This window comes from Rhodococcus aerolatus (assembly GCF_054783215.1).
Genome location: NZ_BAAGQZ010000001.1, coordinates 98,829 through 143,759 on the forward strand (window position 1 = coordinate 98,829; position 44,931 = coordinate 143,759).

Here is a 44,931-nt window from a genome sequence, read left to right on the forward strand (position 1 = left end):
CCCCGGCGCCGACGCCGTCGCCCGCGCGGACGCCGCGGCCGCCGGCGCGGAGACCGCCCTGGACGCCGCCGCCGCGCGGTGCGTCGCCACCGGCTGCCCGCTGGGGGCCGACCTGCGGGCTGCGGTGACCGAGCTGCTGGCGCGAGCCCGCGCCGGGGGCGGCATCCCCGCCGCCGGGGGGCGGGCCCTGACCTCGGGCGCCCTGCTCGCCGGGCTGCGAGCCGGGCTGGCCGTGCCGGGCACCGCGGCCACCGACCGGCTGCTCGGCGCGCTCGCGTCGGCCGCCGCGGGGGACGGCGGGCCGGTGCTGGACCTGCTCGACCCGGCCGGGCTGGACGGCGCCTTCGCCGCCCGCTGCTCCGACGCGGCGCTGCGGCCCACGCCCGAGCAGGTGGGCCAGCTCGTGGACCGCTGGCGCACCGATCACCCCGTGTTCGGGGCCTCGGCCGCCGGGCTGCTCGCCCAGTGCCTGGCCTGGCCCACCCCGTCCACCCCGCCCGGGGTGACCGGGCTGTCCGCGCTGCCGCCGGTGCTGGTCCTCTCCCCCGCCGCCGACCCGACGGCGGGACCGCAGGACGCCGTCCGCACCGCCGGGGTGCTCACCCAGGCGGGGGCCGCCACCGGCACGCTGCAGTGGCAGGGCACCGGGCACCCGGTCCTCGTCGGCTCCGGCTGCGCGCGCGCCGCGGTCACGACCTACCTGGGCTCGGCGGCGCTGCCCGCCCGCGACACCGTCTGCCCGCCCTGAGCGCGGCGCGCCGGGCCCGGTCCGCGCTACCGTCGTCGTCGTGAGCCCCACCCACCACGACGAGCCGGACGGTCCGTGGGTGCGGGGCGTCCGCAGCGGGGAGCGCGACCGCTTCGCCGACGACCTCGTCGGGCTCGACCGCGACGACCCCGAGGCGCAGGCCTTCGCCCGCCACCTCGACCGCGTGGAGCAGCAGCGCTCCGGCTACACAGTCGAGGGCTACCTGGCGGCGGTCGGGGACTTCGCCGACTCCGCGAACCGCTCCTCGGGCCTGCCCCGGCTGGTGGCGGTGGCGCTGGTGTCGCTCATGCTGCTCGGCGTGGTGTTCACGGTGTGGAACGCGCTCGGCCTCGTGGTGACCACGCTCTTCTGAGGGCGTACCCGTCGTCCCGGCGGCACCCCGGCGCGCGGGGTTAGCCTGGAGCCATGGCCTCCTCCCCTGTCACCGGTGCCACCCCGAAGGTCGTCCTCTCCGACGACGAGTGGCGCCAGAAGCTCACCCCGCAGGAGTACGCCGTGCTGCGCCAGGCGGGCACGGAGCGTCCCGGGGTCGGCGAGTACACCGACACCACCACCGAGGGCGTGTACTCGTGCCGCGCGTGCGGCGCCGAGATCTTCCGCAGCGACCACAAGTTCGAGTCGCACTGCGGGTGGCCGTCCTTCTTCTCCCCGTCCGACACCGACGCGGTCATCCTCAGGGAGGACCGCTCGATGTTCATGAAGCGGGTCGAGGTGCTGTGCGCCAGCTGCCACAGCCACCTGGGCCACGTCTTCGAGGGCGAGGGCTACCCCACCCCGACCGACCAGCGGTACTGCATCAACTCCATCGCTCTGTCGTTGCAGCCGCGCCGGTAGCGTCGTCACGCTCCGTAGAGCCCCCGTCCGGACCACCGTCCGGGCGGGGGTTCGTTCGTCCGGTCATCAGCCAGTAGTCGTCGACGCCCGTGCGCTCGGCGATCGCGGCTGCGGTCGCCGCGAACCCGCGGGGCAGCCGGCCCTTCAGCTCCCACTCGCGCCACGAGCCCTGGCTGATGCCGCACGCGAGCGCGGCCTCCTTCGCGTTCCAGCCCATCCGGTGGCGTACCAGCGCGAGGCGGGCCCCGAACGTCTCGGTGGTCGGGACCCACCGGCCCTCTGTCTGCGTCGTCATGTCGCACATCTTGCGCCGTATCGCGCATCCCGCGCAAGGCGTGCATAGACACAACCTGGTGACGACACGCTTGTAATTCACGCTTGACGCGACTCACGCATGATGCGAGTCTTCACGGCATGCACCAGTCCCCCCTCCTCACCACCCGGCAGGTGGCCGACCGCCTGGCGGTCGACGCCTCGACCGTCCGCCGGTGGGTCCTGACCGGGCAGCTCGTCCCCGCACTCACCACGCCGGGCGGCCACCACCGCTTCTCCGTCGAGTCCATCGACAACCTGAGCGCCACCGCCACGACCGAGCAGCCCGCGTGAGCGCCGCCACGACCGCCGGCGTCGCCAGCCTCACCGAGGTGCAGGCGCGCGAGATCACCGCCTCGATCCGCATCACGATCAAGGGCGCGTGGGACCTCATCGTCGCGGCGTACCAGGGGCGCGTCTGGACCGCGCTCGGCTACGACTCGTGGGACGACTACTGCGAGAACGAGTTCGGCGGGTCGCGCATCCGGCTCCCCCGCGAGGAGCGGCGCGAGGTGGTGTCGTCGCTACGAGACCAGGGCATGAGCCTGCGGGCCATAGCCTCGGCGACGGGCCAGAGCGAGCCCACGGTGCGGCGCGACTTGGCAGGTGCGTCATCTGACGCACCTGCCACCGAGCGGACCGCCCCGCCGCACGTCACAGACCTCATCACGGCCGACGACCTGGCCGAGCTGAACCAGCCCGCGCCGCCGCGCACCACCGGCACGGACGGGAAGTCCTACCGCCGGCCCGAGCCGAAGGGGGTCGGCAGTACCGACGCCCCTGCTGAGAAGGGCGAGGACCCTGCGCCGGTTCTTGACGGCGAGGTGGTCGAGGACCCCGACGCGACCCGCCGCCGGGCCGACACCACCGCCGAGGCGAAGCGGGCCGCTGACCACGAGGCGGCCATGACCGACCTCTACTCCGGCATCGCCCGCGGGCTGCAGATCATCGGCGGCTACGGCGACCACGCCGACCTGCCCAACCTGATGGCCGAGTTCCGCTGGGACCGGCTCAGCCCGCCGCAGTACGCGCGCGAGTTCACCCCCGAGAACCTCGCCGCAGCCGCGGCGTTCATCAGCTTCCTGGCCGAGTGGAGGACGACCCTCGATGACTGACGCCCAGTGGTTCCTCGACCGCTACGACGAGGCCGTGGCCGAGTCGGGGTCCGACGGCACGGAGCCCCACAAGGTCCGCGACCAGGTGGCCCAGCGCTACTGCGACGACGTGGAGACCGGCCGCATCACCCCCGTGCAGGACGACCTGGTGACCCAGGGACGCAACCTGTTCGACCGCGTCGTCAAGCCGGAGCGGGACCGCCGGCGCTCGTCGATGCGCCGGACCATGGGCGACCTGCTCGACGCCATCAACGGCGAGACGATCCTGGGCACCGCGGACCCCAAGCTCGACCAGGCGTTCGCGCTCGGCGACGGCCGGGACAAGTCGCTGCGCCACTGGACGGTCGACGACTGGCAGGCCGCCACCACCGAGCGGTACCGCAACGCCGCCCAGGCCACCGCTAGCGCCAGCACCTTCGACGAGGGTGCGGCGCAGATCGTGTCGGCGATCCGCCGCTCGGGTGTGCGCACCACGGGCGACCTGCTCGGAGCCACGGCATGACCGCCCACCTGCCCGGCACCAGCCCCCGGGTCACCGTCGCCCTCGGCCCCCAGGCCCCGGAGCTGCCCGCCACCGCGACGACCCCGGCCCGCCCCGGCTGGGCCGCGGTGACGCTGACCGTCGGCGGCGCCACCGTCGAGCTAACCCCCCGCCACGCCGAGCGCCTGGCCGACGCGTTGAGGCGGTTGGCGTCGATGTCGCGCGACGGCTGGGTCGCACCCGAGCGCGACGTGCTGACCGAGACCGCCGTGCGAGCCGCGCGCTTTGCGGCGGGCGGTCCAGTGCTGAGCCCCGAGCAGCCCGGCGTCGCGAACACCGCGCCCGCCGCACGCGTCGCTTTCCACCCGTCGCCGGCTGACCTCGCCGCGCGCCGTCGCCCGTCCTGACCCACGAAGAAGCCCCCCGCCGGCCAGGGCGAGGGGCGGCACATCAGCCCTACCTACCGAGGAGAGAACCGATGCGCGATCCCGATGCTACCCAGCAGCAGGACGACCTCAGCCGCCCCGCGGCCGTCCGTCCCCCCACCGCCTACGAGCGGATGATCCTGGCGGGGCTGCAGGCCCGGCAGGTCTACGGCGGCACCGTCGACCCCGTCACGGTGGCCGAGCGCCGCGCCCGCAACCGCGTGGCCCGCGCGTCCCGCCGCATCAACCGCCGGCGGTCGAAGTGAGCCGCCCGACGCCGCCCGCCCCGAAGTGGCTGCTGCAGATGTTCGAGGCCTGCCTGGCCCGCGACCCCGGCACCACCCACCGCTGCGGCCAGCCGTCCGTCGACGGCCACTTCGAGGCGTGCGCCCGGCATACCTCGCTGCCGGTGCGCCGCTGCTCGTTCGTCGAGCTCGACGACGACGGTGTGCTCGTCACCTGCAGCACGGAGACCGTGAACGCGTCGGGGCTGTGCACCGCGCACGAGCCGCAGCGCAACCCGCTGCGCGGGTACAGGCCGGTCGGGCTCGACGTGCGGGGTGCGCGATGAGCCCGCGGATCACGGTCAGCCACAACGGCGCCGACTACGCCGGGCAGCTGATGACGATCAAGTCCACCCGTCTGGGCTGGGAGGACCACGGCATCCTGACCGCCAGCCTCGTCTGCGAGTACCCGGGCGGCGGCGTCAGCGTCGGCGGGCACTGTCTCGACGAGTGCAAGCGCGACGCGGACGGTCGGCCGGTCTACCCCAGCGACCGGCTTGGCACGGCCTACGGGCTCGACCACGTCATGCAGATCATGCTCACCGTCGGCGTCGAGCGGTGGGAGAAGTTGCCCGGCTCGCTGGTCATCGTCCTGTCGACGGGCACCGGCGGGTTGGGCTCGATGTCCGTCGGCATCGCCGGCGTGCAGAACGACCGCGTCCTTATCCTCAAGGACCACGCAGAGGCGTGGCACGAGGTCGCTGACGGCGGTGCGCGATGAGCCACGACGACACCTACGCCCGGGCCACCGTCCGGCACCTCGCGGCGCCGGCCCCCGTCGCGCCGCCCACCGCCGAGCACCTGCGCCGCTGCGACCACGCCGCCGAGCGGGCCCTGCTCATCAGCCAGCGGGTGTGGGACGACGACCCGGCCGTGGTCCGCACCTGGCTGGACACCCTCGACCGGGACGCGCTCACCGACGCCCTCGTGGCCCTGGCCGCGATGCTGCCGCAGGACCTGTCGCTCTCCGCGCTGCTGGCCCCGGTGAACGCGCTGGCCGAGCGGGTGGCGTCATGAGCCGGCAGGCCATCCTCACGCCGGACGCCGCGCTGCACTGGCTGCGCGACTTCACCGAGTCCCCGGAGCGGGCCACCCCGCTCGAACTGATCGCCACCGCGCGCCGGCACCTGAGCCACGTGCATCCGACCGACGACCGGTGGGGCCAGCTCGAGTCCTGCGTGCAGCTGCTCCGCGCCGCGGGACGGCTGTCATGACCGCGCCGACCGGCTTCCTCGACGCCGACCACGACGCCCTCGGCTGGCAGGAGTGCATCGCCTGCGGCGGCACCCCGACGTGGCTCGGCTTCACCCAGCTGCCGACCTTCCCCGACGACTGGTCGCCCACGGGCGAGCCGCCGCCGCGGCGCGAGACCTGGGCCCGCATCGCCTGGTGCTCGTCGCCGGAGTGCGTCGACGACCGCGCCGGCACCAGCCCCGTCGTTGCCCGCCAGGGCGCCGCCCAGGCCGCGGCCAACCTCGCGGCCACCGCCGCCCGCGCCGAGCGCGAGGCCGCCCGCGAGACCCCCTCCACCGTCACCCCGTTCAGGAGCCAGCCATGACCGAGCCGCACTACGTCTTCGTCGACGCCCTGCCCAACTCCCGCGCCGGGAACATCCCCGACTTCGCCGAGGCGTGCCGCACCGAGGCCGGGCGGTGGGGGCTGTACCCGCGGGCCATCACCCCCGACTCCGCCGACCACCTGTCCCGCTCCATCAACGACGGCGACAACGGGTTCTTCACCCCCAAGGGCTGGTTCGAGGCGCGGGTGCACGAGGGCCGTGCGTGGGTCCGGTTCGTCGGCGGGGCCGACCAGTGAGCGCGCCGACGTGGCTCGACGAGGACGACCTCGACGACGAGCCGCTGCACGGTGAGCCGTGCGGTCACCGCGCCGCCGAGCCCGACGCGTGGTGGCCGTCGCCGGTGCTCCTGGTCCTCGGCGTCGCCGTCACCGGCGCGCTGCTGTGGCGCCCCGTCGCGGCCGGTGTCTCGGCGCTGCTGTGGCTGGCCCGCTGGGCGGTGCTCGGATGAGCGGCTGGCTGATCGTCATGCTGTACGTCGCCGGCTGCCTGGTGACCCTGGTGTTCGTCGCCCGGCGCACCGTGGAGCAGAGCGCCTTCGAGCCCGAGGTCGAGGACCGCGTGCTGTCCGCCGCCCTGGGTCTCTGTGTCTGCTGGTTCTGGCCGGTGCTGCTGCTCGGCTACCTCGGCCGTCACCTGATCTACCCGGACATGCGGGTGCGCAGCCGCGCCGACGACCTCGACCGCCGTGCCGCCACGGCGCGAGCCGGTGCGGCCGAGGCGCACCGGGCGGGCAATACCGAGCTGGCCCGGCTGCAGGCCGACCTGGCCAACGACTACAACGCTGAGGCCAGCGCGCTGCGAGAGTCGGTGAACCGGTGAGCGCCCCCGTGCTGGACCCGCTCGCCGTCGACGAGCTCGACGACGAGGTGCTCGCCGAGTGGCCGCCGGACCCACCGCGCACTGCCGTGCGAGGTGTCCGGTGCTGACCACCACGCAGGCCGTGCTCGCCGGCGGCGTCTGGTTCGCCGCGGTCGCGATCGTCTGGGCCCTGGTGCACGGCGCCGAGAAGGGGCACCGGGCCGCGGCCGGCGGCGTGCGCATCACCAGCGCGTGCTCGTCGTGCGGGATGTCGCGGGCGCAGTGCCTGACGGGCACCGCCGACGCCCCGTGCTGCGCGGCCTGCGCGTCGCGGTACACGCACGACGGGGGGCAGCGATGAGCGACACCCTGACTCCTGAGCACGACCAGGCCGTGCTCGACGACGGCACCCGACCAGGGTGCGACGGCAGCACCGCTGCTCCTGGCCTGGGCATTCCGAGCAGCACCTGCGAGCGGCCCGCTGTGTGGGCACTCGTGGGGCCCTGCGGTGATGCCGAGCTGCTCTGCGCGACTCATGCCGCTGAGCACCGGATCGCCTTCCTCGTGGCCACCTGGTGCCGGTGCTCGACCTGCCACGCGGAGTGGACTGGGACGACGGTCCGCTGGGAGCCGCTGCGATGAGCGAGCACGAGACGATGACGCTCGCCGAGACGGCCCGGTGGATGGGCTGCTCAGAGCGAACGCTCCGCCGCCGCCGCGCACGGGCCGGGGAGACCGCCCCGCGGGCTGAGCGCCGCGGCCGCCGCAAGCTGCTGGCCCGCCGCGACGTCGAGGCATGGGCCGGCCCCCACCTGGCCGAGGTCGGCGCAGCGCCGGCGCGTGCTGACGGGCTCACCGGCCGCCCCGGCCCGCTGCTCACCCCGGGGTCGCCGGAGTGGATGGCCGTGATGACGGCCAGCAAGGTCGCGTCCGTGGTGCGGCTCAGCCCGTACCAGTCGCGCGTCGACCTGTGGCTGCGGATGCACGGCGACCTGCCCGAGGTCGAACAGACCGACGTCATGGCGCGCGGTCACTTCCTCGAGGGAGCCATCGCGGACTGGTGGGCCGACCAGCACCCCGACGCCGTGGTCGAGCGCACCGGCACCTGGTACCACCGCGAGCACCCGTGGCTCGCGGCCAGCCCGGACCGCCTCGTGCGCCAGGCCGACGGCACCACCGCGCTCCTGGAGATCAAGTCCGCCGCGGCCGACGACGAGTGGGGCCGCGGCCTGGAGGACGTGCCGATCGGGTACGCGACCCAGGTGCAGCACCAGATGCACGTGACCGGCGCGCGCTGGTGCTGGGTCGCGGTGCTGCTGCCCCGCCTGGAGTTCCGTGAGTACCTCGTCGAGTACGACCCCGCGGTCGGGGCTGCGCTGGAGCGCGCGTGCCGTGCGTTCCTCGACGACCTGGCAGAGCACCGTCGCCCCGAGCTAGATGGCGACGAGAGCACCTACCTGGCCATGCGGGCCGTCCACCCTGAGATCGACGACGAGGACGTCGAGGTGGGCGACGAGCTGGCCGACCGCTACCTCGCCGCCCGGGTGGGGCTCAAGGCCGCCGAGACCGAGGCCCGGCACGCCGGCGCGCTGGTGCTCGACGCGCTCGGCCGCGCCCGCCGCGCCGTGCGGGACGGCCAGCCGATCGCGACCCGGCAGCCCAACGGCGAGCACCCCCCGAAGCTGGTGGCCAACGCCGCCGCCGTGAAGACCTACACCGCAACACCATCCGAGGAGCCGACCGCATGACCGAGATCGCCGTCCGCGAGGACACCGCCCCAGCCCTGCCCGTGCCCAACCTCATCCAGGACTCGCTCGCCGACCTCGAGGCGGCGCACCGCCTGGCGACGATCATGTGCAACACCTCGTTCGTCCCGAAGGAGTTCCGCGGCAAGCCCGACGAGGGCGCGGTCGCGATCCTCATGGGCGCCCGGGTGGGCTTCGACCCGACCACCGCGCTGCAGTCCATCTACGTCATCTCCGGGAAGCCCGCGCTGTACGCCGCGGCCATGGTGGCGATCGTCCTGGCCGCCGGCCACGAGGTGTGGGTCGACGAGGAGGGCCCCGAGAAGGTCGTTGTCAGCGGCCAGCGCGGCGGGTCCGACCGGGTCTACACCTCGACGTGGACGATCGAGCGGGCCAAGCGGGCCGGGTTCACCTCGAACGCCAACTACCAGAAGCAGCCCGAGTCGATGCTCTACGCCCGGGCCGCCAGCGACGTCTGCCGCCGCATCGCCCGCGACGCGCTCATGGGCATGGACCACTCGGTCGAGGAGCTGCGCCTGGCGAGCACCGAGAACGGCGTGCCGCAGGTGACGACGGCCAAGGCGGAGCGGGTCCGCCCCCGCACCATCATCGAGGCGGCCGAGAACGTGGCGCCCCGGGCCGAGGCCGGCGCGGCCGAGTCGGCCCCGGCCGCCGAGCCGGCGCCCGAGCCCGCCCCCGCGCTCACCCAGGGGCAGGGCCGCAAGATGCACGCCCTCTTCCGAGCCGCGGGCCTCGACGGCGACGACCGCACGGGTCGGCTCGACGTGACCTCCCGCATCGTCGGCCGCCCCCTCGCCTCGTCGAGCGACCTCACCCGCGACGAGGGCGCCCTGGTGATCGACACGCTCGAGGACCTGCAGAACGAAGGCGTGCTCGTCGAGTCCGTCACCGCGATGCGCGGCGACGGCGAGCTGCCGCCCGAGCCCGGCCAGGAGGGCTGAGCCGTGGCCGTGACGTACGTGGTCCTCAGTGGCTGCGACGACCAGACCCACCTGGCCATCGAGGCCTCCGACGCCGAGCGCGCGTTCCTCGGTCGGCTCGCCGCCGCCTCCACGGCCGCGTCGTCCTACGGCTGCATGCCGACCCTGCGCGTCACCCCCACCAACGACGACCCCTTCGCCGACGACCTCACCGAGGAGACCCGATGAGCAGCCAGACCGAGCCCCTGATCGACGACGGCGGACGGATCACGTTCCGCGGCATGGCCATGGACCAGGACGACCTGCCCGGCCTCGACGACCGCCGCACTTTCTCCGTCACCGCCACCTGCGTCGCCGTCGAGCGCCAGCGGATGAAGGACGGCGAGGTCCGTCTCGTCGCCAAGATGGAGGTCGAGAAGGTCTGGGAGGGCCAGGGCCCCGAGCCCGCCGAGCCACAGGACCCAGCCCTGTTCAACGAGGACGGCAGCAAGGCCGGCGACTGGGCCGACCCCGACACCTCGACCCCGCAGCCCGGCGACGCCGACTACATCGAGCCCGGCACCCCGCTGCAGCGCCCCACCTCCGGGGTGGCCGACCCGTTCTCCACCGGGGCCGACGAGTGAACGGCCCGCAGCACTTCCGCCAGGCCGAGGACCAACTCGCCCAGGCCGAGGCTCTGCTCGACCAGGCCGCGAGCGGGCTCGTGGCGAGCGACGTGGTCGTGCACCTTCTCGCCGCAGCGAACGTGCACGCCACCCTCGCAGCCGCGGCCGCCTTCGCGCTGCCCCACGTCGTGCGCATGCGCGTCGGCACCGACGAGTGGGCCGACACCCTCGGCATCGACCTGGCCGAGGTGACGGGGCTGTGACGGGCATCGACCCGGAGCTGGGCCGCGACCACGAGGGCGCCGCGCTGTGGCGCACCGAGCGGTGCCTCGACGACCACTGCCCCATCGCGTCGCAGCTCGCCACCGTGCCCGAGGGGGACGCGATCAGCGCGGCCGTGCTGCACGCCCAGGCGCAGATGCTGCACTCGATGGCCGGCAACCTCGTCGCCGCCCACGGCCAGGCCGGCGCCGAGCGCGAGCGGGAGATCAGCCGCCGCCACCAGGAACTCGCCACCGGCGCGGTGCACGCGGTCCGCTCGACGATCCTCAGCCTCAAGGCCGAGCGCGACGAGGCCCGCCAGCAGCGCGACACGGCCCGGTCGGTGGGCGCGTGAACACCACGACCACCCGCCGACCAGCGGGCGAGCAGTCCACCCCCGCCCGCGAGCAGGTTCCCGAGGTGCCGGCCGGCGAGCCGGTCATGGGCCGCCTCGCCTCGTTCGACGGGATCAGGATCGTCGGCAGCGAGATGGCGTTGAAGTGCCGCGCGTGCTCCCTGCACATCGAGGGGCCCAGCGTCGCCACCCACGCCCGCATGCGCCAGCACCACCGCGACGAGCACGGCCTCGTCCCCCAGCTGCCCGCCCCGGTGAAGAAGACGCCGGAGCGGGCCGCGGCCACCCCCCAGGCCGCGACGGTCGCGCCGCCCTCGACGAACCCCCCTGCGCCGGGGGCGGCGCGCACCACCACCCCCGCACCGACCGCGCCGCTCGACGACACCGTGTGCGCCTCGCGGGACTGCGACGTGGTCATCCACCACGACCCCCACGCGCGGCACATGCGCCGGCGCTTCTGCTCGCAGGACTGCCAGCGGCGGGAGTCCCGCCGCCGCGAGGGCAAGGCGCCGCGGCCGGTCGAGCGCATCCCGTGCCGCGCGATCCTCACCGGCCCACGCTCAGGCACCCGGCGCGGCGAGCCGTGCGGCAGGCTCTCCCCGCAGGAGCTGTGCGCGCGTCACCGCCGTCTCGTGGCGGCTGCGTCGTGAGCGGGCTCGCGCCGGACCAGCGGGTGCTGCTCGCCGGGATCGGCGGGTGGTCACTCGTCGACTGCCTGCTCGAACCGGACCACGGCATCCCTGCGTGGAAGAGCACACAGGCCGGGGGCACCTGGGTCTACAGCACCCCATGGGACTGGGGTCACACGATGTGGCAGCTCGGCCCCAAGCGCATCACGGTGGGTCGCTTCACCCGCGACGCCGAGCCCCTCGCCTCGGTGACGTGGACCGAGCTGCGCCGGATCACCCTGCCGTTGGACATGCGCGTGGCGCTGACGGCGATCCGCGACGACGGCCGTCAGATCAACCGTGAGGGATTCGACGACCCGTACCCCTACTGGGGCAGCGTCAAGGAGATGGCCGCGCACCAGGCGCGCTGGCAGGTCCGGCACGAGCGGTACACCCGCTGGCGGACCGGGCAGCAGGCGATGCTCGGCTACCTGCTCGGTGTCGTCCGCACCCCGGCGCCCGGTGGCTGCATGATGCTGCGCCCGGCTGAGACCGTCGCCACCGCAGCGTCACCCGAACCCGTCGAGCTCGCGCTCTTCGACCTCGCGGCGGTGGGCGCGTGACCCGCCGCGACGGGGGCCGGCCACGGCCCCTCGACCTCGCCGACGTCGCCGCCGTGGCCCGCGCCCTGGGCATCCCCGAGAGCGCCGTGCTCGAGCACGGCCACCGCCTGTCCGAGGACGCGCTCATCGCGGCGCTGCTCCGGCCGTCCACCCCCGACCCCGACGGCGTCGTCCGCTTCCACGAGGTCGGCCCCACCGACGAGAGGAGCGCATCGTGAGCACCGACCTGGACGACCCGGGCGACCGCCTGTGGGACCAGCTCAAGGACGAGGCCGCAGAGCGGAACTGGGAGTCCTATGACTGGGCATGGCAGGTAGCAGGAGCGCCGCGCCTGGTGGAGGTCTACCGCTGCACCGACTGCGGCGAGCCGTGCGACGCCGTCGACTACCGCGACCACGACGAGGGCCATAGCCCCCAGTGCCCGCACGACGACCCGGCCTGCGAGCTGCGGGTGTGCGAGGACCACGACGGCTGCGAGACGGACACGGACCGGTACACCCGGGAGCAGGAGGCGCGGGACGAGGCGCTGCGGGACGAGGCGGCCGACCGGCTGGTCGCTGAGCGACGAGAGGGAGTGGACCGATGAGCAAGGACCCCTATGCCTGCAACTACGACGGTTGCAATCGGGGCCGCGGTACGGGTCACGCAATCCACCGCACCTCACCCAAGGGCCAGATGTTCTCCGGGCGCTGCGAGGAACACCTGGGCCGACCCGTTGACCCGCAAGTCGCCGTCATTACCGACGCAATTGAGGACCACAACGGCGTGAATCGAGACCAACCGTGAGCCGCCGTCAGGTGACCGGGTCGCGGGACGAGGCGCTGCGGGAGCAGCGGGCCGAGTGGCAGGCAGAGGAACCCATCGGAGGCGAGGCGTGATGAGCGAGGTGCAGCACGGTGTCGGCACAGGCCGACCGTGGGTCGCGGGCTTCTGCCCCGCTTGCGGTAAACGGGGGCTGTTCGTCGGTGAGGGCGGGTACGTCACGTGCTCGCAAATCGGATGCCCCAACCCTGGCGCCCCGTCGGACGTGCTGTTCGCCCCCGCCCCGGACCCCACGGTCACCGTCAGCGCAGCGGACCGGGTGGACCTCACCCTGCCCCTGCGCGACCGGCTCACCGAGCAGGAGCGAGACGATCTACTGGCGGCGGTGCGGTTCTACCCGTACCGCGGTCCCCGGTGGGACCGAACCATTCGACGGCTCGCCGCCCTGGACCGCGCCGACACCGGGCCCACGACGTGAACGGCCCGGACCCCGACGACCTGGCGCTGGTTTCCCTCACGGTCGCGATCGTGGTGATCGATCATCGCGCTCTTCGGGTACGGCATCGTCCCCGGTGCCCCGTTGTGAGAGACCCGCGCACCCCCACCATCGCCGCCGACGCACGCCACCTGACCCGCCGGATGCTGCGCCGGGTGCGGTACCAGGCGGGCCGCGCCCTCATCGCCGCCGTCGTGGCCGTCAGCGGGAGCGAGCGGTGAGCGCCCCGCAGCGCATCCAGCGGCGCCGTACGAAGGGCTGGCGCATGCCCGAGGGCGCGGTCTACGTCGGCCGGCCCACGCGCTGGGGCAACCCCTACAGCGCGACCACGCTGCGGTTCCACCTCGCCGGCGAGCCTGAGCGCGCTTCGACCCCGGCCGAACAGGTCGACCTGTACCGCCGCGAGCTGACGTGCGACGAGGAGCACGGCTGGGACGAGCACTCGTGGACTCGCGGCCTGAACCTCACCCTGCTGCGCGGTGCCGATCTCGCCTGCTGGTGCCCGCTCGACCAGCCCTGCCACGCCGACGTCCTGCTCGAGCTGGCCAACCCCGACGACCACCAGGAGGCCCCGCATGGCAGGCCGTGACCACGCCCGCGTCTACCTCTCGATCTGGGACGACGACGACTTCGTCGCGCTCAGCCCCAACGCCCAGCACCTCTACTTCGTGCTGCTCACCTCCGAGGACCTGACCTACTGCGGGGTCGCCGACTGGCGGCCGCGGCGCATCGCCAAGCGCTCCCGCGGATGGACCCCCCAGCACGTCGAGGCCGCCGCCGCGGAGCTGCAGTCGTCACGCTTCGTGGTCGTCGACGAGGACAGCGAGGAGGTGCTGCTGCGCTCGTTCGTCCGCCGCGACGGCCTCATGCGGCAGCCGAACATGGCCACCAGCATGGCCAGGGCCGCCCGCGCCGTGGTCTCCCGGCCCATCCGTCGCGCCCTCGTGCACGAGCTGCGCAGGCTCCACACCGAGCAGCCGGACCTCAAGGGCTGGGGGTCGAAGGACGCCGCGGCACTCCTCGATCGACCCTCCGAGCAGGGTTCCGGTGACCCTACGTCCGACCCTTCCGTTGACCCTACGGATGACCCACCGAGTGACCCACCCGTTGACCCTTCCGTTGAGGGTGAACCGAAGGGGTCCGACGACCCTAGGGCTGACCCAAGCCCTACTCCCTACTCCCTACTCCCTACTCACTTCTCCCCTCTCCCTGCTCCTCTGGGTCAGGTTGGGAGCGAAGGTGACAGTCCCGCGCGCGAGACGACGCCCCGCCCCATGATCGACCCGGCCAACCCGCGGTGCTCGACGCACCGCGAGGTGCCCGCCACCGAGCGGGTCCCGGCCTGCGCCGCCTGCGCCGCCGCCCGCCGGCTCGTCGAGGAGGACCGCGGCCGCCAGGCCGCCGCCAAGGCCCGCCAGCGCCAGGACCGCGACCAGGCCATCGCCCGGTGCCCGGCCTGCGACGAGGCCGGCTGGGTCGAGCTCGACGGCGGGACGGTCACCCGGTGCGACCACCGAGCCGCGGTGACCGCGTGAGCCGCCAGCCCGACACCGGCCGCGACCTGACCTGGGAGCTCGACCGCCAGGCCGCGCTGCGGGTGCTGTGCGCCTACTGCCAGCGCGGCCCCGGCCAGCCCTGTCGCAACCCCCGCCACGGCGAGGAGCTGCGGTCGCAGGCCGCCCACGCCGTCCGCATCCGCGCCGGCCACGAGCACGGCCGCGCGACGGCCGCCGGGACCGGCCAGGCCGAGCTGGGGCTCGACGCGTGAGGGGCCTCGACGTGGTGCACCAGATGCACGCCGGCGGCTTCGGCTGCCCCGATGGGATCCCGTGCTGCACCGGCGGCTCGTTCACCGACGCCGAGCGCTGTGAGCAGTGGCACCCGGTGCTCGACGAGCAGCCCAGCACCGAGGTCGAGCACGGCCCCATGGCCATCGCCGAGACCCTGTGCCACGACTGCGCCTACCGCCCAGGCAGCCCCGAGCGCGCCCAGCAGGGCGGCGACCAGCTCGACGCCAGCATCCGGCAGCCGTTCACCTGCCACCAGGGCATGGCCCGCGCCGTCCGCTACGAGCACCCCAACGGCCACACCCGGCCCGGCGAGCCCGGCGACTACCGACCCGTCGAGCGCGGCGGCCAGGCCTGGCGCACCGGCGGCACCCTGGCGCAGCACTGCGCCGGCTGGGCCGCCGTCTGCGGGGCCCGCCGATGAGCGCCGTCCTCGGCATCGACAGCAGCCTGTCCAGCACCGGCCTGGCGCGCATCACCGACGACGGCCACGCCGCGGTGCGCCTCGTCGCCAGCACCGGCCACCGAGACGCCCCGTGGCGCACCCGCTCCCGGCGCATCGCCGACCAGGCCGCCCGCATCCTCGCCGCCGTCACCACCGACACCACGCTCGTCGTCATCGAGGGCCCGGCCTACGCCGTCCAGACCCCCGGCGTGTGGGACCGGGCCGGGCTCTGGTGGGGCGTCGTCGCCGGCGCCTGGGCCCGCGGCGTCCCCGTCGCCGTGGTGGCCCCGCAGACCCGGGCGAAGTGGGCCACCACCACCGGCCGCGCCGACAAGGCCGCCGTGCTCGCCGCCATGCGCTCACTGTGGCCCGACCTGCGCATCCCCAACCACGACGCAGCCGACGCGCTCGCGCTCGCCCAGATCGGTGCCCAGCGCCTGGGCTGGCCGGTCCCCGTCCGCGCGTGGCACGCCCAGTCCCTCGACGCCGTCACCTGGCCCCAGGAGGTCACCACCCCGTGAGCGGAACCCCCTGCGCAGCTTGCGGGCAGACCACCCCCGACTCGCTGCCGCTCTGCGCCCGCTGCGCCACCGGCCTCGGCCGCGAGCTCGCCGCCGTGCCCGGGGTCGTGGCCGACCTCGCCGTCGCCGCGGCCCGCCTCGACCGCATGACCTCCGGCCGCGTCGGCGGCCGCGGCAGCGAGACCCCGCTGCCCATCCGACCCGACATCCGCGCGCGCCTCGACGCCCTCGACGCCGAGCTGCTCGGCGCCACCCGCGCGCTGCTCGGCAGCGGCCACGCCCACCTCGACGCCACCAGCCTCCGCGGTCTGCGGGCCGAGGCCCAGGCCGCCCGCGCCACGCGCACCACCCGAGAAATGCCACCGCGGCACGGCATCGGGCCAGCCCGGCTCGTCGAGGTGCTCACCCACCCCGCCGAGCTGAGCATGCTGCCCGTCACCGCCGCCGAGATGTGCGCTCTCCTGCTCGGCCGACACCTCACCGCCCTGCGCTCCCACCCCGCCGCGCTCGAGCTGCACGACGGCATCACCGACGCCATCGCCGGCGCCCGCATGGCCATGGACCGCCGCGACGTCGTCTACGCCGGACCGTGCAAGGCCTGCGGCACCGACCTGTGGGTCGAGCGCGACCCCCACCGCCCCGACCACCGGAGCCCCACCGCCACCTGCTGGGCCTGCCGCGCCGAGTACGACACCCGCGACCTCGACGCGTTCCTGCTCCAGCAGGTAGCCGACAAGCTCGCCACGCGCGAAGAGGCCCTGGGCTTCATCGAGACCTACACCGGCCAGCGGGTTCCCGACGGCACCTGGCGCTCGTGGCGCTCCCGCGGCCAGCTGCAGCCCGCCGGCTGGCGCCGCGACGGCCAGGACCTCGGCGTGTGGATCGCCCGCACCGACACCCCGCTGTTCCGCGTGGGCGACGTCATCGGGCTGGCCAAGCGCACGCCCCACACGCCGCGGCTGCGGACCCGCTCGAGGAACGCGACACGCAGGGTGGCGGTCCGTGATTGACGGGCCGCTGACCTGCGTGCAACGCTATCGGCGCACGAAGACAGGTGTGTCCACTCCACCCTTCGGCCTCTCGTGATCCACGTCGTGATCGGACCGCCCGCAGCGGGCAAGAGCACCTGGGTCCGCCAGCACGCCCAGCCCACCGACGTCGTCATCGACTTCGACCTGCTCGCCCTCGCGCTGTCCGCGCCCGACCCGGACCGCCACCCGCACAGCCACCCCGGCACCGTCCGCCGCGTCACCCACGCAGCCCGCGACGCCGCGATCGAGGCGGCGTTCCGGCTTACCGCCTGCGACGTCTACCTGATCCACTCCACCCCCAGCGCCAGCAGGCTCGACAGCTACCGCCGCCGCGGCGCCCAGGTGCACACCGTCGACCCCGGCCGCGACGTTGTGCTCGCACGGTGCCGAGCCGAGCGACCCGCGCAGATGCTGCGCGTCGCGCAGGAGTGGTACGCCAACGGCGGACCGCCACCCGACGACGGGCGCCGCGTCCACGTCCGACCCACCCGCACGGCCCGGCCCACCCAACGGCGTCAGGGCCGGCGCACCGGCGACACCCGCACCACCACCCAGCGCGGGTACGGCGCGGCGCACCAGCGCCGCCGCCGCGAGCTGCTGGCCGCACTCGTCGACGGCGAGCCCTGCCCCCGCTGCGGGCTGCCGATGCACCACGGCCAGGTCCTGCAGGCCGGGCACAGCACGGACCTGGCCGACGACCCGGGCGCCGTGGCCGACCGGCTCGAGCACGCCCGGTGCAACCTCGGGGCCGGCGCCTCGGCCCAGGCCGCCCGCCGCGCCGGCGCCCCCGAGGTGAGCCGGCCCACCGCCACCTCGCGCGACTGGTGACCCCCCGACCGGGCGGGCCCTGAGCGCCCCGCAGCCGCCGCCACCGCGCGCTCCGCCGCCCCACCCCGGCGGCCCCGCACCAGGCCCGCCCCGGTCGCCTCGGCGCCCGCGGTGGCCCACCCCGTCCGACCCCACCCCCTCCGTTATCCGGAGGGGGTGGGGGGCTGACCGCGCCGCGGCCGTCAGGATTTCTCCCTCTGGCGCACCAGCGGCCCCGAGCAGCGGCCCAGCGCGGCCGCCAGGAGGCCCGTGAGCACCACCCGACCTGCCGGGCTGCGCGCCCGGGGCCGCGCGCTGTGGGCCGAGCTGGTGGGCGACGACGACGTGAGCGTCGCCCGGGCCGTGCTCGCCGGCGAGGCCGCGCGCCAGGCCGACCGGCTCGACGACCTCGACGCCGTCGTCGGGCACCGCGGCCGCGGCAACCGCACCGGCACCATGACCGCCCCCCAGGCCATGGCCGAGTCCCGCCTCTGCTCCGCGCAGCTCGCTCGCCTGCTCGACCAGCTGCTCGTGACGCCGGCCGCCACACCCGCTCCCGAGCCGGCGCCCGAGGAGACGCCGACCCAGGAGGTCCCGCAGGTTGACGACATCGCCGCTGCCCGTGCCGCCCGGCGTGGTGCCGCCGCGGATCGCGCAGTACGCCCCGGCTAGCAGTCACGCCTCGGGCGACGACGCGATCGCGCTGGCCGCGTCGGCCGGCCTGCACCTCGACCCGTGGCAGCAGTACGCGCTGCGGTGCTCGCTCGGCGAGCGGCCGGACGGCCGGTGGTCCGCGTTCCGGGTGGGGCTGATCGTCGGCCGGCGCAACGGGAAGACGGCGGTGCTCTGCGCCCGCGAGCTCGCCGGGCTGTACCTGTTCGGCGAGCAGCGCATCCAGCACTCGGCCCACCGGTTCGACACCGCGCAGGACGCGTTCAACTTCACGACCGGTCTGATCGTCAACACGCCGTCGCTGGCCCGGAAGCTCAAGGCCAGCCGCAACAACGGCATCGACATCAGCAAGGGCGTCGAGGGCATCACGCTCGCCACGGGCCAGCAGCTGCGGTTCCGCTCCCGCTCCACCCAGGGCGGGCGTGGTCTCGACGGCGACCTGGTCGTGCTCGACGAGGCGGCCTACCTGCAGGACGGGATGATGAACGCTCTCGTCTCGACGATGGCGACAAGCCCGAACGCCCAGCTCTGGTACGTCTCCACCCCGGTCGACCGGACGGTCCACCCGGACGGCTTGGTGCTGGCGAAGGTGCGGCGCAGCGCGCTGGCCGGCAAGGGCGACCGACAGACGTACCTCGAGTGGTCGGTGCCGGAGCCGGAGTCGGGCAGGCCCGAGGACGTCGACGTTGACGACGAGTCGCTCTGGCCGCTGGCCAACCCGTCGCTCGGTGGGCGCATCTCGTGGGAGTTCGTCCGCGACGAGCGGGACACCCTGTCGCGGCGCGGCTTCGCGGTCGAGCGCCTGGGCGTCGGCGACTGGCCGCGCGAGGAGGAGGCCGAGCACCTGGTGGCTCCCGCGACCTGGGCCGCGCTGCAGGACACGGCGGCGCTGGCCACCGACCCGGTGTGCTTCGCGATCGACGTCACCCCGGACCGCCGGCGCGCCGCGATCTCGATGGCCTGCCGCACCCCGGACGGCCGGGTCCTGCTCGAGGTGATCGAGGACCGGCCCGGCACGAGCTGGGTCGTCTCGCGCATGGTCGAGCTGGTCCGCCGTTGGGAGCCCGTGGCCGTCGTGCTCGACCGCCGCTCGCACGCCGCGACGCTGCTCGACGACCTCATCGCCGCCGGCCTCGAGCCGCTGACCACCGACACCGGCGACGTCGTGATCGCGACCGGCGGGTTCCTCGACGACGTCGACGAGGGGCGCCTGGCGCACCGCGAGCCGAAGCCCGGCACGACCGCGGTGCTCACCGACGCCGTGGCCGCGGCCACCACGCGCGACCTGATGGGCGGGGTGGCGCTGGACCGCCGTGGCTCCGGCGACATCCACGTCCTCGTGGCCGCGGTGCTCGCCCGCTGGGGCCTGCTGCGGATGACCCGCTCGCCCGACGACAAGCCCGGCCCACCGCCCGAGTCGCTGACCACCGCCCAGGTGCCGACCCGGCGCACCGAGACCGACCTGGCCACGGCCGGGTTCTGACCAGACGAGAGGGGAGCACCGCACGATGACCTCAGCGCTGCCGGCCCCTCCGTCCGCCGAGATCGGCTGGGCCAACCCCGGCCTGGGCTACTGGGCCAGCCCGCTGGCCACGGAGACGCCCGAGCTGCGGTGGCCGAACAGCGTGACCGTCTACGACCGGATGCGTCGCCAGGACGCACAGATCACGTCGGTGCTGCGGGCCGTGTCGCTGCCGGTGCGTCGTACGTCCTGGCGCCTGCGCGCCGGGGATGCTCGCCCCGAGGTGGTCGACCTGGTGGCCGGCGACCTCGGCCTGCCCGTCGAGGGCGCCGACCAGCGCCTGCCGCTGCGCCGCCGGGACCGCTTCTCCTGGTCGTCGCACGTCAGCAACGCGCTGCTGTGCCTGTCCTTCGGGCACATGATGTTCGAGCAGGTGGCCCGGTTCAGCGAGGCCGACCGGCTGTGGCACCTGCGCAAGCTCGCCCCCCGCCACCCCCGCACGATCGCGAAGATGGACGTCGCCCGCGACGGCGGGCTGGTCTCGATCACCCAGCACGCGGCCCCGGTCCGGCCCGGGGACCACGTTGGCCAGGACCCCATCCCGGTCGACCGGCTGGTGGCCTACGTGCTCGACCAGGAGGCGGGCGACTGGCTGGGGTCGTCGCTGCTGCGACCGGCCTACAAGCACTGGCTGATCAAGGACCGCCTGATCCGCATCCAGGCGCAGACGCTGGACCGCAACGGAATGGGCATCCCCGTCTACACCGACCAGCCGGGCGCGGGTCCGGACGACCGCGAGGCCGGCAAGCGGATCGCGACCACGGTGCGCGCCGGGGACAACGCCGGCGCCGCGCTGCCGAACGGGGCGAGCCTGCGGCTGCTCGGCATCGAGGGTCAGCTGCCCGACGCCGACAAGGCGATCCGGTACCACGACGAGTCGATCGGGCGGGCGGTGCTCGCCCACTTCCTGAACCTCGGGGACAAGACCGGCAGCTACGCGCTGGGCACCACGTTCGCCGACTTCTTCGTGATGAGCCTGCAGACCCTGGCCACACAGATCGCGGACGTCGCCCAGGCGCACGTCATCGAGGACCTCGTCGACTGGAACTACGGCCCCGACGAGCCGGCCCCGCAGATCGTGTTCGACGAGATCGGCAGCCGACGCGACGCCACGGCCGAGGCCATCCGCGCACTGCTCGACTCCGGCGCCGTCACCGCCGACCCGGCGATGGAGGCGTTCCTGCGCCAGACGCACGGACTCCCGCCGCGCACCGGCCCCGACCCGCAGCAGACCGAGCAGCCCGCCCCGGCCGACCAGCCCGGCGCGGCGTGACCACCGACGAGAGGGGCCCCGTGAGGCCGATCAAGAGCCCGCCCGGAGTGGCGCGCCCCGTGGCCAACCTGGTCGCCGGCGACCCCCGGCGGGAGTGGTTCCACCTCGGCGACGTCCGCGACGAGGTGGTGGGCGAGCAAGGCCCGACCCAGAACACCCGCACCTCGGCCGACGTCTACGTCTACGACGTGATCGGCGGGTTCATGGGCGTCGACGCCGACGCCTTCGTCCGCGACGTCGCCGGCCTCGAGGTCGACCACATCGACCTGCACCTGAACTCCCCCGGCGGCAGCGCGTTCGAGGGCGTCGCCATCGCCAACGTGCTGCGTCAGCACCGGGCCGACATCACGGTGTGGGTCGACGGGATCGCAGCCTCCGCGGCCAGCGTCATCGCCATGGCCGGCGACGAGGTCGTGATGAGCGTCGGCGCGCAGCTGATGATCCACGAGGCGTGGGCGTTCAGCGAGGGCGACGCCGCCGAGATGCGCAAGGCCGCCGAGATGCTCGACAGCATGAGCGACTCGATCGCGTCCACGTACGCAGCCCGCGCCGGCGGGACCGCTGCCGACTGGCGGGCCGTCATGCAGACCGAGGCCTGGTACACCGCCGACGAGGCCGTCGCCGCGGGCCTCGCCGACCGGGTCGCGTCGAGCTCGGACAACGGCTCGGCGCAGGGACAGCAGGTGGTCCCCGGCGGCGGCGGCTTCGGGTTCTGGGACCTCTGGGACTCCCTCGGCGACCCCGCCCGCCACGAGCAGACCGTCGCCGCGCTGTTCGCCCACGCGGGCCGCGCGGCCGCACCCGCCCCGGTCGCTGCCGGCCGGAGCACCACCAAGACCCCCGCCGCGGCATCCGCCGCCGGCGGGCCACCGGCCGCCGCGGCGGCAGAAGGGAGCGCCGCCGTGGAGTTCACGCCGGAGCAGATCACCACGATCACGGAGGCCCTGGGCATCCCCTCGGACTCCGACGCCCAGACCATCACCGACGCGATCGTCGAGGCCCTCAACGAGCAGGCCAGCAACGAGGGCGAGACCGGGGCCAGTGCCGCGGCGCTGCCCGAGAACGCGGTCGCCATCGACGCCGACGTCCTCGCCGAGCTGCGCACCAAGGCCGAGGCCGGGGTCACCGCGCTGGCCCGCCAGGACAAGGCCGGCCGCGAGGCGCTGGTCCACGCCGCCGTCCGCGACGGGCGCATCCGCCCGGCGAGCACCGACGCCTGGCTGAACAAGCTCGCGAAGGACCCGGGTGCGGCCGACGACCTCGCGTCGCTCACGCCGGGCCTGGTGCCCACCAACGAGATCGGCCACGCCGGCACCGAGCCGGCCGAGCCCACCGCGGACGACGTCCGCGCCTCCGACGCCTACAAGAACTGGAAGGTCTGATCATGGCTGGCATCCCCCAGGTCACGAAGACCGGGCCCCGCTCCTACACCCCGACCGAGCCGATCGCCGGCGGGCAGCTCGTCGAGGCGCGCACCGGCGGTCGTGTCGGCGTCGCCGCCGCCGGCTCGCTCAAGGTGCTCGGCGTCGCCGTCACCGACGGGGTCTCCCCCGACGCGGCCTTCGGTCAGCCCACCGTCGTCGGCGGGTTCCCGACCGTCACCGCGGTGGCGGCGCCCCACACCGTGGGCGTCGCCTACGGCGGCATCGAGGTGCCCGTCACCTACTCCGCCACCGCGGCGTTCGGTGACGCGCTCGTGTCCACCGGCGCCGGGAAGGTCGGTCCGGCCGGCACCACCCCGGACGCGCGCACGATCGTCGGCCGCTGCGCCGAGCCCGCGGGCGTCACGGCCGCGAACACCGTCGCCCTCATGCGCACGGTCTGACCACCCACCCCTGAGAGAGGAACCAAGCGCATGACCACCCCCCTCGTCAGCGTGGGCGACGGCCCCCGCACCACGGTCGCCGACCTCGTCGGCAACCCCCTGATGATCCCCACCAGGGTCTACGAGCTCCTGGTGAACACCTTCCTGTCGGAGGCGATCCTCCGCGACGCCGGCGCGAACCCGAACGGCCTCGTCCAGTTCCACGAGTCCACGCCGCTCTACCTCACCCGCGAGGTCGAGAACGTCGCCGAGTTCTCCGAGATCCCGGTCGGGGCCGGCCAGCTCGGCCTGCCCCGGATCGTCATGGCCACCAAGCGCGGCCTCGGCGTGCGGGTCTCGAAGGAGATGATCGACGAGAACGCGATCGGCGCGGTGAACACCCAGATCACCCAGCTGACCAACACGTTCCGCCGGGCCGACGAGCGCGTCCTGCAGACCCTCCTGCTGGACCCGGCCATCCCGACCATCGCCGCGTCCGCGGCATGGGACACCGCCTCCGGCAACCCGCGCCACGACATCGCCAACGCGATGGAGGAGGTCGGCTCGGCCACCCCCGCCACGGCCACCAGCGAGGACGACGTCTTCGGCTTCATGGCCGACACGCTGGTCTCGCCCAGCTCCCTGGCCCCGGTGCTGATCGACAACGACAACTTCCTGTCGGTCTACAAGGACACCCTCGCCGCGGAGTCGCTGGCCTACACGGGCACCATGCCGCGCGACGTCATGGGCCTGGCCTCGCTGACCTCGCGGTACTGGCCGCAGGACCGCGTGCTCGTCGTCGAGCGCGGCACCGTCGGCTTCTACAGCGACACCCGCGGCCTGACCGCCACCGGGCTCTACCCGGAGGGCAACGGGCCCAACGGTGGCCCGACCGAGTCGTGGCGGTCCGACGTCACCCGCAAGCGCACCCAGGGCCTCGACCAGCCCAAGGCCGCCTGCTGGATCACGGGGGTGCGGTCCTGATGGCAGGCACCACGCGCTACGAGCTCGTCGCCCAGCGGTGGGACGAGATCATCTCCAAGCACGGCGAGCCGCTGAACTTCGTGCGCCACGTCCGGGGCGACCTGGTCGACCTGACCGAGGTCGAGGCGAAGCGGCTGCTCAAGGCCGGCGCCGTCGTCGAGCCGGGCTCGCGGGAGCGCGCCGCGGCCGAGGCCGCCCGGGCGCAGTACGAGGCCGCGCTCGCCGCGCTGCCCGACGCGGTGCGCGAGCAGCTCACCGCCGACGGCGCGGCGTCCGACGGCGACGACCCGGCCGGTGGTGGCGCCGACGGACGCCCCGGGGTGAACGAGGCCAAGGCCGCGTGGGTGGCCTACGCCGAGTCGCAGGGCGTGCCGACCGAGGAGGCCGAGGCGCTGACCAAGGCCGATCTCGTCGAGCGGTTCAAGGCCTGACCCGGTGGCCGACCTCATCACCGCCACGGACCTGAGCAGCTGGCTCCGCGTGACCGTCGACCCGGCGGCCGCGGTGCTCGTGATCAGGCACGCGCAGGGTGAGCTGAGGTCGGCCACCGGCTGGGTCGGCGAGTGGCCCGACCCGACCCCCGACAACCTGGCCGGCTGGTGCCTCGAGCTGGCCGCGATGTCCTACTCGAACCCGCAGGGGCTCGACGAGGACTCGACCGAGGCCGACACCATGCGACCGTCGTGGGCGCGGCGCGCCGAGATCCTCGCCCTGGCGGCACGCACCTACGGCCAGGCGGGCCGACCGCTGGGCTCGTTCCCCCCGGCCCCGGCGTGGCCCTGCTGATGTCAGGCAGCCTCACCGCCCAGGTCGTCACCCGCACCCGCGGCCTGCACGGCACCTACACCGAGACGCCCGGGGGGACGTTCCGGCGGTGCTCGCTGCAGCCGGTGTCGTCGAAGGAGCAGCTCGACGGCGGGGAGATCACCACGTCGCGGTGGAACTTCACCGCCCCGCCCGACTTCCCCACCGCCAGCGCGAACCTGGTGCTGGTGGCTGGCCTGCGCCTGCACGCCGAGGGGGACCTGCAGCTGGTCATCGACCGCACCGGACGCCCGCGCCGCGTCATCGGTGTCCTGACGAAGTGGGAGGGCTGACCGATGCCCCGAGGTCGCAACTCCGTCTACATGTCCCCGGCGGACAAGAAGCGCATCGCGGAGTCGTCCGCGGTGCAGCGCGAGCTGCACCGCCGCGCCGTCGTCGGGGCCCGCGCCTTCCGGGGTGCGGCCGTCCGCCGCAGCGGCGACTTCGCCTCGCACGTTCGGGTCGGCCAGCGCCGCACCCCCCGCGGCGTGTTGGGCTACGAGATCGTGGCCTTCCCCGGCCGCCCGGGCGAGCGCCGGCCGAACGCGCCTGTGCCCATCGAGTTCGGAACCCGCAAGCAGCGCGGGGCGCACATCATGCGCTTCGCCCGCGCCGCGGTGAAGCGCGGCTGATGGCCGTCACGCCGGCCCCGCCGTGGCCCGACGTCGAGATGGTGCTCATCACCTACCTCGGCGAGCAGACCGGCCAGTTCGTCGACACCGAGCACGCCGAGGGCACCGGCATCGTCGTGGCCCGCGTCGGCGGCGAGGACGACCGGATCACCGACTACCCCCGGGTGCAGCTCGACTTCTACGGCCCGGACCGCGACACCGTGCACCGGCTCAGCGAGCAGGTGCGCCAGCTGATGCTCGTGCTGCCCGGCCAGGTGGTGGAGCTGCCCGACGGCGGCCGCGCCGTCATCGACTCCTGCGTCACCGACGTGCCGCCCGAGGCCCTGCCCTACGACAACCCCGACCGGCGGCGAGCGGCCGCCTTCTACCAGCTCGGCCTGCGCCGCCCCCGCGGCTCGCGCTGACGACGACCCCACCCCCCGGAGAGGAACACACCATGCCCAGTCGCATCGCCGAGCTCGAGGTCTTCAAGCAGCAGCGCGACCTCGTGCTGAAGCCGCTCGACTGCTCGGTCTTCGCCGCCCCGATGACCGTCACCCCGCCCACCCAGATCACCGAGGGCGCGGGCGCCACGCTGTCCGAGCTGCCGACCGGCTTCTACGACGCCGGCCTGCTCGACAAGGACGACGCCGTCGCCTGGGCCCGGGCGATGGAGACCAGCGACCTCAACGCCGTCGGCTACCGCGACCCGGTGCGCAGCGACATCACCAGCGACGTCTTCAACCTGACGTTCAAGGGGATGGAGACGAACAAGGTCAACATCGAGAACTACCTCAACGTCGACCTCGGCGGGGTCACCCCGACCGCGCAGACCGGGGAGATCGCGTTCGACCAGCCCGCGTCGGCGCGCCTGCGCCAGCAGCGCTACCTGTGCATCGGCCAGGACGGCATCGGCGCGGACACCATCTACGTCGCCCGGCTCATCTACTGCGGCCAGACCTCCGACCCGCAGGACCAGTCCCTCGGCGGCTCGGACGGCTACCTGAACTGGGGCTACACCGTGAACAGCCGGGTCGACACCACGGCCAAGGTCTCGGTGCGCCACTTCTTCGGCGGCCCGGGCTGGAAGGCCCTGCTCGAGGAGGCCGGCTTCCCCGCCCTCTCGGCCTGATCGTCCCCCACCCCTGACCCGTGAGACCGATCCGCGCGCGAGCGCGGGAGAGTAGGAGCCCGGCCATGGCCGAGAAGTTCAAGCCCCGCACGCTGGTGTCGCCGAAGGGCGTCGAGTACGAGCCCACCTCCGCCCACGAGGAGAACGAGCTCCTGGTCGGCGGCGGCTACCGCGTGAAGGACCAGTCGAAGAAGTCGACCGGCGGTTCGTCCGCGTCCACCGGCGGCACGGGGGCCGGCGCCTGATGGGCGACGTCCGCCGCTTCGGCACCCAGCGCGCCACCGAGATCGAGCCGCTGGTCTTCACCATCGGCCCGGCCGGTGAGGAGTCCCCGGAGGTCACCGTCTACCAGCCCGACTCGGGCGTGATGATGGCTATCGCCCGCACGGGCACCGACATCGAGCGGGCCCTGTCGCTGCTGCTCGGCAGCGACTACGCGGTGATCAAGCCCTACCTGGACCCGCTGCCGCCCGAGGCGCCCAGCGAGATCCTCGAGGCGATCGGCACCCACTTCCACCTCGAGCGCTTCATGAACTCCGAGGGCAACCGGGCCGAGCGCCGCCGCGCGAAGGGTCGCGGCTGACCGATCCCGACGACGGCCCCGTCCCCTTCTTCGAGCTGCTGCTCGAGGAGGCGGCGGGGCCGTTCGTCGTGGAGCTGGGCGAGCACCGGGTCGTCGTCGAGGTGCCGGCCAGCGACGACGTCTGCGGCCTCGACGACGACGACTCCCCGCAGGCCGTGCTCGACCTGCTCACCGGCGACGCCTACGACGACCTGCTCGACCTGCTCGACGAGATGCCCGCCGCGGCGATGACCGACCTGGCCGACGAGGTCGCCCGCCACTTCGCCGTGCTGCACCGCCCACCCGCCGGGATCACCGCGGTGGTGGACGACCTGAACCGCTACGGCCCCGGCCTCGAGTTCGACCTCGCCGAGCGCGGGCTCGACCTACACGACTGGGTGCGGGACCCCGCCCGCCACCCGTGGGCGAAGCTGCTGCGCCTGGCCGACCGGCTGCCCCCGGGCAGCCACTACGCCGCAGCCCGCGCGCTCGACGTCGACCTGGCCACCGAGATCGCCCTGGCCCGCCGGGAGAAGCGGCTGCCGCCGCCGTCGAAGGCACCGGCGCTGGAGGGCTGGACCGCCGAGGTGTCGCTGCTGCAGCAGGTGGTCGACGTGCTCCGCGGCGTCGAGCACGCCGTGTGGGGCGCCAGCCCCAAGTTCAAGGGCAAGGGTGGCACCCCGCCCAAGCCCGGCCTGCGGCCCCGTACCGCGGCCGACACCGTCCGCACCGCCGAGCAGCTGGCCCAGCACGACACCCTCGCCGGCCAGCTCCTCGGCGACCGCTACCGCCCCCCGTCCGGCCCGCGCCTCCCCAGCGTCGAGGCCGTGCGGGGCGCGGTGCTGCTCGACCCCACCTGAGACGAAGGAGGTAGACCGTGGCCGGCGCCAGCTCCGGGTCCGTCTTCCTCAACGTCCTGCCGGCGATGGCCGGCTTCTACGCCCAGGTGAAGGCGAAGACGCAGGGCAACCCGCCGATCCAGCAGCGGATGAAGCTGGTCGTCGACCAGGCCGAGGTCGACAAGGCGAAGCGCCAGCTGCAGCAGGCCGAGGACAAGCTGAACCGCAGCCGAGCCGCGTCGATCAAGGCGTCGGACCGCGTGTCCGATGCGCGCCGCAGAGAGGCCGACGCCGCGGGCAGGGTGACCGTGGCCGAGGCCGCCCTGGCCCAGCTGCGCTCGCGGGCGAACGTCGACGCCGCCCGGATGGCCGCCGCCGAGGAGCGGGTCGCGAAGGCCAAGCGCGACAGCGCGGCCGCGTCGCTGAAGGTGGCCGCCGCCGACCGGGCCCGGGCCCAGGCCGAGAACGACGTGCGGTCGAAGCGCCGCAGCGTCCGCACCGCCGAGCAGCGCGTCAGCACCGCCGAGCAGGGCTCGCTGCAGGTCGACACCACCCAGGCCGACGCGAAGGTCGACACCTGGCTGCGCCGGCTCGCCGCGAAGCACGCCGGCGTGGACGTCGATGCCGACACCTCGACGGCGTCGCTGGCGCTCAAGGCGCTCACCCGGGACCGCACCATCGACGTGCAGATCGACCTGCACCAGGACAAGGTCGCCGCCGGGCTGAAGATGCTGGGCACCCTGTCCGGGGCCGCCTTCGGCGCGCTCGGTGCGCAGGCCGCGGTCGGCGGCCTGGTCGCCGTGGTGGCCGCCGCGTCCGAGGCGGCGGGCGCGCTGCTGCTGCTGCCCGCCGCGGGGGCCGCCGGGGCGCTCGCCCTCGGCGGGCTCAAGATCGGGCTGTCCGGGGTCAGCGACGTCTTCGCAAACTGGTCCGACCCGGAGAAGTACGCCGAGGCCGTGGGCAAGCTCAGCCCCAACGCGCAGGAGGCCATCGGCGCGATCCGCGCCCTGGACCCTCAGATCCAGGCGCTCAAGGCCTCGGTGCAGGACGAGCTGTTCGACTCGATGGGGCCGAAGCTCGGCGAGGTCGGCAGCATCTACCTGCCGATCCTGGGCAACGGGTTCGCCGGCGTGGCGCGGGAGGCGGGCAACGCCGTCTACTCCGTGCTCGACCTGCTCACCACCAGCGGGCGCATCGCCGACATCACGACGATCACCGACGGCAGCGTCGGCGCGTTCGCCAACCTGCAGAACGTCCTGGCCCCGCTCGTGGGCGCGTTCATCGACATCGCGGCCGTCGGGTCGGACTTCCTGCCCGGCCTGACCGCCGGCGCGGGCGGTGCGGCCCAGGGCTTCGCCGACATGGTCGCCAAGGCCCGCGAGTCCGGCCGGCTGAACGAGATCATCCAGCAGGGCATCGACATGCTCCGCACCCTCGGTCAGATCCTGGGCAACGTCGGGTCGATCATCGGCTCGGTCTTCTCCGCCGGGCAGGAGGTCGGCGGCGGGTTCCTCAACACCATCGCCGCGGTGACCGGCGAGGTCGCCGCCTTCTTCAAGTCGGCCGACGGACAGTCCGCGCTGAGCTCGGCCTTCGCTGGCATCGGCGAGGCGGTCCGCGCGATCGTGCCGCTGATCGGCCAGTTCGCCGGCATCTTCCTCGGCCAGGTCGTGCCCGTCCTGACCCAGCTCGCGACCTCCCTGGCGCCGGCCGCGTCGGCGATCCTGTCGACCCTCGGCCTCGTCTTCGCCCAGCTCACCCCGGTCATCCAGTCACTCGCCCCGGTGATCTCGGTCGTCGGCCAGGTGCTCGCCGACGTGCTGCTGATCGCGGTGCAGGCGCTCGCGCCGGTGCTGGTCTCGCTGATGCCGCTGCTCACCCAGGTGGCCGCCGAGCTCGGTGGCGCGCTCGCGCAGGCCGTGGTGGCGCTGGCCCCGGCCATCGGCCCGCTCGTCGAGGCCGGGCTCGGCCTGATCCAGGCTCTGCTGCCGCTGGTCCCCCTCGTCGCCCAGGTCGCGGCCGTGCTCGCCCAGGGCCTCGCCACCGCGATCATCGCGCTGCTGCCCGCGGTGTCGCAGATCGTGGCCGCGCTCGCGGCGGCGCTGATGCCGCTGCTGCCGCCGCTGGTAACGGTCTTCCAGCAGCTCGCCCCCATCATCGGCCAGGTCGGCATGATCATCGCGGGTGCTGTGATCACCGCGATCAACGCCCTGGCGCCGCTGCTGCCGCCCCTGATCGGCGCGGTGCTGCAGCTGCTCGCGGCGTTCCTGCCGCTGCTGCCGGTGATCGCTCAGCTGGCCGCGGACATGATCCCGCCGCTGATGCAGGTGCTCGTGGCCCTGGTCCCGCTCATCACCAACGTGATCAACATGATCACGCCGTGGATCTCGCTCATGATCACGGCCCTGATCCCGGCCATCCAGCAGGCCGGCAGCATCGTGCAGCAGGTCTTCCAGTTCATCGCTGACTGGATCTCCGCCCGGGTGGCCGACGTGCAGGGCATCTTCAACGGGCTGATGGGCGCGGTCGACGCCGTCGGTCGCGCCTTCCAGAGCGCGATCGACTGGATCCGCGAGCAGTGGGGGAAGCTCGTCGCGATCACGCACGACCCCGTCGCCTTCGTCGTGAACACCGTCTACAACGACGGCATCCGCGCCGCGTGGAACAAGGTGGCCGGCTGGCTCGGCGTGCCCGAGCTGGATCGCATCGAGGGCTGGGCGGTCGGTGGTCCGGTCTTCGGCCCGGGCAGCGGAACGTCGGACAGCATCCTCGCGCGGCTGTCGAACAACGAGCACGTCGTCACCGACCAGGAGGTGCGCGGCGCCGGCGGCCACGCGGCCGTCGAGGCGCAGCGCGCCGCGTGGCGCCGCGGCGAGGGCCAGCTCTCGCCCCAGTACGCCACCGGCGGGCCCGTGCTGGTGCAGGTGATCCCGGCCTTCGCCGGCGGCGGAGAGGTCACCTGGCCGGCGATGTGGGACATCGCCCAGCAGATGGCGCCCGGCGTCGTGAAGACGTCGGACTACCGCCCTGGCGGGCCCTACCACGGCACCGGCCAGGCCATCGACCTGTCCTTCAACGGCGACCCGCCGGCGCAGCTCAACGCCCTGTCGAACGCGATCGCCGCGTCGTACCCGAACAGCACGGAGCTGATCAACCTGGGCGGCAGCAACATCAAGAACGGCCAGGACGTGGGCGACGGCTTCGGCACCTACGGCGCCTCGACGATGGCCGAGCACGGCAACCACGTGCACTGGGCCAACGACCAGAGCTCGAACTTCTCCGGGCTCTTCCACGAGATCGGCTCGGTCGGCCGCTCGGTCAAGGCCGCGCTGCGCTCCCTGGTGGCCTCGGCGTTCGACGGGATCATCGACCCGATCGGCAACGCCATCCCGACCTTCGGCGACTCCCCGATCGGCCGGCTGCCCCGGGACGCCTTCACGAAGATGAAGGACAGCGTCCGCGGCTGGCTCCTGGGCAAGGCCGACGAGAAGGACGCGAGCGGGCCCGGCATGGGCCCGGGCGACGACGTCGAGCGGTGGCGCCCCATGGCCATCGCCGCGCTGGCGCGCAACGGCTTCCCCACCACGGACGCCGTCGTCAACGCCATGCTCGGCCAGATCCACGACGAGTCCGGCGGCAACCCCGGCATCGCCCAGCAGATCGTCGACGTCAACGGGACGGGCGACTCCGCGGGTGTCGGGCTGCTGCAGATCATCCCCACGACGTGGGCCGCGAACCGCGACCCGTCGCTGCCTGACGACCGCCGCGACCCGTGGGCCAACATGAACGGGGCGCTGCGCTACTTCTCGGGCCGCTACGGCAACACCGAGGCCGACGTGCTCGCGCACTGGGGCATCGGCAAGGGCGGCTACGACCAGGGCGGCGTGGCCTTCGGCAAGGGCCTGATGATGAAGCAGGTCATCCAGCCCGAGCGGGTCCTTTCCCCGCAGCAGACCGTGGGCTACGAGCGGGGCCTGCCCATCCTCGACCGGGCGCTGCCCACCCTCGAGCGGGTCGCGGCCCTCACCGCGGCCCCGTCGCCGCAGCCGTCCGACCGGGAGCTCGTCGGCGCCGGCGCGGTCACCGCGATCGGCCAGCAGTTCAACGGGCCGACGTACCACTACGACCCGCACGAGAACGCCCGCCGCACCTCGGACGCGATCGACGACGGCCTGCGCGCTGCGGGGCTCGGGTGAGCCGCGTGGACGCCGGGGTCTACGGCGTGTGGCTCGAGGGCCACGACGGGCAGGTCTGGGACCTGCTCAACGGCACCGAGGGGCTGTGGCTGAAGGACGGCGCACCCGGCCTGCGCATGCCGGACTTCTCCGTGCTCGGCGAGGACCTGGCCGACGGGTCCGGCTCGACGTGGGACGGCATCGCGTTCTCCGCGTTCGACGTCGAGCACACCCTGGTGGTCGGCGACCCGAACCACGTCCGTGAGCGCCGGGTCGGCCGGGACTGGCAGATCCTCGACCGCGACGTGGCCAACTCGATCGGCAACCCGAAGCTGCCCGTGCGGTACCTGGTGGTGTCCTCGTCCGGCGGCTGGCGCTGGCTGTGGTGCCACCTCGCGGCCGGCCGCAAGCCGCTCGGTGAGCGCGAGCCCCAGGACCGCGGCCAGCAGCAGTACCGCATCGTGCACAGCGCGGCGTCCCCGTTCTACGAGGGCTTCCAGGTCGCCGTGCCCGTGCCGGTGCCCACCGCGGTCGGGGCCACCAGCAGCGTCGTGGTGCGCAACTCCGGCCCGCTCGAGGCCGACCTGTCGTGGGACCTGGTCGGCCCGTGCGCCGTGTCGGTCGGGGTGGGCGACCAGCTCGCCCGCCTGCCGCAGCTGGCCGTCGGCCAGACCGCGACGTGGGACACCGCCGACCACACGATGCTCGACGGCACCGGGGCGAGCCTGCGCTCCCGGATTCAGCGCGACGCACCGCGGCCGCGGCTGCCCGGGCGCTCGGACTCGACCCTCGTGGTGCGGCGCGACGCGGCCGGCGGCGGCGGGTCGGTCACCGCGCGCTGGCGGCCCCGCTTCTACGAGCCGTCCGCGTGAGCGCCCCCACCCCCCGGGGGCGGGCCCCCCAGCCCAAGCCGGTCGTGACCGTGTTCGACCACGACTACAACGAGGTCGGCACGCTCACCCGGGTCCTCGACGGCAAGGCGGTCCGGCGGAAGAACGACACCGGCACCGGGCAGCTGACGACCACGCTCGACACCCCGGCCGCGCGCCGGCTGCTCGAGCACGACGGCGACGTCGTCCCGCTGCGCATCCAGTCCGGAGGGTTCGACTACTGGGCCCAGGTCACCGACAGCACCCAGAGCGGCTCCGAGTCCGCACCCCGACTGCAGGTGTCCTTCGAGGACGACTACTCCCACCTGCGCACCCGGCTCGGGTGGCCCAACGCGGCGCTCGAGTGGTTCGACATCGACCTGCCCTTCGGGGTGCAGATCCCGCCGTACGACGTCGTGGCGCTGCCCGCGCGCAACGCCGTCGCCCACTTCGTCGACGCGAACTTCGCCGAGACCCCGTTCCGCCGCGCCGTGCCGCTGGTGATGCTGCGCCCGCCGGGGGTGCTGCAGGACCACAGCCCGCTCGTCGTCATCGCCTCCCGCATGACCCCGCTGGCCGAGCTGTGGAAGCAGGCCCTGGCCGACACCGGCGTCGTCGTCGACGTGACGATGTGGACCCCGGGCATGCCCCAGCCCCGCGGGGTGACGCTGACCGACCCGACGATCGTGGTCGACACCCGGATCGGCCGCGACGTGTCCGACGTCGTCGAGTGGCGCCACGACCGCGGCGAGCTGATCGACCCGCAGGTGGTCCGCGCGTCGCAGCGGGCCGGCACCGTCGTCACCGGGGGCAAGAGCGCGAAGGCGCTCAACGACCTCTTCGACACCCCGATCGACCTGGGCGACCTGGGCACCGTCACCTTCGGCGTCCTCAAGAACCTCATCGGCAGCTTCAACCGCTTCACCGACGAGGAAGCCGTCGCCGCGCACGGCGACTTCCTCAAGTCCGAGATCCTGGCCCCGGGCGGCGCCACGGCGTGGACCACCGACGCGGTGCAGGCCCTCGCCCAGGCATACCAGGACGTGAAGGCGAAGCGGCGCGCCACGTTCGGCGTGGTCTCCGGCCTGGCCGACCGCACCTACGGCAAGGACTTCGTCGAGGGCGACACCGTCGCCGCGGTGATGTGGGGGCAGCGGTTCACCGAGACCGTCGACGCCACGACGCTCGAGTGGGGCCCGAAGGGCGCACGGCTGAGCCACGACATCGGCAGCGACCGGGTCGACGAGAACCAGATCGCCAAGCTGATCCGCCGGCTCAAGGAGGTCGGCCAGGTCGTGTCGAACCTCAACGTCAGCAACTGATCCCGGAGGCCCACGTGACCGAGTACGGCACCCTCGTCGACTTCTCCGCCGGCTTCCCCGACCCGGCCGCGGTGCTCGCCGCCGGCCACCGTGGGGTTGCCTGCTACGTCTCCGACCGGCGCCGCGACGCGCAGTGGATGGCGGCGAAGCCCCTCACCCGGGACTACGCCGACGCCTGCCACGCCCGGGGCCTCGACGTCGTCGCGATCTACCAGTACGGCAAGACGGGCAACCAGGACCCGCCCGACTGGCACGCCGGGTACGACGGCGGCTGCCGGCACGCCGAACGCGGCCTGACCATCGGCGGCGGGGCCGGGCTGCCCGCCCACCGGCCGATCTTCGCGCCCATCGACGACAACCCGACCCTGGACGAGTGGAACCGGATGGCCTCGCCGTTCCTGGCGGGCTGGGCCAGCGTCGCCGGCCTGCCCGACACCGGCGGGTACATGAACGCGCGCTGCATCGAGTGGGCCCTGGAGGACCAGGTCTGCACCTGGTTCATGCAGCACAACTGGTCCGGCGACCCGTCCATCAACGGCCACCACCCGGCTGCGCACCTGCACCAGGTGCGCATCGACAAGGACCGGGTCGGCGGCATCGGCGTCGACGTGAACGTGGCCCTGCGCGACGACTTCGGCCAGTGGGCCGCGGCGCCCACCGACACCGGCGACGACCTCGACGGCTACGGCGACCTGATCCTCGACCAGCTCCTCGGACCGATGGGACCCCGCTCGTGACCTTCACCGACCGCCCCACCCCGAACCAGTCCAGCCGCGGAACCACCCGGCCGGACCTCATCGTCATCCACGACGAGGAGGGCGACAGCGTCGCCGACAACCTCGGCCGCTACCTGCAGGGCAGCAGCGTGCAGGCGTCATACCACCTGATCGTCGACAAGGACGGCAACGTCTGCCGCGGGGTGCCCGACACCGCGGCCGCGTGGGCCGCCGGCCCCATCGCGAACAGCGCCGGCCTGCACCTGTGCTTCACCGGCCGCGCCGCGTGGTCGCGCGAGCAGTGGCTCGCCCGGCCCGCGCAGATGGCCGCGGCCGCGCAGCTCGTCGCCGACTGGTCCAGGACCTACGGCATCCCGCTGGTGCACCGCACCGTGGCCGAGCTGAACAGCGCCGCGGGCACCTCCGGCGTCGTCGGCCACATCGACGTGGCCGCGGCCTGGCGGGAGACCACCCACACCGACCCCGGCACGTCCTTCCCCTGGGACGTGCTCATCGACCGGGCGTCCGCGCTGCTGCGCGGCGTCTCCACCTCGAGCGTCCAGGAGGACGACGGCATGGCCACCAACGGAGAGACCATCATCGACCAGCTGCTCGGCTACCCCCAGGACGACGCGGGCGCCCCCAAGGCCGAGGCAGACGGCGGGAAGCGCCGCGGGTGGAAGCAGCTCGGCTGGCGCTCGCTCGTCGACGCGGTGGCCGTGCTGCTCACCGAGGCCACGCAGCGCCTCGCGAACCGGGTCGACTACAAGCTGCTGGGCGAGAACGAGCCCACGCAGCGGCCCACCGACACCGTGCTCGGCTACGCGATCAACGCGGACGCCCGCGCCTACGAGGCCCGGCAGATCGGCCAGAAGAATGCCGCCACGCTCGCGCGGGTCGAGGCCAAGCTCGACGCGCTCACCAAGAAGGCCGGCGCCTGATGCGCACCCGGGTGTTCTGGACCGACGCCGCCGAGCGCGCGGTCAAGACGTTCGCGCAGTCCCTGCTCGCCACCCTCGCGGTGGCCACGGGCCTGCTCGACGCGTCGTGGCTCGACTCCCTGTCCGTGGCCGGCCTGGCCACGCTGCTGTCCCTGCTGACCTCGGTCGCCTCGGCGGGTGCCGGGTCGGCCGGGTCCGCGTCGCTCGTCGACTCGGCGGGCCGCCACGCCAGGCCAGAGTGATCGCCGAGTTCGGGGCGGCCAACCTCACCCTCGGTGGGCTGCTCGCCGTGATCCTGCTGCTGCTGCTCAGGGCGTTCGTCACCGGGCAACTCGTCCCGTCCAGCACGGTCAACCAGGTCCGCGAGGACTGCAACGCCCGGGTCGCCACGGCGGACGCGCGGGCCACCGAGTGGAGGGACGTGGCCATGGGCCAGCAGGTCACCATCCGCACCCTGGCGCAGCAGCTCGACGCGATGGTCGCGTTGGGGCGCACCTCGGCGCACGTGCTGCAGTCGCTGCCGCGGCCGGCCGGGGAGCAGGCCACGATCGACGCCGCCGACGCCGCAGCGACGTCGGCGCTCATCGGCGAGCAGGGCCCGTCGTGAGGTGGCCGTTCGCGGCGGGCCGACCCACGCCGCTGCCCCCGGCTCCGCCCGCCGTCACCGAGGACCCGGCCGCCGTCCGGGAGGCGCGCGCTCAGGCTGAGAGCGCAGCGCAGCAGACCCACGCCCGCTGGTCCGTCGTGACCCAGGTGTCCAGCGAGCTGAACGAGCTCCACGACCGGAACCACTTCGGCGAGATGTTGACCGCGAGCATGCGGCTCAAGGACCGAGAGACGGAGAACTGACGTGCGCCACGGACCCCCCGCGCCCGACGACAACCTCGGCTTCCTGCCGAGCCAGCTCGCACTCGACGTCGGGAACGCGCTGCTGCTGCTCAGCGTGGTTCCGCTGACGATCTTCGTGGTGCTGTACGTGACCCGCTCGAGGTGGCGCACCCTGCTCGCCGGGCGGTCCCTGCTGTACCTGTCCGTCGCCCTGGACGCCGTGCTGGTGCAGGCCGCGGCGTCGGTGTTCCTGGGGGTGAACTACCCGCTCCGGGAGGAAATCCGGCTCGTCCTCTACGGGTCGGTGCTCCTCGCGTTCGTGCGGATGCTGCAGACCCTCATCCGGGTGCAGTCGGGCAAGGCCACCGGGATCCTGCCCGACACCGACCTGACCGACTCCCGCGCGCGCCAGGAGGACTGACACGTGAGCACCCCCGTGACCTACCAGGAGATCCTGGCGCAGGTCCGCTTCCACACGCTGCCCGTGCGCGGTGCCGACGGCCAGGACGTGTGGGTCGCCGAGATCGTCGATGGCAAGGGCGGCTTCGGCTTCCCCACCACCCAGGGCGACCCGGGCGACCGTGGCCCGGCGGGGCCGGCCGCCACCATCCTGGGCAAGAAGGCGAGCAGCACTCAGCTGCCGGTGCTCACCGACACCGCGGCCGACCGCGGCAAGGCGTACTGGGTCGGCGGGGTGCTGTGGGCCTGGTCGGGCACGGCGTGGGTGGACAGCAACGACCTCACCGGCCCGGGTGGTCCGGCCGCTGCGATCGCCGCAGCCCCGGACTACGACGGCTCGATCACCCCGGTGGCGGGCTCGTCGCTGCGGCACAACGGCACGAAGTGGTTCGCGCAGGACCCGATCGCCAACGCGTGGGAGCGCACCTCCGACATGACCGGCACCCCGGTCGCGAACGCGCTGGGCACGAGCTCCGGCACCGTCCCGACCGACACCGCAGTCGCCATCCCGTGGCAGTCCGAGGCCGGCTACCCCGGCTTCAGCTGGTCGTCGACGTCGAACCCCTCGCGCATCTACATCACCCGCACCGGCAAGTACGCGATCAACGCGACCCTGGGGTGGGAGCAGGCGGTCAACAACAGCCGCGGGATCGGGCTGCGGGTCAACGGGTCGTCGGCATCGGCGCTGAACTACGCCGGGGGTCACGTCGCGGCGGCCAACACCGGCGCGGCCGGCGACTTCTACAACATCACGAACGTGGCCTCGTGGCGGCTGATCCCGCTCAGCGCGGGCGACTACATCGAGCTGATGGCCTGGCAGAACCAGGGTGGCCAGGTCGACGTCGTCGCCCGCGCGCACGGCACCCGCATCACCGTCGAGTACCAGGGGGCCTGACGTGACGACGCTGACCGAGACCTGGTGGGACGTGGGCGGGGCCGGCCTCTCCGGCAAGGTGGTGCTGCAGGCCTCCGCCGAGCGGGAGTCCGCCGCGGGTGGGGCACGCATCGTGCCGGCGCCGATCACCCGCCAGTTCCGCCAGGGCGCCTTCGCGATCGACGGGCTCGAGCCGGGCCTGGTCGAGGTCTACGTCTACATCGACGACGGGCCGTCGTTCGGCAAGCGGGTGGAGCTGCCGGCGTCGGGGTCGGTGCGGCTGAAGGAGCTGGCCGCCGAGGTGGTCGACGTCGCCACCGTGAAGCTGTTCAGCGCCGAGCAGGTGGCCGCCGCACTGGAGTCCGCAGGCCTGGACACGAAGGCACCGCTGGACTCCCCCGCCTTCACCGGCACCCCCACCCTCAACGGTCAGCCGTTCCCCGCCGCCGGTGGCGGTGGCTCGTCCGTCGGCGTCGTCGACGGCGGCGACTTCGACACCACCCCGCCCGCCACCCTCGACGGAGGTCCCCTGTGAGCACCACCATCCAGACCCGCCGCGGCACCGCCGCGCAGGCCGCCACCAGCAACCCGGTGCTCGCCGCGGGGGAGATCGGCCGCGAGACCGACACCGGTCGGATCAAGTTCGGGGACGGCGCCACCGCCTGGAAGTCGCTGCCCTACGCCCCCGGCACCCGGTTCGACCAGGGGGAGGCGCTGGCCGCGAAGCTGGACGGGAAGACGGGTACCGCCGTCATCTACGTGGCCGGGGACTCCACCGGCAACGAGAGCATCGAGTGGCCGCGCCTGGCTCTTGGCAAGCTGGCCGCGGCCAGCCCGGACGCGCAGGTCGTCTACTCGGTGTGGGACGACACCGCTCAGGCCCTGTCCGCGGCGACGACCGTGCAGGCCGGGACCGGCGGGGCATCGTCGGGGGTCAAGGCGTCGGACAACTTCAACCGCAGCGGGGACCTCAAGGGGTCCACGTCCTCGGGCGGCGCGGTGTGGGGTGGCGACGCCAACGCCGCCGGGGACTGGACGGTGGGCGGCGGGGTCATCACCCGCACCTCCGACACCACCCTGGGCAAGGTGACCCTCGACAGCGGGGTGCCCGGGGACCGCACCGTGGCCTTCGGGGCGGGCACCATCTCCACCGCCGCCCAGCCGGCCACCGCGATCAACCGGCTCTACGTGAAGAACCTCGACAACTCGAACACCATCTACGGCTACCTCAACGTGGCGACCACCGGCGCCGTCACCTGGGGCATCACCCGCACCATCGCCGGCACCTCCACCAGTGTCACCGGCGCGGCCAACCCCATCCCCGCCAACAGCGGGTCGCAGGCGTGGGCCCCGAGCATCGCCGTGGCGGGCACCACGGTGACGTTCTCCCTGGGCAACGCGGGCAACAGCGTGCTCACCATGACCATGCCGCAGGCCGACGCCGACGCCCTGTCCGCCGCCACCGCCGACGGGGTCAGCGCCAGCCCGAACGCCGGCGGTCTGACCCTCGGACCCCTCACCGTCACCGTCACCGGCACCAGCGGGCCCGCGCTCAGCGTCACCATGTACAACGGCTCGGTGTCCGGCACCACCCTCGACTACCAGTCGACCCGGCTCGCCGCGCAGTGCCCCGCCACCCCCGACCTGGTGATGATCTCCTCGGTGCACAACTACGGCGCCCAGACCCCCACCCAGTACCTGGCCAAGCTCGACGCCTTCCTCGCCCTGGTCGCCGCGACCTGGCCGACCGCGGGCGTGGTCGTCGGGTCGCAGAACCCGGAGAAGGCCCCGGGGTCCAACATCAACGCCCACCTGCTGCGCTGCCTCGCGATCCGCGGGTGGGCCGCCAAGCGGGGCGTCGCCTACCTCCCCGTCATCGAAGCGTTCCGGGCCCGCACCGACCTGGGGGCCGGGCTCGTCAAGTCCGACGGCATCCACCCCACCACCACCGCCGACACCGCCGAGGCCGCCGACGGGGCCCCCGCCACCACCGGATCGCAGCTCTGGCAGCGGGTCGTCACCGCCTGGCTCACCGGCAAGCGGCTCGCGTCCGCCCCCTCCACCTGATCCAACCTGCACGACACGGCCCCCGCCCAGCCACCCGGCTGCGGCGGGGGCTTCCGTGCGTTCAGGCCCCGCGGTACGCCGCGTCCGCCCGGGCCGCGAGCGCGCGGTGCTCGGCCAGCCGCCGGCGGTTGCGCGCCACCCGCAGCCCCGGACCCAGGGTCACCAGCGCCAGGCCGACCAGCACGGCGTTGCCCGCGTGCGGCTGGCCGGCGGCTACGTTCATCACCGCACCGAGGGTGATGAGGGCGCCGAGCACGGCGGCGACGACGAGGGCGGCGGTGCGCAGGCGGGTCACGGCTCGATCGGCTCGTCCAGCCGCTTGCCGCAGTGCGGGCACGCAGGCAAAGCGACCGGCTCGTCGGCGATCTCGAAGGACCACAGCCCGGGCGGGATCGGCCCGGAGCCGAACATGGGCGGCCGGTCAGGGGTGGCGAAGTTGACCTCGTACCAGCCCGGCTTGTTGACCTTCATCCGCCCGGTCGAGCGGTCGTACTCAACGGTGGGGTCCTCGTCCTTGGCCATCAGGTGCGGTCCTTGATCTGGTAGATGCGGGAGCGGGACAGGCCGGTGGCGGCCATGAGGTCGGGGATCGATACCCCGCCGACCAGGGCGGCCCGGACGGCAGCGGCACGGTCGTCGGCGTGCACGGCCACGGTGCGCGTGGCCTGCTGCTGCGCGGCCTCGAGGTCGCGGGTGGCGGTGAGCACCGCGGCGAGCAGCTCGTCGGTGTCGGCCATCAGGCGGCGGCCTGCGCTGCCTGCAGGGCGATGACCAGGTCCTCGGCGGCGGTGAGCGCGTCGACGCTCTCGGCCGTGTAGCCGGCCTCAGCCGCGGCCTGCGCTGCGTCGTCGAGGTCGCGGCACGCGATGGCGTAGGCGTCGGGGCGGGTGGTCTGTGTGATCGTCATGACCCAAGTGTGCAGCCCGGGGTAGACAGGTATCAACCCCGGGATAGACGTTGGCCCGGTCGGGTCAGCACGGGCTCGGCTCGCCAATCTTCACCGCGGTGAGCACGGCCTCGCCCTCGCCGAACAGCTCACCGGGCGCGGGGCGCTGAGCCGTCACGACCCAGTTCCTGTCCAGCACCTGCTGCCGCCCGGCGCCGGTCCCGTCCTCGCTGAGCGAGACGAAGATGCCGAGCGTCTGGATCAGGTCCTGCGCGGCCTGCAGGTTCATGCACACCACGTCGGGCATCGACGCCCGCACCGGCTCGGCCGAGGTGGCCGGCGCCGCCGGCGGCACGGTGACCGAGGGCAGCACGCTGGTCGTCGTGGTGGGTGCGGCCGTGGTGGTGGTCGGCGCAGCTGCGGCGGTCGTGGTGCTCGTGGCCGGCGCCGCGGTCGAGGTCGAGTCGCCGCCGCGTCCACCCATCGCGCCCACCACGATCAGCAGCAGCACCACACCCCCGGCGATCCAGGGCCAGCGCTTCGGCTTCTTCGGCGGCTGCTGCGGCGGCGGTCCGTACCCGCCCGCCCCCTGTGGTCCGCCCCACCCCTGGCCCGGCTGCTGCGTCATCGTCATTCCCTTCGTCGCTGGTGGGCGGATTGTGGCGCGCGGGGTGGGGGCCTGTCAGGGGAACGGCAAGATCAGGCTGACTCGCGCACCACGGTGAGGCGCCGCGACCCCGGCGGGCGGGGCAGCGACTCCGCCAGGTCGTGCAGCCGGATCGGGCGCACCGCGGTGTAGACCTGCGTGCTCGTCGGGTCCTGGTGGCCCAGCAGCTCCTGCACCAGGCGCAGGTTGCCCGACGCCTCCAGCGCCTCCGTCCCGGCCCAGTGCCGCAGCGCGTGGAAGGTGCTGGGGATCCGCTGCGCGCGCAGGTGGTTGTTCGCGAGCTGGGAGACGTGCTGCGCGGTGACCGGGCCCGTGCCGCGCTCGCGGCGCCAGCACGGCCCCGACGCGGGCAGCATCGGGGCGAGCACCGCCCACACCCACCCGGGCACCACCGAGGTGCGGGGCCGGCCGCCCTTCGTCACCGTCAGCCGGATGAACGTGCGGCCGTCGTGGTGCACGAAGTCCTCCGCCCGCAGCGCGGCCACCTCCTTCGCACGCAGGCCGGACCACGCCGCCAGCAGCAGCCACGGCAGCACCCGCGGCGGCGCGGTCTCCAGGGCCCGCGTCAGGTCGGCCATGGTGATCGGCCGCGGGATGCCCGGCTTCGCCCGCGGGGTCACCAGCAGCGCGGCCGGGTCGTCGGGTCGGTAGCCCTTCTGGTGCAGCCACCGGAAGTAGGGCCGGATCATCGCCGTGCTGTTCCGGATGCGGTGCCGCGGCAGCGTGTCCTGCCACGCCTCGAGCTCGGCCTCGGTGGCCGTGGCTGGGTCGTGGCCCAGGTGCTCGCTCAGCCGCAGCAGGCACGCCGCCCGGGCGGCCACGGTGGTCTCCACCCGGCCGGCCCGGCGCATCCAGCGCAGGTGCTCGTCGAGGTGGGTGACGACTCCCACCGCGACGACCTCGTACTTGCCCGGACCCTGCCCCCCACGCTGCACCCCGTCCTCCGCTCCCCCTTGAGCCGAAGGGGGATCATCACCCAAAAGGTAAAGGTGCGCACCTGGAGTGACCAAAGCGAGACGGCGTGTCGGTCAATCAGGCGACACGGCGCAGCGGCAGGACGACGCCGTGACCAGCGCTATCGCGGCTGCTCCATCTCGATGCGCCTGGAGCCGACCGGCTCCTGACCGCGACGCACCAGCGCCCCCGACCGGTCCGGTCGGGGGCGCTCGCGTCCGCGGGGACGGGTCGGCTAGGGACGGGTGGGCTCAGGGCAGGCGGGTGAGCAGGTCGCCGACGGCCACGCGGGGCCCGGTGTAGAACGGCACCTCCTCGCGGACGTGGCGGCGCGCCTCGGTGGCCCGCAGGTCGCGCATGAGGTCGACGATGCGGTGCAGCTCGGGGGCCTCGAAGGCCAGCAGCCACTCGTAGTCGCCCAGCGCGAAGGCGGGCACGGTGTTGGCCCGGACGTCGGCGTACCCGCGGGCGGCCTTGCCGTGGTCGGCCAGCATCTGGCGGCGCTCGGAGTCGGGCAGCAGGTACCAGTCGATCGACCGGACGAACGGGTACAGGCACAGGTAGGCGCCCGGCTCCTCCCCGGCGACGAACGCGGGCACGTGGCTCTTGTTGAACTCCGCGGGGCGGTGCAGGCCCACCTGGCTCCACACCGGCTCGCTGGCCCGCCCCAGGGCGGTGTCGCGGCGCAACCCGGAGTACGCGGCCTGCAGCGGCTCGACGTCCTCGGCGTGGGTCCACACGAGGTAGTCCGCGTCGGCCCGCAGCCCGGCCACGTCGTACACCCCGCGGACGACGACGCCCTTGTTCTCCAGCGACTCGAGGTAGGCCTGCGCCTCCGCGGCGGCAGCGGTGCGGTCCTCGCCGAGCGCGCCCGGCCGGACGCGGAACACCGAGAACATCGTGTACCGGACCATCGAGTTCAGGGCGGCGTAGTCGTGGCGCATGCCCCCATCCTGCCACCGGGGCACCCGTCCGACCGGGCCCGCGGGGAGGCGCTGCTCACCCCGTCGGCCGTGCCGGGACGGGGCCGGCCACCCGCTCGGCGGCGGCCCGGGCGGAGCCCACCACCGCGGGCACCCCCACCCCGTGCAGCAGCGACCCGGCCACGGCCAGCCCCGGCTGGGCTGCCACCGCCGCCAGCAGCCGGCCCACCCGCTCGAGGTGGCCGGGGGCGTACTGCGGCAGCCCGCCGCCCCACCGCGCGACCACGGCGTCGACCGGGGCCGCCCGCAGGCCGTGCAGCCCGGCCAGGTCCTCGCGCACCAGCCGGACCAGCTCGGCGTCGTCGCGCGCCAGCGCGGCGGTGTCGCCGAAGCGGCCCAGCGAGGCGCGCAGCAGCACCGTCGACCCGTCGGCCAGGTGCGGCCACTTGCGGCTGGAGTGCGTGAAGGCCTTGGCGTGCAGGGTCTCCCCCGTCGCCACCAGGGCCCCGGAGGTGGCCGGCAGCACGTCGTCGACGTCGGCCGCGCGGTAGGCCAGGGCCACGACGACGCTGGAGCCGAGCTCGACCCCGGCCGCCTCCGCCGCGGCCGCGGGCACCGGCCCGGCCAGCAGCCGGCGCAGCGCGGGGGCGGGGACGGCCAGGACGACGGCGTCGACCTCGAGGGGCGCAGTGGTCCCGGCCGCGTCGGTGGTGCTCAGCCGCCAGCCGGACGCGGTGCGGGCCAGGTCGGTGACCGTGGTCCGCAGCCGCACCTCGGCCGCGGCCGCGGTGCGCAGGGCGTCGAGCAGCACCCGGTACCCGCCGGCGACCGCCCCGAACACCGGGCCCGGCACCGGGGAGCCCGGCAGTGCGTCGGTGGCGGCGGCGAGCAGGTCCAGCTCGTCGCGCCCGGTCGCGGCCCCGGCCCGGTCCAGCGCCGCGGCGAGCGCCGGCACCGCGGCCCGCACCCCCAGCGACGCCGCGGAGCCGGAGTAGACCCCGCCGAGCAGGGGGTCGACCGAGCGCGCGACGACCTCCTCGCCCAGGGCGCCGCCGACGAGCCGGGCCACGGTGGTGTCGGACCCCGGCGACCAGGTGACGCGGCCCGGCGCGGCGGCGCGCGCCCGGCCGGCGGGGCTGAGCAGCTCGGCCACCGCGGCGGTGGCCGCGGGCACGCCCATCACGGTCCGCCGCGGCAGCGGGTGCAGCCGGGCACCGGCGACGACGGCGGCCACCGCCCTCGACGGGTGCACGAGGCGGTCGGCCAGGCCCAGCTCGGCCACGAGGTCGAGGACCTCGGGGCGCCGCGCCAGGAACGCCTCGGCGCCGACGTCGAGCGGCCGGCCGCCCACCTCCACGGTGCGCAGCACGCCCCCGAGGTGGTCGCGGGACTCCAGCAGCACCACGTCGGCGGCGAGGCCGAGCAGCGCCCGCAGCCCGTGCGCGGCGGCCAGCGCCGCGAGA

At 74.1% G+C, this 44,931-nt stretch carries 72 protein-coding genes; 63 read left to right on the top strand and 9 right to left on the bottom strand.

The features are described 5' to 3' along the window. The 3 genes from ACYVOF_RS00545 to msrB form a co-directional block, all read left to right on the top strand. The coding region (locus ACYVOF_RS00545) for an alpha/beta hydrolase (RefSeq protein ID WP_460863291.1) at positions 1-748 on the top strand (748 nt) is incomplete at its 5' end. Between the two features lie 40 nt (positions 749-788). Beyond that, entirely contained in the window at positions 789-1,121 is a 333-nt protein-coding gene (locus tag ACYVOF_RS00550; RefSeq protein ID WP_460863293.1) for a hypothetical protein, read from the top strand. Between the two features lie 53 nt (positions 1,122-1,174). Then, positions 1,175-1,603: a peptide-methionine (R)-S-oxide reductase MsrB gene (msrB, locus tag ACYVOF_RS00555; protein ID WP_460863295.1), complete on the top strand. Its 429-nt coding sequence runs from the start codon at positions 1,175-1,177 to the stop codon at positions 1,601-1,603. On the opposite strand, the gene ACYVOF_RS00560 is transcribed toward msrB, so the two are convergent. After that, positions 1,566-1,898 carry an XRE family transcriptional regulator gene (locus ACYVOF_RS00560; RefSeq protein WP_460863298.1) on the bottom strand — a complete coding sequence of 111 codons (333 nt, stop codon included), beginning with the start codon at positions 1,896-1,898 and terminating at the stop codon, positions 1,566-1,568. The two genes, msrB and ACYVOF_RS00560, sit on opposite strands and share 38 nt — an antisense overlap. Positions 1,899-2,017: 119 nt before the next feature. Here ACYVOF_RS00560 and ACYVOF_RS00565 point away from each other — a divergent pair, with 119 nt between their 5' ends. The 60 genes from ACYVOF_RS00565 to ACYVOF_RS00860 all read left to right on the top strand — a co-directional run bounded on the left by ACYVOF_RS00565 (position 2,018) and on the right by ACYVOF_RS00860 (position 40,038). Then, complete coding sequence (locus ACYVOF_RS00565) at positions 2,018-2,209, top strand: helix-turn-helix domain-containing protein (RefSeq protein ID WP_460863300.1); 192 nt, start codon at positions 2,018-2,020, stop codon at positions 2,207-2,209. Then, the gene (locus ACYVOF_RS00570; RefSeq protein WP_460863302.1) at positions 2,206-3,030 is read left to right on the top strand and encodes a hypothetical protein; all 825 of its coding nucleotides are present in this window, start codon (positions 2,206-2,208) and stop codon (positions 3,028-3,030) included. Before ACYVOF_RS00565 ends, ACYVOF_RS00570 begins: the two co-directional genes overlap by 4 nt. After that, positions 3,023-3,532, top strand: coding sequence for a hypothetical protein (locus ACYVOF_RS00575; RefSeq protein WP_460863303.1), 510 nt, complete (start codon positions 3,023-3,025; stop codon positions 3,530-3,532). Before ACYVOF_RS00570 ends, ACYVOF_RS00575 begins: the two co-directional genes overlap by 8 nt. Then, positions 3,529-3,918 carry a hypothetical protein gene (locus ACYVOF_RS00580; protein WP_460863305.1) on the top strand — a complete coding sequence of 130 codons (390 nt, stop codon included), beginning with the start codon at positions 3,529-3,531 and terminating at the stop codon, positions 3,916-3,918. The genes ACYVOF_RS00575 and ACYVOF_RS00580 overlap by 4 nt, the downstream gene beginning before the upstream one ends. 71 nt (positions 3,919-3,989) lie before the next feature. Beyond that, positions 3,990-4,202 (top strand): hypothetical protein, encoded by a 213-nt coding sequence (locus ACYVOF_RS00585; RefSeq protein WP_460863307.1) that lies wholly within the window; start codon positions 3,990-3,992, stop codon positions 4,200-4,202. Then, positions 4,199-4,507: a hypothetical protein gene (locus ACYVOF_RS00590; RefSeq protein ID WP_460863309.1), complete on the top strand. Its 309-nt coding sequence runs from the start codon at positions 4,199-4,201 to the stop codon at positions 4,505-4,507. The genes ACYVOF_RS00585 and ACYVOF_RS00590 overlap by 4 nt, the downstream gene beginning before the upstream one ends. Then, positions 4,504-4,941 (top strand): hypothetical protein, encoded by a 438-nt coding sequence (locus ACYVOF_RS00595; protein WP_460863311.1) that lies wholly within the window; start codon positions 4,504-4,506, stop codon positions 4,939-4,941. Before ACYVOF_RS00590 ends, ACYVOF_RS00595 begins: the two co-directional genes overlap by 4 nt. Beyond that, positions 4,938-5,237, top strand: a complete 300-nt coding sequence (locus ACYVOF_RS00600) for a hypothetical protein (RefSeq protein ID WP_460863313.1) — start codon at positions 4,938-4,940, stop codon at positions 5,235-5,237. Before ACYVOF_RS00595 ends, ACYVOF_RS00600 begins: the two co-directional genes overlap by 4 nt. Then, the gene (locus tag ACYVOF_RS00605; protein ID WP_460863314.1) at positions 5,234-5,434 is read left to right on the top strand and encodes a hypothetical protein; all 201 of its coding nucleotides are present in this window, start codon (positions 5,234-5,236) and stop codon (positions 5,432-5,434) included. The genes ACYVOF_RS00600 and ACYVOF_RS00605 overlap by 4 nt, the downstream gene beginning before the upstream one ends. Further along, a complete protein-coding gene (locus tag ACYVOF_RS00610) occupies positions 5,431-5,778 on the top strand; it encodes a hypothetical protein (protein WP_460863316.1) in 348 nt (115 codons plus the stop codon). The genes ACYVOF_RS00605 and ACYVOF_RS00610 overlap by 4 nt, the downstream gene beginning before the upstream one ends. Then, entirely contained in the window at positions 5,775-6,035 is a 261-nt protein-coding gene (locus tag ACYVOF_RS00615) for a hypothetical protein (protein WP_460863318.1), read from the top strand. Before ACYVOF_RS00610 ends, ACYVOF_RS00615 begins: the two co-directional genes overlap by 4 nt. Next, positions 6,032-6,247 carry a hypothetical protein gene (locus tag ACYVOF_RS00620; RefSeq protein WP_460863320.1) on the top strand — a complete coding sequence of 72 codons (216 nt, stop codon included), beginning with the start codon at positions 6,032-6,034 and terminating at the stop codon, positions 6,245-6,247. Before ACYVOF_RS00615 ends, ACYVOF_RS00620 begins: the two co-directional genes overlap by 4 nt. Then, positions 6,244-6,618 (top strand): hypothetical protein, encoded by a 375-nt coding sequence (locus ACYVOF_RS00625; protein WP_460863322.1) that lies wholly within the window; start codon positions 6,244-6,246, stop codon positions 6,616-6,618. The genes ACYVOF_RS00620 and ACYVOF_RS00625 overlap by 4 nt, the downstream gene beginning before the upstream one ends. A gap of 100 nt (positions 6,619-6,718) precedes the next feature. Beyond that, entirely contained in the window at positions 6,719-6,958 is a 240-nt protein-coding gene (locus ACYVOF_RS00630) for a hypothetical protein (protein WP_460863324.1), read from the top strand. A 277-nt stretch (positions 6,959-7,235) separates the two neighbouring features. Further along, positions 7,236-8,345, top strand: a complete 1,110-nt coding sequence (locus tag ACYVOF_RS00635; protein ID WP_460863326.1) for a YqaJ viral recombinase family nuclease — start codon at positions 7,236-7,238, stop codon at positions 8,343-8,345. After that, a complete protein-coding gene (locus ACYVOF_RS00640) occupies positions 8,342-9,304 on the top strand; it encodes a hypothetical protein (RefSeq protein WP_460863327.1) in 963 nt (320 codons plus the stop codon). Before ACYVOF_RS00635 ends, ACYVOF_RS00640 begins: the two co-directional genes overlap by 4 nt. A 3-nt stretch (positions 9,305-9,307) precedes the next feature. After that, complete coding sequence (locus ACYVOF_RS00645; protein WP_460863329.1) at positions 9,308-9,511, top strand: hypothetical protein; 204 nt, start codon at positions 9,308-9,310, stop codon at positions 9,509-9,511. After that, positions 9,508-9,906 carry a hypothetical protein gene (locus tag ACYVOF_RS00650; protein ID WP_460863331.1) on the top strand — a complete coding sequence of 133 codons (399 nt, stop codon included), beginning with the start codon at positions 9,508-9,510 and terminating at the stop codon, positions 9,904-9,906. Before ACYVOF_RS00645 ends, ACYVOF_RS00650 begins: the two co-directional genes overlap by 4 nt. After that, entirely contained in the window at positions 9,903-10,151 is a 249-nt protein-coding gene (locus ACYVOF_RS00655) for a hypothetical protein (protein WP_460863332.1), read from the top strand. Before ACYVOF_RS00650 ends, ACYVOF_RS00655 begins: the two co-directional genes overlap by 4 nt. Next, positions 10,148-10,504 (top strand): hypothetical protein, encoded by a 357-nt coding sequence (locus ACYVOF_RS00660; RefSeq protein WP_460863334.1) that lies wholly within the window; start codon positions 10,148-10,150, stop codon positions 10,502-10,504. Before ACYVOF_RS00655 ends, ACYVOF_RS00660 begins: the two co-directional genes overlap by 4 nt. Further along, complete coding sequence (locus ACYVOF_RS00665) at positions 10,501-11,154, top strand: hypothetical protein (RefSeq protein ID WP_460863336.1); 654 nt, start codon at positions 10,501-10,503, stop codon at positions 11,152-11,154. The genes ACYVOF_RS00660 and ACYVOF_RS00665 overlap by 4 nt, the downstream gene beginning before the upstream one ends. Then, the gene (locus ACYVOF_RS00670; protein WP_460863338.1) at positions 11,151-11,735 is read left to right on the top strand and encodes a hypothetical protein; all 585 of its coding nucleotides are present in this window, start codon (positions 11,151-11,153) and stop codon (positions 11,733-11,735) included. The genes ACYVOF_RS00665 and ACYVOF_RS00670 overlap by 4 nt, the downstream gene beginning before the upstream one ends. After that, positions 11,732-11,953, top strand: a complete 222-nt coding sequence (locus ACYVOF_RS00675) for a hypothetical protein (protein ID WP_460863339.1) — start codon at positions 11,732-11,734, stop codon at positions 11,951-11,953. The genes ACYVOF_RS00670 and ACYVOF_RS00675 overlap by 4 nt, the downstream gene beginning before the upstream one ends. Then, positions 11,950-12,321: a hypothetical protein gene (locus ACYVOF_RS00680; protein ID WP_460863341.1), complete on the top strand. Its 372-nt coding sequence runs from the start codon at positions 11,950-11,952 to the stop codon at positions 12,319-12,321. Before ACYVOF_RS00675 ends, ACYVOF_RS00680 begins: the two co-directional genes overlap by 4 nt. Before the next feature lie 291 nt (positions 12,322-12,612). Continuing rightward, positions 12,613-12,975 carry a DUF6085 family protein gene (locus tag ACYVOF_RS00685; protein ID WP_460863342.1) on the top strand — a complete coding sequence of 121 codons (363 nt, stop codon included), beginning with the start codon at positions 12,613-12,615 and terminating at the stop codon, positions 12,973-12,975. A 104-nt stretch (positions 12,976-13,079) separates the two neighbouring features. Further along, entirely contained in the window at positions 13,080-13,214 is a 135-nt protein-coding gene (locus ACYVOF_RS00690; RefSeq protein WP_460863344.1) for a hypothetical protein, read from the top strand. 44 nt (positions 13,215-13,258) lie between these two features. Beyond that, on the top strand, positions 13,259-13,582 hold the full coding sequence (locus ACYVOF_RS00695; RefSeq protein ID WP_460863483.1) for a DUF4326 domain-containing protein: 324 nt from the start codon (positions 13,259-13,261) through the stop codon (positions 13,580-13,582). Further along, positions 13,569-14,528, top strand: coding sequence for a hypothetical protein (locus tag ACYVOF_RS00700; RefSeq protein WP_460863345.1), 960 nt, complete (start codon positions 13,569-13,571; stop codon positions 14,526-14,528). Before ACYVOF_RS00695 ends, ACYVOF_RS00700 begins: the two co-directional genes overlap by 14 nt. Continuing rightward, the gene (locus ACYVOF_RS00705; protein WP_460863348.1) at positions 14,525-14,761 is read left to right on the top strand and encodes a zinc finger domain-containing protein; all 237 of its coding nucleotides are present in this window, start codon (positions 14,525-14,527) and stop codon (positions 14,759-14,761) included. Before ACYVOF_RS00700 ends, ACYVOF_RS00705 begins: the two co-directional genes overlap by 4 nt. Then, the gene (locus ACYVOF_RS00710) at positions 14,758-15,204 is read left to right on the top strand and encodes a hypothetical protein (RefSeq protein ID WP_460863350.1); all 447 of its coding nucleotides are present in this window, start codon (positions 14,758-14,760) and stop codon (positions 15,202-15,204) included. The genes ACYVOF_RS00705 and ACYVOF_RS00710 overlap by 4 nt, the downstream gene beginning before the upstream one ends. Then, on the top strand, positions 15,201-15,746 hold the full coding sequence (locus ACYVOF_RS00715) for a crossover junction endodeoxyribonuclease RuvC (protein WP_460863352.1): 546 nt from the start codon (positions 15,201-15,203) through the stop codon (positions 15,744-15,746). The genes ACYVOF_RS00710 and ACYVOF_RS00715 overlap by 4 nt, the downstream gene beginning before the upstream one ends. Continuing rightward, entirely contained in the window at positions 15,743-16,756 is a 1,014-nt protein-coding gene (locus ACYVOF_RS00720) for a hypothetical protein (RefSeq protein WP_460863353.1), read from the top strand. Before ACYVOF_RS00715 ends, ACYVOF_RS00720 begins: the two co-directional genes overlap by 4 nt. A 72-nt stretch (positions 16,757-16,828) precedes the next feature. Beyond that, the gene (locus tag ACYVOF_RS00725; protein WP_460863354.1) at positions 16,829-17,605 is read left to right on the top strand and encodes an AAA family ATPase; all 777 of its coding nucleotides are present in this window, start codon (positions 16,829-16,831) and stop codon (positions 17,603-17,605) included. A gap of 249 nt (positions 17,606-17,854) precedes the next feature. After that, positions 17,855-18,256 carry a hypothetical protein gene (locus ACYVOF_RS00730; protein ID WP_460863356.1) on the top strand — a complete coding sequence of 134 codons (402 nt, stop codon included), beginning with the start codon at positions 17,855-17,857 and terminating at the stop codon, positions 18,254-18,256. Next, entirely contained in the window at positions 18,186-19,739 is a 1,554-nt protein-coding gene (locus ACYVOF_RS00735) for a hypothetical protein (protein ID WP_460863357.1), read from the top strand. Before ACYVOF_RS00730 ends, ACYVOF_RS00735 begins: the two co-directional genes overlap by 71 nt. A 25-nt stretch (positions 19,740-19,764) precedes the next feature. After that, complete coding sequence (locus ACYVOF_RS00740; RefSeq protein WP_460863359.1) at positions 19,765-21,051, top strand: phage portal protein family protein; 1,287 nt, start codon at positions 19,765-19,767, stop codon at positions 21,049-21,051. A 20-nt stretch (positions 21,052-21,071) separates the two neighbouring features. Further along, positions 21,072-22,433: a head maturation protease, ClpP-related gene (locus tag ACYVOF_RS00745; protein WP_460863360.1), complete on the top strand. Its 1,362-nt coding sequence runs from the start codon at positions 21,072-21,074 to the stop codon at positions 22,431-22,433. A 2-nt stretch (positions 22,434-22,435) separates the two neighbouring features. Then, on the top strand, positions 22,436-22,876 hold the full coding sequence (locus tag ACYVOF_RS00750; protein ID WP_460863364.1) for a hypothetical protein: 441 nt from the start codon (positions 22,436-22,438) through the stop codon (positions 22,874-22,876). Between the two features lie 30 nt (positions 22,877-22,906). Further along, positions 22,907-23,839, top strand: a complete 933-nt coding sequence (locus ACYVOF_RS00755) for a phage major capsid protein (RefSeq protein WP_460863366.1) — start codon at positions 22,907-22,909, stop codon at positions 23,837-23,839. Further along, positions 23,839-24,270 (top strand): hypothetical protein, encoded by a 432-nt coding sequence (locus ACYVOF_RS00760; protein WP_460863368.1) that lies wholly within the window; start codon positions 23,839-23,841, stop codon positions 24,268-24,270. The genes ACYVOF_RS00755 and ACYVOF_RS00760 overlap by 1 nt, the downstream gene beginning before the upstream one ends. Before the next feature lie 4 nt (positions 24,271-24,274). After that, positions 24,275-24,625, top strand: a complete 351-nt coding sequence (locus ACYVOF_RS00765) for a hypothetical protein (RefSeq protein ID WP_460863370.1) — start codon at positions 24,275-24,277, stop codon at positions 24,623-24,625. Beyond that, positions 24,613-24,936 (top strand): hypothetical protein, encoded by a 324-nt coding sequence (locus ACYVOF_RS00770; protein WP_460863371.1) that lies wholly within the window; start codon positions 24,613-24,615, stop codon positions 24,934-24,936. The genes ACYVOF_RS00765 and ACYVOF_RS00770 overlap by 13 nt, the downstream gene beginning before the upstream one ends. A 3-nt stretch (positions 24,937-24,939) precedes the next feature. Then, a complete protein-coding gene (locus ACYVOF_RS00775; RefSeq protein ID WP_460863372.1) occupies positions 24,940-25,275 on the top strand; it encodes a hypothetical protein in 336 nt (111 codons plus the stop codon). Continuing rightward, a complete protein-coding gene (locus ACYVOF_RS00780) occupies positions 25,275-25,679 on the top strand; it encodes a phage tail termination protein (RefSeq protein ID WP_460863374.1) in 405 nt (134 codons plus the stop codon). The genes ACYVOF_RS00775 and ACYVOF_RS00780 overlap by 1 nt, the downstream gene beginning before the upstream one ends. Before the next feature lie 32 nt (positions 25,680-25,711). Next, positions 25,712-26,386, top strand: a complete 675-nt coding sequence (locus tag ACYVOF_RS00785) for a hypothetical protein (protein ID WP_460863375.1) — start codon at positions 25,712-25,714, stop codon at positions 26,384-26,386. A 65-nt stretch (positions 26,387-26,451) separates the two neighbouring features. Then, complete coding sequence (locus ACYVOF_RS00790) at positions 26,452-26,631, top strand: hypothetical protein (protein WP_460863376.1); 180 nt, start codon at positions 26,452-26,454, stop codon at positions 26,629-26,631. Next, positions 26,631-26,969 carry a hypothetical protein gene (locus ACYVOF_RS00795; protein WP_460863378.1) on the top strand — a complete coding sequence of 113 codons (339 nt, stop codon included), beginning with the start codon at positions 26,631-26,633 and terminating at the stop codon, positions 26,967-26,969. Before ACYVOF_RS00790 ends, ACYVOF_RS00795 begins: the two co-directional genes overlap by 1 nt. 68 nt (positions 26,970-27,037) lie before the next feature. Beyond that, positions 27,038-27,808, top strand: coding sequence for a hypothetical protein (locus tag ACYVOF_RS00800; protein ID WP_460863380.1), 771 nt, complete (start codon positions 27,038-27,040; stop codon positions 27,806-27,808). A gap of 17 nt (positions 27,809-27,825) precedes the next feature. Continuing rightward, positions 27,826-31,983: a transglycosylase SLT domain-containing protein gene (locus ACYVOF_RS00805; RefSeq protein ID WP_460863382.1), complete on the top strand. Its 4,158-nt coding sequence runs from the start codon at positions 27,826-27,828 to the stop codon at positions 31,981-31,983. After that, a complete protein-coding gene (locus tag ACYVOF_RS00810) occupies positions 31,980-32,834 on the top strand; it encodes a hypothetical protein (RefSeq protein WP_460863384.1) in 855 nt (284 codons plus the stop codon). The genes ACYVOF_RS00805 and ACYVOF_RS00810 overlap by 4 nt, the downstream gene beginning before the upstream one ends. Then, complete coding sequence (locus tag ACYVOF_RS00815; protein WP_460863385.1) at positions 32,831-34,153, top strand: Gp37-like protein; 1,323 nt, start codon at positions 32,831-32,833, stop codon at positions 34,151-34,153. Before ACYVOF_RS00810 ends, ACYVOF_RS00815 begins: the two co-directional genes overlap by 4 nt. Positions 34,154-34,167: 14 nt before the next feature. Next, positions 34,168-34,890, top strand: a complete 723-nt coding sequence (locus tag ACYVOF_RS00820; RefSeq protein WP_460863387.1) for a DUF1906 domain-containing protein — start codon at positions 34,168-34,170, stop codon at positions 34,888-34,890. Continuing rightward, positions 34,887-35,810 (top strand): N-acetylmuramoyl-L-alanine amidase, encoded by a 924-nt coding sequence (locus tag ACYVOF_RS00825; RefSeq protein WP_460863389.1) that lies wholly within the window; start codon positions 34,887-34,889, stop codon positions 35,808-35,810. The genes ACYVOF_RS00820 and ACYVOF_RS00825 overlap by 4 nt, the downstream gene beginning before the upstream one ends. After that, positions 35,810-36,052 (top strand): holin, encoded by a 243-nt coding sequence (locus ACYVOF_RS00830; protein WP_460863391.1) that lies wholly within the window; start codon positions 35,810-35,812, stop codon positions 36,050-36,052. Before ACYVOF_RS00825 ends, ACYVOF_RS00830 begins: the two co-directional genes overlap by 1 nt. Further along, positions 36,049-36,417, top strand: coding sequence for a hypothetical protein (locus ACYVOF_RS00835; RefSeq protein WP_460863392.1), 369 nt, complete (start codon positions 36,049-36,051; stop codon positions 36,415-36,417). Before ACYVOF_RS00830 ends, ACYVOF_RS00835 begins: the two co-directional genes overlap by 4 nt. Then, the gene (locus ACYVOF_RS00840) at positions 36,414-36,659 is read left to right on the top strand and encodes a DUF7620 family protein (protein ID WP_460863394.1); all 246 of its coding nucleotides are present in this window, start codon (positions 36,414-36,416) and stop codon (positions 36,657-36,659) included. Before ACYVOF_RS00835 ends, ACYVOF_RS00840 begins: the two co-directional genes overlap by 4 nt. Position 36,660: 1 nt before the next feature. After that, a complete protein-coding gene (locus tag ACYVOF_RS00845) occupies positions 36,661-37,059 on the top strand; it encodes a putative phage holin (protein WP_460863396.1) in 399 nt (132 codons plus the stop codon). Between the two features lie 3 nt (positions 37,060-37,062). Next, positions 37,063-37,992, top strand: coding sequence for a hypothetical protein (locus tag ACYVOF_RS00850; RefSeq protein WP_460863397.1), 930 nt, complete (start codon positions 37,063-37,065; stop codon positions 37,990-37,992). Between the two features lies 1 nt (position 37,993). Further along, positions 37,994-38,506: a hypothetical protein gene (locus ACYVOF_RS00855; protein ID WP_460863399.1), complete on the top strand. Its 513-nt coding sequence runs from the start codon at positions 37,994-37,996 to the stop codon at positions 38,504-38,506. Next, positions 38,503-40,038, top strand: coding sequence for a hyaluronate lyase N-terminal domain-containing protein (locus ACYVOF_RS00860; protein WP_460863400.1), 1,536 nt, complete (start codon positions 38,503-38,505; stop codon positions 40,036-40,038). Before ACYVOF_RS00855 ends, ACYVOF_RS00860 begins: the two co-directional genes overlap by 4 nt. Before the next feature lie 61 nt (positions 40,039-40,099). Here ACYVOF_RS00860 and ACYVOF_RS00865 read toward each other — a convergent pair whose 3' ends face one another. The 8 genes from ACYVOF_RS00865 to hemG all read right to left on the bottom strand — a co-directional run. Next, entirely contained in the window at positions 40,100-40,333 is a 234-nt protein-coding gene (locus tag ACYVOF_RS00865) for a hypothetical protein (protein WP_460863403.1), read from the bottom strand. Beyond that, entirely contained in the window at positions 40,330-40,560 is a 231-nt protein-coding gene (locus ACYVOF_RS00870; RefSeq protein WP_460863404.1) for a hypothetical protein, read from the bottom strand. The genes ACYVOF_RS00865 and ACYVOF_RS00870 overlap by 4 nt, the downstream gene beginning before the upstream one ends. Further along, the gene (locus tag ACYVOF_RS00875) at positions 40,560-40,775 is read right to left on the bottom strand and encodes a hypothetical protein (RefSeq protein ID WP_460863406.1); all 216 of its coding nucleotides are present in this window, start codon (positions 40,773-40,775) and stop codon (positions 40,560-40,562) included. Before ACYVOF_RS00875 ends, ACYVOF_RS00870 begins: the two co-directional genes overlap by 1 nt. Continuing rightward, complete coding sequence (locus tag ACYVOF_RS00880) at positions 40,775-40,945, bottom strand: hypothetical protein (RefSeq protein ID WP_460863407.1); 171 nt, start codon at positions 40,943-40,945, stop codon at positions 40,775-40,777. Before ACYVOF_RS00880 ends, ACYVOF_RS00875 begins: the two co-directional genes overlap by 1 nt. Positions 40,946-41,009: 64 nt before the next feature. Next, positions 41,010-41,552 carry a hypothetical protein gene (locus tag ACYVOF_RS00885; RefSeq protein WP_460863410.1) on the bottom strand — a complete coding sequence of 181 codons (543 nt, stop codon included), beginning with the start codon at positions 41,550-41,552 and terminating at the stop codon, positions 41,010-41,012. Positions 41,553-41,623: 71 nt separating this feature from the next. Next, complete coding sequence (locus tag ACYVOF_RS00890) at positions 41,624-42,526, bottom strand: tyrosine-type recombinase/integrase (RefSeq protein WP_460863412.1); 903 nt, start codon at positions 42,524-42,526, stop codon at positions 41,624-41,626. 270 nt (positions 42,527-42,796) lie between these two features. Further along, positions 42,797-43,489, bottom strand: coding sequence for a hydrogen peroxide-dependent heme synthase (gene hemQ, locus ACYVOF_RS00895; protein ID WP_460863414.1), 693 nt, complete (start codon positions 43,487-43,489; stop codon positions 42,797-42,799). A 55-nt stretch (positions 43,490-43,544) separates the two neighbouring features. Further along, positions 43,545-44,931: protoporphyrinogen oxidase (gene hemG / locus ACYVOF_RS00900; protein WP_460863416.1), on the bottom strand; the 1,387-nt coding region annotated here is incomplete at its 5' end.

What these genes read in the sequence shown, in the direction of transcription:
- ACYVOF_RS00700 (WP_460863345.1), top strand. Translation starts at nt 13,569, where the DNA reads ATGGCAGGCCGTGACCACGCCCGCGTCTACCTCTCGATCTGGGACGAC.
- ACYVOF_RS00830 (WP_460863391.1), top strand. Translation starts at nt 35,810, where the DNA reads ATGCGCACCCGGGTGTTCTGGACCGACGCCGCCGAGCGCGCGGTCAAG.
- ACYVOF_RS00650 (WP_460863331.1), top strand. Translation starts at nt 9,508, where the DNA reads ATGAGCAGCCAGACCGAGCCCCTGATCGACGACGGCGGACGGATCACG.
- hemQ (WP_460863414.1), bottom strand. Translation starts at nt 43,489, where the DNA reads ATGCGCCACGACTACGCCGCCCTGAACTCGATGGTCCGGTACACGATG.
- ACYVOF_RS00790 (WP_460863376.1), top strand. Translation starts at nt 26,452, where the DNA reads ATGGCCGAGAAGTTCAAGCCCCGCACGCTGGTGTCGCCGAAGGGCGTC.
- ACYVOF_RS00605 (WP_460863314.1), top strand. Translation starts at nt 5,234, where the DNA reads ATGAGCCGGCAGGCCATCCTCACGCCGGACGCCGCGCTGCACTGGCTG.
- ACYVOF_RS00695 (WP_460863483.1), top strand. Translation starts at nt 13,259, where the DNA reads ATGCCCGAGGGCGCGGTCTACGTCGGCCGGCCCACGCGCTGGGGCAAC.
- ACYVOF_RS00880 (WP_460863407.1), bottom strand. Translation starts at nt 40,945, where the DNA reads ATGACGATCACACAGACCACCCGCCCCGACGCCTACGCCATCGCGTGC.
- ACYVOF_RS00615 (WP_460863318.1), top strand. Translation starts at nt 5,775, where the DNA reads ATGACCGAGCCGCACTACGTCTTCGTCGACGCCCTGCCCAACTCCCGC.
- ACYVOF_RS00635 (WP_460863326.1), top strand. Translation starts at nt 7,236, where the DNA reads ATGAGCGAGCACGAGACGATGACGCTCGCCGAGACGGCCCGGTGGATG.
- msrB (WP_460863295.1), top strand. Translation starts at nt 1,175, where the DNA reads ATGGCCTCCTCCCCTGTCACCGGTGCCACCCCGAAGGTCGTCCTCTCC.
- ACYVOF_RS00610 (WP_460863316.1), top strand. Translation starts at nt 5,431, where the DNA reads ATGACCGCGCCGACCGGCTTCCTCGACGCCGACCACGACGCCCTCGGC.
- ACYVOF_RS00595 (WP_460863311.1), top strand. Translation starts at nt 4,504, where the DNA reads ATGAGCCCGCGGATCACGGTCAGCCACAACGGCGCCGACTACGCCGGG.
- ACYVOF_RS00715 (WP_460863352.1), top strand. Translation starts at nt 15,201, where the DNA reads ATGAGCGCCGTCCTCGGCATCGACAGCAGCCTGTCCAGCACCGGCCTG.
- ACYVOF_RS00760 (WP_460863368.1), top strand. Translation starts at nt 23,839, where the DNA reads ATGGCAGGCACCACGCGCTACGAGCTCGTCGCCCAGCGGTGGGACGAG.
- ACYVOF_RS00575 (WP_460863303.1), top strand. Translation starts at nt 3,023, where the DNA reads ATGACTGACGCCCAGTGGTTCCTCGACCGCTACGACGAGGCCGTGGCC.
- ACYVOF_RS00625 (WP_460863322.1), top strand. Translation starts at nt 6,244, where the DNA reads ATGAGCGGCTGGCTGATCGTCATGCTGTACGTCGCCGGCTGCCTGGTG.
- ACYVOF_RS00685 (WP_460863342.1), top strand. Translation starts at nt 12,613, where the DNA reads ATGAGCGAGGTGCAGCACGGTGTCGGCACAGGCCGACCGTGGGTCGCG.
- ACYVOF_RS00785 (WP_460863375.1), top strand. Translation starts at nt 25,712, where the DNA reads ATGCCCAGTCGCATCGCCGAGCTCGAGGTCTTCAAGCAGCAGCGCGAC.
- ACYVOF_RS00775 (WP_460863372.1), top strand. Translation starts at nt 24,940, where the DNA reads ATGCCCCGAGGTCGCAACTCCGTCTACATGTCCCCGGCGGACAAGAAG.
- ACYVOF_RS00870 (WP_460863404.1), bottom strand. Translation starts at nt 40,560, where the DNA reads ATGGCCAAGGACGAGGACCCCACCGTTGAGTACGACCGCTCGACCGGG.
- ACYVOF_RS00740 (WP_460863359.1), top strand. Translation starts at nt 19,765, where the DNA reads ATGACCTCAGCGCTGCCGGCCCCTCCGTCCGCCGAGATCGGCTGGGCC.
- ACYVOF_RS00640 (WP_460863327.1), top strand. Translation starts at nt 8,342, where the DNA reads ATGACCGAGATCGCCGTCCGCGAGGACACCGCCCCAGCCCTGCCCGTG.
- ACYVOF_RS00750 (WP_460863364.1), top strand. Translation starts at nt 22,436, where the DNA reads ATGGCTGGCATCCCCCAGGTCACGAAGACCGGGCCCCGCTCCTACACC.
- ACYVOF_RS00755 (WP_460863366.1), top strand. Translation starts at nt 22,907, where the DNA reads ATGACCACCCCCCTCGTCAGCGTGGGCGACGGCCCCCGCACCACGGTC.
- ACYVOF_RS00580 (WP_460863305.1), top strand. Translation starts at nt 3,529, where the DNA reads ATGACCGCCCACCTGCCCGGCACCAGCCCCCGGGTCACCGTCGCCCTC.
- ACYVOF_RS00585 (WP_460863307.1), top strand. Translation starts at nt 3,990, where the DNA reads ATGCGCGATCCCGATGCTACCCAGCAGCAGGACGACCTCAGCCGCCCC.
- ACYVOF_RS00795 (WP_460863378.1), top strand. Translation starts at nt 26,631, where the DNA reads ATGGGCGACGTCCGCCGCTTCGGCACCCAGCGCGCCACCGAGATCGAG.
- ACYVOF_RS00565 (WP_460863300.1), top strand. Translation starts at nt 2,018, where the DNA reads ATGCACCAGTCCCCCCTCCTCACCACCCGGCAGGTGGCCGACCGCCTG.
- ACYVOF_RS00600 (WP_460863313.1), top strand. Translation starts at nt 4,938, where the DNA reads ATGAGCCACGACGACACCTACGCCCGGGCCACCGTCCGGCACCTCGCG.
- ACYVOF_RS00780 (WP_460863374.1), top strand. Translation starts at nt 25,275, where the DNA reads ATGGCCGTCACGCCGGCCCCGCCGTGGCCCGACGTCGAGATGGTGCTC.
- ACYVOF_RS00885 (WP_460863410.1), bottom strand. Translation starts at nt 41,552, where the DNA reads ATGACGCAGCAGCCGGGCCAGGGGTGGGGCGGACCACAGGGGGCGGGC.
- ACYVOF_RS00875 (WP_460863406.1), bottom strand. Translation starts at nt 40,775, where the DNA reads ATGGCCGACACCGACGAGCTGCTCGCCGCGGTGCTCACCGCCACCCGC.
- ACYVOF_RS00560 (WP_460863298.1), bottom strand. Translation starts at nt 1,898, where the DNA reads ATGACGACGCAGACAGAGGGCCGGTGGGTCCCGACCACCGAGACGTTC.